This window comes from Streptomyces sp. NPDC041205 (genome assembly GCF_055591765.1).
Map to the genome: position 1 here is coordinate 511,988 of NZ_JBVIZH010000006.1, position 51,696 is coordinate 563,683.

47 protein-coding genes and 1 rRNA gene (1 of these 48 running past the window's edge) are annotated in these 51,696 nt (G+C 73.1%); 17 read left to right on the top strand and 31 right to left on the bottom strand.

Annotated elements, in window-relative coordinates:
• The 3 genes in view from ACZ6BG_RS27315 to ACZ6BG_RS27325 are tightly spaced (at most 4 nt apart) and all read left to right on the top strand, a layout consistent with a single transcriptional unit that may run on beyond the window.
• On the top strand, nt 1-323 hold the 3' portion of the coding sequence (locus ACZ6BG_RS27315) for a hypothetical protein (protein WP_469006102.1). 229 nt of this gene lie to the left of the window's left edge; only the last 323 of its 552 coding nucleotides appear in the window; the start codon falls outside the window, past its left edge; the stop codon is at nt 321-323.
• A gap of 4 nt (nt 324-327) precedes the next feature.
• The gene (locus tag ACZ6BG_RS27320; protein ID WP_469006104.1) at nt 328-3,306 is read left to right on the top strand and encodes an ABC transporter permease subunit; all 2,979 of its coding nucleotides are present in this window, start codon (nt 328-330) and stop codon (nt 3,304-3,306) included.
• Entirely contained in the window at nt 3,303-3,986 is a 684-nt protein-coding gene (locus ACZ6BG_RS27325) for an ABC transporter ATP-binding protein (RefSeq protein WP_469006106.1), read from the top strand. Before ACZ6BG_RS27320 ends, ACZ6BG_RS27325 begins: the two co-directional genes overlap by 4 nt.
• Nucleotides 3,987-3,993: 7 nt before the next feature.
• Here ACZ6BG_RS27325 and ACZ6BG_RS27330 read toward each other — a convergent pair whose 3' ends face one another.
• Both ACZ6BG_RS27330 and ACZ6BG_RS27335 read right to left on the bottom strand, forming a co-directional pair.
• The gene (locus ACZ6BG_RS27330; RefSeq protein ID WP_469006108.1) at nt 3,994-4,548 is read right to left on the bottom strand and encodes a LysM peptidoglycan-binding domain-containing protein; all 555 of its coding nucleotides are present in this window, start codon (nt 4,546-4,548) and stop codon (nt 3,994-3,996) included.
• Between the two features lie 278 nt (nt 4,549-4,826).
• On the bottom strand, nt 4,827-5,480 hold the full coding sequence (locus ACZ6BG_RS27335) for a LysM peptidoglycan-binding domain-containing protein (protein WP_469006110.1): 654 nt from the start codon (nt 5,478-5,480) through the stop codon (nt 4,827-4,829).
• Between the two features lie 592 nt (nt 5,481-6,072).
• Here ACZ6BG_RS27335 and ACZ6BG_RS27340 point away from each other — a divergent pair.
• Both ACZ6BG_RS27340 and ACZ6BG_RS27345 read left to right on the top strand, forming a co-directional pair.
• Nucleotides 6,073-6,879, top strand: a complete 807-nt coding sequence (locus tag ACZ6BG_RS27340; protein ID WP_469006112.1) for a hypothetical protein — start codon at nt 6,073-6,075, stop codon at nt 6,877-6,879.
• A gap of 185 nt (nt 6,880-7,064) precedes the next feature.
• A complete protein-coding gene (locus ACZ6BG_RS27345) occupies nt 7,065-7,424 on the top strand; it encodes a hypothetical protein (RefSeq protein WP_469006114.1) in 360 nt (119 codons plus the stop codon).
• A 115-nt stretch (nt 7,425-7,539) separates the two neighbouring features.
• Here ACZ6BG_RS27345 and der read toward each other — a convergent pair whose 3' ends face one another.
• From der to ACZ6BG_RS27375, 6 genes are all read right to left on the bottom strand, one after another.
• Entirely contained in the window at nt 7,540-9,039 is a 1,500-nt protein-coding gene (gene der / locus ACZ6BG_RS27350) for a ribosome biogenesis GTPase Der (RefSeq protein ID WP_468452722.1), read from the bottom strand.
• 72 nt (nt 9,040-9,111) lie between these two features.
• Nucleotides 9,112-9,879: a lysophospholipid acyltransferase family protein gene (locus ACZ6BG_RS27355; protein WP_469006116.1), complete on the bottom strand. Its 768-nt coding sequence runs from the start codon at nt 9,877-9,879 to the stop codon at nt 9,112-9,114.
• A complete protein-coding gene (gene cmk, locus ACZ6BG_RS27360; protein WP_469006224.1) occupies nt 9,837-10,532 on the bottom strand; it encodes a (d)CMP kinase in 696 nt (231 codons plus the stop codon). The genes ACZ6BG_RS27355 and cmk overlap by 43 nt, the downstream gene beginning before the upstream one ends.
• Nucleotides 10,533-10,720: 188 nt before the next feature.
• Nucleotides 10,721-11,806, bottom strand: a complete 1,086-nt coding sequence (locus tag ACZ6BG_RS27365; RefSeq protein WP_469006118.1) for a prephenate dehydrogenase — start codon at nt 11,804-11,806, stop codon at nt 10,721-10,723.
• Nucleotides 11,803-12,165 (bottom strand): chorismate mutase, encoded by a 363-nt coding sequence (aroH, locus tag ACZ6BG_RS27370; protein ID WP_469006120.1) that lies wholly within the window; start codon nt 12,163-12,165, stop codon nt 11,803-11,805. Before aroH ends, ACZ6BG_RS27365 begins: the two co-directional genes overlap by 4 nt.
• A gap of 118 nt (nt 12,166-12,283) precedes the next feature.
• Complete coding sequence (locus ACZ6BG_RS27375) at nt 12,284-12,751, bottom strand: YidB family protein (RefSeq protein ID WP_469006226.1); 468 nt, start codon at nt 12,749-12,751, stop codon at nt 12,284-12,286.
• Nucleotides 12,752-12,918: 167 nt separating this feature from the next.
• Here ACZ6BG_RS27375 and ACZ6BG_RS27380 point away from each other — a divergent pair, with 167 nt between their 5' ends.
• The 4 genes from ACZ6BG_RS27380 (at nt 12,919) to ACZ6BG_RS27395 (ending at nt 15,514) form a co-directional block, all read left to right on the top strand.
• Nucleotides 12,919-13,593: a hypothetical protein gene (locus ACZ6BG_RS27380; protein ID WP_469006122.1), complete on the top strand. Its 675-nt coding sequence runs from the start codon at nt 12,919-12,921 to the stop codon at nt 13,591-13,593.
• A 68-nt stretch (nt 13,594-13,661) separates the two neighbouring features.
• Nucleotides 13,662-14,255 (top strand): DUF6529 family protein, encoded by a 594-nt coding sequence (locus ACZ6BG_RS27385; RefSeq protein WP_469006124.1) that lies wholly within the window; start codon nt 13,662-13,664, stop codon nt 14,253-14,255.
• On the top strand, nt 14,252-14,719 hold the full coding sequence (locus tag ACZ6BG_RS27390) for a Rieske (2Fe-2S) protein (RefSeq protein ID WP_469006126.1): 468 nt from the start codon (nt 14,252-14,254) through the stop codon (nt 14,717-14,719). The genes ACZ6BG_RS27385 and ACZ6BG_RS27390 overlap by 4 nt, the downstream gene beginning before the upstream one ends.
• 21 nt (nt 14,720-14,740) lie before the next feature.
• Nucleotides 14,741-15,514: a nucleotidyltransferase domain-containing protein gene (locus tag ACZ6BG_RS27395; RefSeq protein ID WP_469006128.1), complete on the top strand. Its 774-nt coding sequence runs from the start codon at nt 14,741-14,743 to the stop codon at nt 15,512-15,514.
• On the opposite strand, the gene ACZ6BG_RS27400 is transcribed toward ACZ6BG_RS27395, so the two are convergent.
• The 10 genes from ACZ6BG_RS27400 to ACZ6BG_RS27445 all read right to left on the bottom strand — a co-directional run bounded on the left by ACZ6BG_RS27400 (nt 15,440) and on the right by ACZ6BG_RS27445 (nt 27,445).
• Nucleotides 15,440-16,228 (bottom strand): nucleotidyltransferase domain-containing protein, encoded by a 789-nt coding sequence (locus ACZ6BG_RS27400; RefSeq protein WP_469006130.1) that lies wholly within the window; start codon nt 16,226-16,228, stop codon nt 15,440-15,442. The two genes, ACZ6BG_RS27395 and ACZ6BG_RS27400, sit on opposite strands and share 75 nt — an antisense overlap.
• Nucleotides 16,229-16,351: 123 nt before the next feature.
• Nucleotides 16,352-17,560, bottom strand: coding sequence for a pseudouridine synthase (locus tag ACZ6BG_RS27405; RefSeq protein ID WP_469006132.1), 1,209 nt, complete (start codon nt 17,558-17,560; stop codon nt 16,352-16,354).
• A 12-nt stretch (nt 17,561-17,572) separates the two neighbouring features.
• Nucleotides 17,573-18,265, bottom strand: a complete 693-nt coding sequence (gene scpB, locus ACZ6BG_RS27410; RefSeq protein ID WP_469006230.1) for an SMC-Scp complex subunit ScpB — start codon at nt 18,263-18,265, stop codon at nt 17,573-17,575.
• 14 nt (nt 18,266-18,279) lie between these two features.
• A complete protein-coding gene (locus ACZ6BG_RS27415; RefSeq protein ID WP_469006134.1) occupies nt 18,280-19,167 on the bottom strand; it encodes a segregation and condensation protein A in 888 nt (295 codons plus the stop codon).
• A gap of 217 nt (nt 19,168-19,384) precedes the next feature.
• Nucleotides 19,385-19,996, bottom strand: a complete 612-nt coding sequence (locus tag ACZ6BG_RS27420; protein ID WP_469006136.1) for a hypothetical protein — start codon at nt 19,994-19,996, stop codon at nt 19,385-19,387.
• Complete coding sequence (locus ACZ6BG_RS27425; protein ID WP_468452703.1) at nt 19,981-21,114, bottom strand: ParA family protein; 1,134 nt, start codon at nt 21,112-21,114, stop codon at nt 19,981-19,983. The genes ACZ6BG_RS27420 and ACZ6BG_RS27425 overlap by 16 nt, the downstream gene beginning before the upstream one ends.
• 387 nt (nt 21,115-21,501) lie before the next feature.
• Nucleotides 21,502-22,626: an alanine dehydrogenase gene (gene ald / locus ACZ6BG_RS27430; protein ID WP_469006138.1), complete on the bottom strand. Its 1,125-nt coding sequence runs from the start codon at nt 22,624-22,626 to the stop codon at nt 21,502-21,504.
• Nucleotides 22,627-22,762: 136 nt separating this feature from the next.
• A complete protein-coding gene (locus ACZ6BG_RS27435) occupies nt 22,763-24,892 on the bottom strand; it encodes a tetratricopeptide repeat protein (protein ID WP_469006141.1) in 2,130 nt (709 codons plus the stop codon).
• Between the two features lie 186 nt (nt 24,893-25,078).
• A complete protein-coding gene (locus tag ACZ6BG_RS27440; protein WP_469006143.1) occupies nt 25,079-25,705 on the bottom strand; it encodes an NUDIX domain-containing protein in 627 nt (208 codons plus the stop codon).
• An 84-nt stretch (nt 25,706-25,789) separates the two neighbouring features.
• Complete coding sequence (locus tag ACZ6BG_RS27445) at nt 25,790-27,445, bottom strand: CTP synthase (RefSeq protein ID WP_469006145.1); 1,656 nt, start codon at nt 27,443-27,445, stop codon at nt 25,790-25,792.
• Between the two features lie 473 nt (nt 27,446-27,918).
• Between ACZ6BG_RS27445 and ACZ6BG_RS27450 the strand changes: the two genes are divergently transcribed.
• The gene (locus tag ACZ6BG_RS27450; protein WP_469006232.1) at nt 27,919-29,730 is read left to right on the top strand and encodes a glycoside hydrolase family 15 protein; all 1,812 of its coding nucleotides are present in this window, start codon (nt 27,919-27,921) and stop codon (nt 29,728-29,730) included.
• 127 nt (nt 29,731-29,857) lie between these two features.
• On the top strand, nt 29,858-31,510 hold the full coding sequence (locus ACZ6BG_RS27455) for a PucR family transcriptional regulator (protein ID WP_469006147.1): 1,653 nt from the start codon (nt 29,858-29,860) through the stop codon (nt 31,508-31,510).
• 44 nt (nt 31,511-31,554) lie between these two features.
• Here ACZ6BG_RS27455 and ACZ6BG_RS27460 read toward each other — a convergent pair whose 3' ends face one another.
• From ACZ6BG_RS27460 to recN, 3 genes are all read right to left on the bottom strand, one after another.
• Nucleotides 31,555-32,694: a glycosyltransferase family 4 protein gene (locus ACZ6BG_RS27460; protein WP_469006150.1), complete on the bottom strand. Its 1,140-nt coding sequence runs from the start codon at nt 32,692-32,694 to the stop codon at nt 31,555-31,557.
• A 917-nt stretch (nt 32,695-33,611) separates the two neighbouring features.
• Nucleotides 33,612-34,415 carry a hypothetical protein gene (locus ACZ6BG_RS27465; protein WP_469006152.1) on the bottom strand — a complete coding sequence of 268 codons (804 nt, stop codon included), beginning with the start codon at nt 34,413-34,415 and terminating at the stop codon, nt 33,612-33,614.
• Between the two features lie 302 nt (nt 34,416-34,717).
• Nucleotides 34,718-36,436, bottom strand: a complete 1,719-nt coding sequence (recN, locus tag ACZ6BG_RS27470; protein WP_469006235.1) for a DNA repair protein RecN — start codon at nt 36,434-36,436, stop codon at nt 34,718-34,720.
• A 195-nt stretch (nt 36,437-36,631) separates the two neighbouring features.
• Between recN and ACZ6BG_RS27475 the strand changes: the two genes are divergently transcribed.
• A complete protein-coding gene (locus ACZ6BG_RS27475) occupies nt 36,632-37,984 on the top strand; it encodes an FtsX-like permease family protein (protein WP_469006154.1) in 1,353 nt (450 codons plus the stop codon).
• A 105-nt stretch (nt 37,985-38,089) separates the two neighbouring features.
• Here ACZ6BG_RS27475 and ACZ6BG_RS27480 read toward each other — a convergent pair whose 3' ends face one another.
• Genes ACZ6BG_RS27480 through ACZ6BG_RS27490 form a run of 3 tightly spaced genes read right to left on the bottom strand, consistent with a single transcriptional unit; the run spans nt 38,090 to nt 40,198 of the window.
• Nucleotides 38,090-38,995, bottom strand: a complete 906-nt coding sequence (locus ACZ6BG_RS27480) for an NAD kinase (protein ID WP_190119106.1) — start codon at nt 38,993-38,995, stop codon at nt 38,090-38,092.
• Nucleotides 38,992-39,807, bottom strand: a complete 816-nt coding sequence (locus tag ACZ6BG_RS27485; protein WP_468480605.1) for a TlyA family RNA methyltransferase — start codon at nt 39,805-39,807, stop codon at nt 38,992-38,994. Before ACZ6BG_RS27485 ends, ACZ6BG_RS27480 begins: the two co-directional genes overlap by 4 nt.
• Nucleotides 39,808-39,814: 7 nt before the next feature.
• Nucleotides 39,815-40,198 carry a hypothetical protein gene (locus tag ACZ6BG_RS27490; RefSeq protein ID WP_469006157.1) on the bottom strand — a complete coding sequence of 128 codons (384 nt, stop codon included), beginning with the start codon at nt 40,196-40,198 and terminating at the stop codon, nt 39,815-39,817.
• Between the two features lie 42 nt (nt 40,199-40,240).
• Here ACZ6BG_RS27490 and ACZ6BG_RS27495 point away from each other — a divergent pair, with 42 nt between their 5' ends.
• Nucleotides 40,241-40,588: an SCP2 sterol-binding domain-containing protein gene (locus ACZ6BG_RS27495; protein ID WP_469006159.1), complete on the top strand. Its 348-nt coding sequence runs from the start codon at nt 40,241-40,243 to the stop codon at nt 40,586-40,588.
• Nucleotides 40,589-40,721: 133 nt separating this feature from the next.
• Here ACZ6BG_RS27495 and ACZ6BG_RS27500 read toward each other — a convergent pair whose 3' ends face one another.
• From ACZ6BG_RS27500 to ACZ6BG_RS27510, 3 genes are all read right to left on the bottom strand, one after another.
• A complete protein-coding gene (locus ACZ6BG_RS27500) occupies nt 40,722-41,519 on the bottom strand; it encodes an ABC transporter ATP-binding protein (protein ID WP_469006161.1) in 798 nt (265 codons plus the stop codon).
• 141 nt (nt 41,520-41,660) lie between these two features.
• The gene (locus ACZ6BG_RS27505) at nt 41,661-42,689 is read right to left on the bottom strand and encodes a FecCD family ABC transporter permease (RefSeq protein WP_469006162.1); all 1,029 of its coding nucleotides are present in this window, start codon (nt 42,687-42,689) and stop codon (nt 41,661-41,663) included.
• Nucleotides 42,686-43,729: a FecCD family ABC transporter permease gene (locus tag ACZ6BG_RS27510; RefSeq protein ID WP_469006164.1), complete on the bottom strand. Its 1,044-nt coding sequence runs from the start codon at nt 43,727-43,729 to the stop codon at nt 42,686-42,688. Before ACZ6BG_RS27510 ends, ACZ6BG_RS27505 begins: the two co-directional genes overlap by 4 nt.
• Before the next feature lie 53 nt (nt 43,730-43,782).
• Here ACZ6BG_RS27510 and ACZ6BG_RS27515 point away from each other — a divergent pair, with 53 nt between their 5' ends.
• The 3 genes from ACZ6BG_RS27515 to ACZ6BG_RS27525 are packed head-to-tail and all read left to right on the top strand — an operon-like array spanning nt 43,783 to nt 46,798.
• A complete protein-coding gene (locus ACZ6BG_RS27515; RefSeq protein ID WP_469006166.1) occupies nt 43,783-44,841 on the top strand; it encodes an ABC transporter substrate-binding protein in 1,059 nt (352 codons plus the stop codon).
• Nucleotides 44,841-45,911, top strand: a complete 1,071-nt coding sequence (locus ACZ6BG_RS27520) for an ABC transporter substrate-binding protein (protein ID WP_469006168.1) — start codon at nt 44,841-44,843, stop codon at nt 45,909-45,911. Before ACZ6BG_RS27515 ends, ACZ6BG_RS27520 begins: the two co-directional genes overlap by 1 nt.
• Before the next feature lie 56 nt (nt 45,912-45,967).
• A complete protein-coding gene (locus ACZ6BG_RS27525; protein ID WP_469006170.1) occupies nt 45,968-46,798 on the top strand; it encodes a siderophore-interacting protein in 831 nt (276 codons plus the stop codon).
• A gap of 176 nt (nt 46,799-46,974) precedes the next feature.
• On the opposite strand, the gene ACZ6BG_RS27530 is transcribed toward ACZ6BG_RS27525, so the two are convergent.
• Nucleotides 46,975-48,027, bottom strand: a complete 1,053-nt coding sequence (locus ACZ6BG_RS27530) for an HAD-IIA family hydrolase (RefSeq protein WP_469006172.1) — start codon at nt 48,025-48,027, stop codon at nt 46,975-46,977.
• A gap of 71 nt (nt 48,028-48,098) precedes the next feature.
• Between ACZ6BG_RS27530 and ACZ6BG_RS27535 the strand changes: the two genes are divergently transcribed.
• On the top strand, nt 48,099-49,376 hold the full coding sequence (locus ACZ6BG_RS27535; protein ID WP_469006174.1) for a DUF1015 family protein: 1,278 nt from the start codon (nt 48,099-48,101) through the stop codon (nt 49,374-49,376).
• Nucleotides 49,377-49,476: 100 nt separating this feature from the next.
• Here ACZ6BG_RS27535 and ACZ6BG_RS27540 read toward each other — a convergent pair whose 3' ends face one another.
• The 3 genes from ACZ6BG_RS27540 to rrf all read right to left on the bottom strand — a co-directional run.
• Nucleotides 49,477-50,331 carry a tetratricopeptide repeat protein gene (locus tag ACZ6BG_RS27540; RefSeq protein ID WP_469006238.1) on the bottom strand — a complete coding sequence of 285 codons (855 nt, stop codon included), beginning with the start codon at nt 50,329-50,331 and terminating at the stop codon, nt 49,477-49,479.
• Entirely contained in the window at nt 50,223-51,506 is a 1,284-nt protein-coding gene (locus ACZ6BG_RS27545; RefSeq protein ID WP_469006241.1) for a hypothetical protein, read from the bottom strand. Before ACZ6BG_RS27545 ends, ACZ6BG_RS27540 begins: the two co-directional genes overlap by 109 nt.
• A 95-nt stretch (nt 51,507-51,601) precedes the next feature.
• Nucleotides 51,602-51,696 (bottom strand): 5S ribosomal RNA (gene rrf / locus ACZ6BG_RS27550); the annotation flags it as partial.

Here is a 51,696-nt window from a genome sequence, read left to right on the forward strand (position 1 = left end):
CGGGCGCCGTGCTCCTCGCGCACGGCCGCGGGGCGCTCGCGGCGGCGCGGGTCGAGGAGCTGTACGGGCTGCTCGTGGCCGTCGAGGGGCAGGACCCGGCGGCCGTGCGCGCCGAGCGGGCGGCGGCGCGGGTCGCGACCAGCGACGACCTCCTGACCGTGCCCGGCGGGGGGCTCCTGCACCGCGCGGACTGCCCGCTGGTGGCGGGGAAGCCGGACGCGGTGGCGCCGGACGCGGGCGTCCTCGCGTCCGGCGCGACGAGCCCGTGCCCGATCTGCGCGCCCCCGCACGACCCCGGGGACCCGACCGCCCCGGAGGCCTGACCCGGTGGCCTCCCTGAGCTACGACCTCACGCTGGCCGGGCTCTCCGTCGGCAGCGCCGCCGCCCTCACCGGCATCGGCCTGATCGTCACCCACCGCGCGACGGGCGTGCTCAACTTCGCGCACGGCGCCATCGCGATGGTGTGCGCGTATCTGCTGCGCCACCTCACCGTCGAGTGGGACTGGCCGCTCTGGCCCGCCGCGGCCGTCACCCTCCTCGTGGTGGCGCCCGCGATCGGCCTGGTCCTCGAACGCGTCGTCTTCCGGCCGCTCGCCGTGCTCGGCGGCGACCCGGCGCAGACGCTGGTCGCGTCCATCGGCGTCTTCGTGCTCCTGGTCGGCGGGGCGGCGCTGATCTGGGGGCAGGGCGCCCGCGCGGACGTGCCGACACTCGTGTCGGCGGACCCCTGGGGCCAGTTGGCGGCAGCCGTGGTCCTCGCGCTCGCCGTGTGGGTGGTCACGCGCTTCACCCGCTTCGGCGGGGAGCTGCGGGCGGTGGTCGACGACCGGCGGCTCGCGGCCCTCGCCGGGATCGACGCGGACCGGGTGGCGGCGGCGGGCTGGGCGTTCGGCTCGTTCACGGCGGGACTGACCGGCGTGCTGCTCGCTCCTTACGTACGTCTCGACCCGTACGGCATGCCGCTGCTCGTCATGGAGGTCGTGGCCGTCGCCGTGGCCGCCCGGATGCGGAACCTGCCGGTGGCGGTCGTCGTGGCACTCGGCATCGGCGTGGCCCAGAGCCAGCTGACCCGGCTGCACCCGTCCGGCTGGGGCGAGCCGCTGCTCCAGGCCGTCGGCGCGAACCTGTTCGTGGTGGCGCTGCTGATCGCCGCGCTCGTGCTGCCGGGCATCGGCACCGGGGACGCGCTGCCCCGGACGGCCACGGCCCGTGTCCCCACGCCGCCCGGCGCGTGGATAGTGGCCGTCGTCCTCTTCTTCCTCCCCCTCGGCTTCGCGGGCCCGGACCTCACCACGTCCGTGCAGGTGCCCGCGCTCGGCGTCATCCTGCTGTCCCTGGTGGTGGTCACCGGCCGGGGCGGGCAGATCTCCCTCGGGCAGGCGGCGTACGCGGGTCTGGGCGCCCTGTTCACCGCGCTGCTCGCGGCGGGCCGGTTCCCGGGTCTGCCGGAGCTGCCGACGCTGGCCGCGCTCGCCGTGGCGGTGCTGCTCGTCGCGCCGCTCGGCCTGCTCACGGGCTGGCCCGCGATCAGCCGCCACGGCCTCGCGCTCGCCCTCGCCACCTTCGCGGTCGGCGTCGGCGTCAGCCGCTTCGTGTTCGCGCAGCCGTACGCCACGTCGGGCCTCACCCCCGGCCGCCCCGCGGGCTTCGACGGCGACCGCGCGTACTACCTCCTCGAACTCGCCCTGCTCGGGGGCGCGCTGCTGCTTGTGGCGGCGCTGCGGCGGGGGCGCACGGGGCGGGCACTCGCGGCGATGCGGGACCACGAGGCGGGGGCGGCGGCGGCCGGGGTGCCCGTGCGGGCGCTGAAGCTCGGCGCGTTCGTCACGGGCGCGGCGCTCGCGGCGCTCGGCGGCGGCATGCTCGGCATGGGCTTCCGGGCCTTCGACCCCGCCGCGTTCGACCCGGTGCGGGGCCTGCTGTGGTTCGCGGCCGTGGTCGTCCTTGGCGCGGACAGCCTGCTGGGCTCGCTGCTCGCGGCGGCGCTCCTGGTGGGCCTCGACGCGGGTGCGCGCGGCGGGGTCGCGGCGGCCGTCATCGGCGTCCTCGCCGTCCTGATCGGCCGCTTCCCCGGCGGCCCGTACGAGGCCCTGCGCGCGGCGGCCCAGCGCATCCCCCGCCACCCCCGCCTCACCCCGCTCGGCCTGACCGTCCGCACGGCCCTCCTTGGCCCACCGGCCTCCCCCGAGCCTCCATCCCAACCGAAGCCCCACCCCCCGGAACTCCGGCACCACACACCACACCCACCCACACCGCTCGGGCCCGACGCAACAGCCCCAGCGACCGCCACCACCGCTCCCTCCACCCCCGACACCCCCACTCCCACCTCTCCCTCCGCGCCCCACCCCGGCGGCAAGACCGCGGCCACCGGACCGCAGCCACCAGAACCGCCACCGCCACCAGAACCCTCAGCACCGGCGAAACCACCGCCCCAGCAGCCGGGCCCGTCCGGAACACCGACCCCCTCCGTCCCACCGAAACCACTCACCCTGCCGGGACCACCCGCCCCACAGGAACTACTGGGCCTGGCCAGCCCGCCCGACCCACCGGAACCACCCACCCCGCCGGAGCCAGTCGGCATGCCCAGCCCGCCGGGCCCACCGCGCCCCTCCACCCTGGAGGCCCACGGCCTGTACCTCTCGTACGACGGCTTCACCGCCCTCCACGACGTGTCCCTCACCGTGCCGCCCGCCCAGGTGACCGCGCTCGTCGGGCCCAACGGAGCGGGCAAGAGCAGCCTCTTCCACTGTCTGGCGGGGGCGCTGCGGCCGGATCGGGGGCGGGTCACGTTCGGGGGGCGGGACATCACGCGGATGCCCGCGCACGCGCGGACGCGGATCGGGGTGGCGCGTACCTTTCAGCAGCTCGCCGTGTTTCCGACGCTGACGGTCGCCGAGAACGTGCGGGTGGGGGCCGAGCGGGGCCGGGTGCGCGACCCGGCCGCGCCGGACCGGGCGCTGCGGCTGTTCGAGCTGGACGCCGTACGGGACCGGCCCGCCGAGGGGCTGCCCACCGGCACGCTGCGCCGCGTCGAACTGGCCCGCGCCTTCGCGGGCGACCCGCACGTCCTGCTTCTGGACGAGCCCGCCGCGGGCCTGGACACCGCCGAAGTGGCCGCCCTGGCACGGATCCTGCGGGCGCTCGCCACGGACGGGACGGCCCTGCTGGTGGTCGAGCACGATCTGGACCTGGTGGCGGGCCTCGCCGACCGCGTGTACGTGCTGACGGCGGGCCGCGTCGTCGCCTCGGGCCCCGCGGACCAGGTGCTCGACCCGCGCCGCACCCCCGAAGGCGGGCCGCCATGACCCGCACCCTGGAACTCCGCGCGGCCCGCGTGCGCTACGGCCCCCTGGAGGCCCTGCACGGCGTGAGCCTCATCGCCGCCTCCCCCGGCCTGACGGTCCTCCTCGGCCGCAACGGCTCCGGCCGTACGACCGCGCTGCGCGCCCTGGCCGGGACCGTCCCGGTGTCCGGGGGCGCCGTCGTCTGGGACGGCGCGGACATCACCCGGCTGCCCGCCCACGAACGCGCCCGCCGCGGCCTGTGCTTCGTGCCGGACCGGCAAGCCGTCTTCGGCTCGCTCACCGTCGGCGAGAACCTGGAGCTGGCGCACGCCCGCGGCGACTTCGCCGGCGCCCTGGCCGCGTACCCGGAGCTGCGCCCCCTGCTCGCCCGCCGCGCGGGCACCCTGTCGGGCGGCGAGCAGCGCATGCTGGCCATCTCCCGGGCCCTCCTGTCGCACACGCGCGTGGTCCTCGTCGACGAGCCCACCCAGGGCATGTCCCCTGCCGTCGCGTCCCGTACGTACGACCTGCTCAAGGACCTGGACGCGGGCGTGGTCGTCGCCGAGCAACGCCTTCCGCCCGGCCTGCGCGGGCGCACGGGCCGGGCGGTGGTGGTGTACGAACTGCGCCGCGGCGAGGTCGTGTTCGCCGGGGAGGCCGCGGAGGTGCCGACGGGGGGTCACCCCGGTTCGGCGGGGTGAGGCCGCCTCACTTGTCCGGGACGACCAGCACCGTCCCGGGGGTGAGCCGGTCCGGGGAGGGGCCGACCGTCTTGCGGTTGGCCCGGTAGAGGGACTTCCAGCCGCCCTTGAGGTGATGGCGCCGGGCGATGGAGCTCAGCGTCTCGCCGCGCTTGACCACGTGCGTGATCCGCACCGGCAGCAGCGCGTACCCGTCGAGCCTGGCCGCCTTGACCTTCTTGGAGCAGACCGGCCAGGCCTTCCAGCCCTGGTTGCGCAGCACCTTCTGGGCGATCTTGATCTGCTGCTCGCGGGTGGCGAGGTCGGCGCGCGGGGCGTAGGCGAGGCCACCGTGCTCCACCCAGGTGGGCTGGTAGAACTGCAGGCCGCCGTAGTAGTTGTTCCCGGTGTTGGCGTCCCAGCGGCCGCTGCTCTCGCAGTGGGCGAGGCAGGCCCAGGGCCCTTCGGCGCGGGAGCAGACGTAGGTGTGCCTGGTGGCCTCGGCGCCCGGCAGCGGCGGCGTGGGCGACGCGGTGGCGGACGGCGCCAAGAGCGACAGGGCCGCCGTGGCGAGCAGAGTCACGGGCCCAGACCGAAGACGCGTGTTCGACATCGGGTGCATCGGGTCACGCTAAGCAGATCATCATCACGGCCAGGCCCTCGCCGCGCCGCCGTCGGCGCGGCCCCACCCGGTCGGACGACGGGGCACGGCCGCACCGCGCTGACGCCGCTGACGCCGCGACCGGTCGGGCCCGGCCGCGGCGTCAGCGCTGTCGAGCTGTCGAGCTGTCGAGCTGTCGAGCTGTCGAGCTGTCGAGCTGTCGAGCCAGCAGAGCAGCTCAGCTACAGAGCAGCATCGCCTCAGACCACGAGCCGCTGTCCGGGCACGATCGTGTTCGGATCGCCGCCGATGACCCCCTGGTTGGCCGCGAAGATCCGCTGCCAGCTGGTGCCGTGCGCCGCCGCGATGCGGCTGAGCGTGTCACCGGACCGCACGGTGTAGTTGCCCGAGCCGCCGGGCGCGCGGTACGCGGTGCCCCGGTCGCTGCGGGCGGGGGCGCGGTGCGTCGGAGCGGGCTGCTCCGGTGCCGCCTTCGGCGCGGTGGACCTGGGCGCCGCGGGCTTCGGCGCGGCGGGCGCGGGCGCGGCACCGCCGGGAGCGGAACCTTGGGCGCCGGCGCGCGCCGAGCAGGACGGCCAGGCCCCCCAGCCCTGGGCGCGCTGGACCTTCGCCGCGACGGCTATCTGCTGTGCCTTGGACGCCTGGGCGGCCGTCGGCGCGTACGCCGTGCCGCCGTACGCCCGCCAGGTCCCGGCGGAGAACTGGAGCCCTCCGGAGTAGCCGTTGCCTGTGTTGGTCTGCCAGTTCCCGCCGCTCTCGCAGCGGGCGATCCGGTCCCACACTCCGCTGTCCGCGGCGGCCTGGCCGCTCGCGGCGAGCAGTGCCAGGGGCGCGAGGAGCGCGGCCCCGCCGAGCACTGCCGTCCTGCGAATGTACTGGGGACGAACGGACATGGATTTCCCTCTCCAAGGACCCGGGCTCCCCCGGGCTCCGCGGGCCCCGCGCGTATCCGACGCCGGGATCCCGCCGAGCCCCGCCCGCCGGTCGGACGGCGCGCCGCCGTACCGCCACCGGGATCCGTGCGGATCCATGGCGGTCGATGAGGCTGCGCGACGCCCTGCCGCACCGTGGTGCCGGAAGTCCGGCCGGTGCGATCGGCGGTCGTACCCGAGCGGTGCTCAGTGCACACGGCGGTGGAATCTAGGAGCGCTCTCGCCCCGCCATCAACCGGATCCTCGTCATTCCAGGCCAGTCGACCGTTACCGGGAGTATCGTCGAGTTTCGGACACCCACTTAATAGTCCGATATCAAGACATGTCACCCCTCACCCGAATCGATCTGTGACTCAGTTCACTGCCCCAACTTCCTTGCCCTCAGCAGTCGTTGGCGTGGAGTGACTGATTCCGCCCATCAACTCACGCTCCGCTCAGGACAGTTCAATTCCGTTCGCCCCCGCGCGTGACTTGCACCACTGATCGCCCGTTGTCTCCTTCATGAGCCGGGCACCACCCGGACACCCCACGCATCGATTCCGAGGAGCCACCCGTGCCGCGCATGCTCGACCTCAGCGACGAGGTACGCGCCGAGATCGGCGATGAAGAAGCCGACCGCCTGCTCGCCGGGGAGAACGCCCCGGGCGCCTACGACTGCACCTCCTGTCGCACCCCCGGCGACTCGGACCGCGAGCGCACCAGCACCGTCCTGTTCGTCGGCGACGAGACCGCCGTGCTGGCCTTCGCCCACGCCGTCTGCCTGCCGTCCCAGATCGTCGAGGTGGCCGAGGAGCAGCTCCAGGGCGCCGTCCGCTCGATCACCGGCGAAACCCCCGACACCGGTGTCGCCCCCGACTCCGCCGCGGCCATCAGCGGCCGCCCCGAGCAGGCCGTGCTCGGCGTCACCAGCGGCCTCGTCCTCATCGAGGGCGAACTGCGGCCCGCGCTCGTCGTGGAGCCGACCGGGCCGATCGCACGCCCCGGCGCCGCGCCCGGGGGCGGCGACGACTTCCTGCCGCTCCTGATCGAGCAGGGCTTCATGCCGGTGACGTCTCTCGACGGCGTGCCTGCGACGCTGCACGGCTGGTCGGTGCTGCTCGCCATGGGCCAGCTGCACGCGATCCTCCAGCCCGGCACCGGCAACGGCCCGCAGGTCGCCTGGTGGCAGGCGCACCAGCCGCTCCAGGTCACCGAGGGCTGGCGGGCCGCGGCCAACAAGCTGCAGTCGGTGCTGCTCTTCGCGGCGCCCGCCGGTGCCATCGGCCGCCAGCCCCGCGAGGACCTGCTGCGCGGTGCCCTGGACCGGGCCGCGGGCCGCGGCCAACTGGTCGCGTGCGGCATGCCGTTGGCCGGTACGTGAGCCCGCCCCGGGGGTCGTCCGCGCGCCGGGTGCCCGGCGCGCGGACGGCACCCGGGCGGCCACTGCCGCCTACCAGGCGAATGCGGTGCTTCTCCCCGCATCCGTCCGGCCCCGGGGTCGTTGGCCCAGACGTGCACGCATACGATCCCTCACCCCACCGGCCGTACCAGAGCCCCATCCCGTCCATGCGCACGGCGCAGGACGTGTCGGGCGCCCACTCGGCCACGCCGATCTACGACGCGCTGTACTCGGAGTACATGAGGGCGTTCCGCGCCCTTCCCGGCGACCGGATCGGCGAGGAGGAACTCCGGTTCAACGCGTTCGGCACCGCGCCCTACGGCAGCCAGCACGGCGCCGGTCAGCACGACGCCCGGTACGAACCGCGCCACCCGGTCCGGCACGACCCGCGATACGACCCCCGGCACGACCCCCGGCACAGCCCCTTCCACGTCGCCCGCTACGGCCAGCCGAGCCAGGCCGACCACACCGGCTACGGCCAGCTCTTCCCGGCGGCGCTCCCGCCGGGCCCGCGCCGCGAGCGCTGACTCCGGGCGCCGCGGGCCCCGCCCCCACAAGCCGATGCCCGGCCTTCCCCGTGGAAGGCCGGGCATCGTCGCGTGCGCGCTCAGGGGCGGGCGCGCCCCCTGCCGCGTACCGCGGTTACTTCTTCTTCTGGGTCTTCTGGCCGCGCTTCTCGCGCACCCGCACCGAGATGTGGATCGGGGTGCCCTCGAAGCCGAACTCCTCACGGAGCCTGCGCTCCACGAAGCGGCGGTAGCCGTGCTCGATGAAGCCCGAGGCGAAGAGCACGAACCGCGGCGGCTTCGTGCCCGCCTGCGTGCCGAACAGGATGCGGGGCTGCTTGCCGCCGCGGACCGGGTGCGGGTGGGCGGCGATCAGCTCGCCGAGGAAGGCGTTCAGACGCCCCGTCGGCACGCGCGTCTCCCAGCCGTCCAGGGCCGTCTCGATCGCCGGGACCAGCTTCTCCATGTGCCGGCCCGTGCGCGCCGAGACGTTCACCCGCGGCGCCCAGGCGACCTGCGCGAGCTCCGTCTCGATCTCCCGCTCCAGGTAGTAGCGGCGCTCCTCGTCGAGGGTGTCCCACTTGTTGTACGCGAGGACGACGGCGCGGCCCGCCTCCACCGCCATGGTGACGATGCGCTGGTCCTGCACGCTGATCGACTCGCTGGCGTCGATCAGGATGACGGCGACCTCTGCCTTCTCGACGGCGGCGGCGGTGCGCAGCGAGGCGTAGTAGTCGGCGCCCTGCTGCAGGTGCACGCGCTTGCGAATACCGGCGGTGTCGACGAACTTCCAGGTGACGCCGCCGAGTTCGATGAGCTCGTCGACCGGGTCGCGGGTGGTGCCCGCCAGTTCGTTGACGACGACGCGCTCCTCGTTCGCGACCTTGTTCAGGAGCGAGGACTTGCCGACGTTCGGGCGGCCGATGAGCGCGATGCGGCGCGGGCCGCCGATGGCCGTGCCGAAGCTCTGCTCGGGCGCCTCCGGCAGCGCCTCCAGGACGGCGTCCAGCATGTCGCCGGTGCCGCGGCCGTGCAGCGCGGAGACCGGGTGCGGCTCGCCGAGGCCGAGCGACCACAGCATCGCCGCGTCCGCCTCGGCGGAGGGGCCGTCGACCTTGTTGGCGCACAGCACGACGGGCTTGCCCGCCTTGCGCAGGAGGCGCACGACGGCCTCGTCCGTGTCCGTCGCGCCGACGGTCGCGTCCACGACGAAGACGACGGCGTCGGCCGCCTCGATCGCGTACTCCGCCTGGGCGGCCACGGACGCGTCGATGCCGAGGACGTCCTGCTCCCAGCCGCCGGTGTCGACGACCTTGAAGCGGCGGCCCGCCCACTCGGCCTCATAGGTGACGCGGTCGCGGGTGACGCCCGGCTTGTCCTCGACGACGGCCTCGCGGCGGCCGATGATGCGGTTCACGAGCGTCGACTTGCCGACATTGGGGCGGCCGACGACGGCGAGCACCGGCAGCGGGCCGTGCCCGGCCGCCTCGATGGCGCCCTCGACGTCCTCGATGTCGAAGCCCTCTTCGGCGGCGAGCTCCATGAACGCTGCATACTCGGCGTCGCCAAGCGCACCGTGGTCGTGCTCGGCGTGCTGGGCCGAGCCCTCGCCCTCGGGCTGGATCTGGTCGTTCATGAAGTCCGTACCTCGTCGTTCATCGTGGTGATCGGTGGCCGCCGCGCGGCGGTCCACTACTGAAAGTCTTACTCAGCGCCCGGTGAGGCGCCTGGCGTTTTCCAGGTGGGCGGTGAGCTGCCCCTGGATGCGCACGGTGGCCTCGTCGAGCGCCTTGCGCGTACGCGGCCCGCTGCCGCCCGCCCGTCTCCCGCCACCGCCCTCAACCGAGCTGCGCAGCCCCTCTTGCGCGTCGAAGGGATCGCCGAAGACGACGTCGACGCGGCTGCGCAGCGGTGGCAGCTGCTTTATCAGCCGCCCGCGCCGCTCCGTGCTGCCGAGGACGGCGACGGGCACGATCGGCGCCCCGGAGCGCACCGCGAAGTACGCGAGGCCCGCGCGCAGCGAGGCGAAGTCGCCGTCGCCCCGGGTGCCCTCGGGGAAGATCCCGAGGACCCCGCCCTGGTCCAGGACGGCCAGCGCGTCCGTGATGGCCGTGCGGTCGGCCGTGGTCCGGTCGACCTGGAGCTGGCCGATGCCCCGCAGGAACGGGCCGAGCGGCCCGACGAACGCTTCCTTCTTGATCAGGAAGTGCGTCGGCCGGGGCGCCACGCCCATGACCATGGGGCCGTCGACGTTGTGCGAGTGGTTCACGGCGAGGATCACCGGGCCGGTCGCGGGGACCCGCCAGGCGCCCAGGACGCGGGGCTTCCACAGGCCGTACATGAGGCCCACGCCGATGCGGCGGCCGACGTCGGCGCCGCGCTCGGAGGGGGCGACGCGCGGGGCGGACGCACCGCGCACCGACGGAACCGGACTCACTTCCCGGCCCGCTTCTCCTCGACGAGCGTGACGACGCACTCGATGACCTGCTGCAGCGTGAGCTCGGTGGTGTCCACCTCGACGGCGTCGGCCGCCTTGGCGAGCGGCGAGGTCTTGCGGCTGGAGTCGGCGGCGTCCCGCTTGATGAGGGCCTCGCGCGTGGAGGCGACGTCGGCGCCCTTCAGCTCGCCGGAGCGGCGGGCGGCGCGGGCCTCCGGGGACGCCGTCAGGAAGATCTTGAGGTCGGCGTCGGGCAGCACCGTGGTGCCGATGTCCCGGCCCTCGACGACGATGCCGAGCTCGGCCGCGGCGGCGATCGAGCGCTGCAGCTCGGTGATCCGGGTGCGCACCTCGGGGACGGCGCTGACCGCGCTCACCTTGGAGGTGACCTCCGGGGTGCGGATCGGGCCCGCGACGTCCGTGCCGTCGACGGTGATGGTCGGGGCGGACGGGTCGGTGCCCGAGACGATCTCCGCCTTGCCGGCCGCGGCGGCGATGGCGGACGGGTCCGTGAGGTCGATGCCGTTGGCCACCATCCACCACGTGATCGCCCGGTACTGGGCTCCGGTGTCCAGGTAGCTCAGGCCGAGCTGGGCCGCGACGGCCTTGGACGTGCTGGACTTCCCCGTGCCGGAGGGCCCGTCGATGGCGACGATCACGGGGGCCGGGCCTGCGGCGGCGGTCTTTTCCACGGATTCCACGGGGAGCGGACACCTTTCTCGGTGCGGGGGACGGGGTGGGCCGCCTGCTCGGCGCCCCGCACAAGGTTACTGGCTCCTGAGCGGGGCCCTTCCCGGTCCCGGGCCGCGGCCCGCCCGGAGGCTCCGGGGCGGCGACCCCGGCCTGCCCTCACCCCCGGGCCGTGAGCCCCCCGCGCCCCTCACTGCCGCAGCGACCAGCCGCGCTCCCGCAGCCCCGCCGCGAGCCCCGGCGCCGCCTGCGGCTCGACCATGAGCTGGACGAGGCCCGCCTGCTGGCCGGTGGCGTGCTCGATGCGGACGTCCTCGACGTTGACGCCGGCCCGCTCCGCGTCGGCGAAGATCCGGGCGAGCTGGCCGGGCTGGTCGTCGATGAGGACGGCCACGATCTCGTACACGGCGGGCGCGGAGCCGTGCTTGCCGGGGACGCGGGCCTGGCCCGCGTTGCCGCGCCGCAGCACGCCCTCGACGCCGGTGACGCCGTCCTGCCGCTTGGACTCGTCGGCGGACTGCAGGCTGCGCAGCGCGGTCACGGCCTCGTCGAGGTCGGTGGCGACCTCCGCGAGCAGGTCGGCCACCGGGCCGGGGTTCGCGGACAGGATGTCGATCCACATCCGCGGGTCGGACGCCGCGATGCGGGTGACGTCGCGGATGCCCTGGCCGCAGAGGCGTACCGCCGCCTCCTCCGCGTTCTCCAGGCGGGCGGCGACCATGCTGGCGACGAGGTGCGGCATGTGCGAGACGAGCGCGACCGCCCGGTCGTGGGCGTCGGCGTCCATGACGACGGGCACGGCCCGGCACAGCGCGACCAGCTCCAGGGCCAGGTTCAGGACCTCGGTGTCGGTGTCCCGCGTCGGCGTCAGGACCCACGGCCGCCCCTCGAAGAGGTCGGCGGAGGCCGCGAGGGGCCCGCTGCGCTCCCGCCCCGACATGGGATGCGTACCGATGTACGGCGTGAGGTCCAGGCCGAGGGACTCCAGCTCCCGGCGCGGCCCGCCCTTGACGCTGGCCACGTCGAGGTAGCCGCGCGCCGATCCGCGCCGCATCTCCTCGGCGAGGGTGGCGGCGACGTGCGCGGGCGGCACGGCGACCACGCACAGGTCGACGGGTGCGGCCGGGGGCTCGCTGGTGCCCGCCCCGAGCGCGGCCGCGGTGCGCGCCTGCTCCGGGTCGTGGTCGGCGAGGTGGACGGTGACGCCGCGGCGGGCCAGGGCCTGGGCGGCGGAGGTGCCGATGAGGCCGGTGCCGATGACGAGGGCGCTTCTCACTGGGCGATGTCCTTGCGGAGTGCGGCGGCCGCGCCGAGGTAGACGTGCGCGATCTCGGACCTCGGCCGGTCGGACTCGACGTGGGCGAGGATCCGCACGACGCGCGGCATGGCCCCGTCGATGTCGAGTTCCTGGGCGCAGATCAGCGGCACGTCGGCGAGGCCGAGCTCGCGGGCGGCGACGGCCGGGAAGTCGCTGTGCAGGTCGGGGGTCGCCGTGAACCAGATGGAGATCAGGTCGGCGGCGGTCAGTCCGTTCCGCTCGAGCACGGCGGTGAGCAGCGCGCCGACCTGCTCACTCATGTGGTCGGCCGCGTCCCGCTCCAGTTGGACGGCGCCCCGCACCGCTCGTACCGCCACCGTGCTGCTCCTCGCTCGCGTGCGCTGTTCTTTCTGTACGGCAAGGGTAGTCAGGCCCCCGGACACGCGTGCACGGCGCCCGTCTGCCGAGACGGCCGCCGCGCGCCTCGCGTCCGCGTCAGAGCTGCTGCTGGCGGATGATGTCCTCCAGGGACCCGGACGGCACCTGGCCGTCCGGCGTGAGCTGGTCGACGGCCCCCGGCAGCACCTGGGCGATCTCGTCCGCGGCCTGCTCGGGCGAGACGCCCGCCTGCTCGGCCACCTGCCGGAGCGTGTCGTCGGGCACCGCCTGCCGCACCTGCTCGCCGTTCACGGGCTGGTTCTCGCCGGGGCCCACCCACGACTGGGCCTGGTCGGCTAGCCCGGCCTTGGTCAGCCCGTCCAGGAGTCCGCCCAGCGGGTTGTTGCCGCCGCCCTTGCTCATCAACGCGCCGAGCAGCGCGCCGAGGATGGTGGCGCCGCCTCCGGACGCGGCCCCGCCCTGCTGGCCGCCGCCGAGGAGGCCGCCGAGAAGACCGCCCAGATCGTTACCCGCCATGGTCGTACTGCCTTTCGGTTCGTGGCCGGGCCCCGCCCGCGGGGGCAGGGGCCCCGGACCCTGCCAATGTCACCCGCGGCGAGGCCCTCCGCCACTTGGCGCAACCGGCGCGCGCCCCACCCGCACCACGGGCGCACAGCCTCCGTGCGCCTCTGGACGCCGGGGTCCGGGTCGGCTTGCATGGAGGGTCAGGCCACGCGCCTCGGGGGGCACGTATGAAGCGCTCAGGACCCTTGTTCACGCTGCTCGCGGGGCTGGTGCTGGCCCTGTTCATGCTGTCGGTCAACGCGACGTCGGGGACGGGCAGTTCGTCGTACTCGGACTCCTCGTCCGGCGCGGCCGAACCGACCGTGTCACCCACCACGAGCGCCCCGGGCGACCGCCCGAACCCCAGCCGCACGCCCAAGCCCGCCAAGAAGCCCCCGGCCGACGCCCGGTACGCGGGCCGCACCGACGACGACTCGGCCTCGATCGCCATCACGCTCCGTGACGGCGAGGCGGTCGCGTACTTCTGCGACGGCCGCGCCACCGAGTCCTGGCTCAAGGGCGATGTCGAGGACGACGGGTCGATGCGTCTGACCGGCAAGCACGGCGCGAAGCTGGACGGCCGGATCGTCGGGGACAAGGTCCGCGGCACCGTCGAGATCCGCAAGCGGACCTGGGCGTTCACCGCCCCGAAGACCCGCAAGCCGGCGGGGGTGTACCGGGCCACGTCGGAGGTGCGCGGCGAGAAGCTCGACGGCGGCTGGATCGTCCAGGCCGACGGCAGCCAGGTCGGCATCCTCACCCGCGACGGGGAGCCCGCCGAGGCCCCCCGGCTCGACCCGGACACCGGCGCCGTCGCCCTGGCCGACGGCGGCCGCCTCACCGCACGCCCCGTGGTGCCCTGACCCCGCCCGCGCCCTCGACCGCCGCCCCCCGCGCCCGCACGCGACCCCGCGTCCCCCAGGGAGCCCTCATGAGCGTCGACCCGAACGCCCCCACCCAGGGCGGTTTCCCCGTGCCGCCCCGCGCGGGCGGCCCGCCCCGCGCGCACCCCGCCCGCTATCTGGTGCCCGCCCTGGTCGCCGCCGCGGTCGCGGTGGGCCTCGGGGCGTACGGCAAGGTCCACGACCCGGAGGGCACCGCCTTCAACCTGGCCGGGTTCAGCAGCACCGGCGCCGTGAAGTCCTGGCTCGGCACGACGGCCCTCGGCTTCGCGGTGCTCCAGGTCGTGTCGGCCCTGATGGTGTACGGCAAGCTGCCGGGCCCGTCCTGGTCGGCGGGGCTGCACCGCTGGTCGGGCCGGGTGGCGTTCCTGGTGGCGGTGCCGGTCGCGGTGCACTGCCTGTACGCCCTCGGGTATCAGACAACGACGACGCGCGTGCTGTGGCACTCCGCCCTCGGCTGCTTCTTCTTCGGGGCGTTCAGCGCCAAGATGCTGCTGCTCCGCTCGGAACGGCTGCCCGGCTGGCTGCTCCCGGTGGTGGGCGGGCTCGTCTTCGCGGCGCTCACGGTGGTGTGGCTTACGTCGGCGCTGTGGTTCTTCCGTACGTTCGGGGTGAGCACGTGAGCGGCGGCGGGCGCCCCACCCGGCGCACGGCCCTGGCGGCGGGCGCGCTGGCCGCCGCCGCGGCGACCGGGTGCTCGAAGTACGGCGACGAGGGCGCGGAGCCGGAGCCGCCGCCCAGCAGCCCGACCGCGTCCCGGTCCGGCGGCTCGCCGGACGCGACCGGCGAGGCGCCCAAGGGGCCGGTGCTCGCGAAGACCTCGGACATCCCGGTCGGCGGCGGCAAGGTCTTCAAGGACGAGAAGGTCGTCGTCACCCAGCCCGCCGAGGGCGACTTCAAGGCCTTCTCGGCGGTCTGCACGCACTCCGGCTGCACGGTCCGCGACGTCGACGGCGGCACGGTCAACTGCCCGTGCCACGGCAGTAGGTTCCGGGTGGCGGACGGCGCGGTCGCGGGCGGCCCGGCGCCGCGCCCGCTGCCGCCGCGCGGCATCGACATCAGCGGAAATTCCATCAGGCTCACCTGAGCGAGGCCGTACCCTCCGGGCATGAACCCGGCGCCGCTCCCCCAGGACCCGCTCGACCCGCACGACCTGGTGCGCGACCACACGATCTACGCCTGCGTCATGGGCTCGCGCGCCTTCGGCCTGGCCACGGACGGCAGCGACACCGACCGCCGCGGGGTGTTCCTCGCGCCGACCCCGCTGTTCTGGCGCTTCGAGAAGCCCCCGAGGCACGTGGACGGCCCCGCCGACGAGCAGTTCGGCTGGGAGCTGGAACGCTTCTGCGAGCTGGCCCTGCGCGCCAACCCGAACGTCCTGGAGTGCCTGCACTCCCCGCTCGTGGAGCACGTCACCGACACCGGCCGCGAACTCCTCGCCCTGCGCACGGCCTTCCTGTCCCGCCAGGCCCACGAGACCTTCGCCCGCTACGCCCTCGGCCAGCGCAAGAAGCTCGACGTGGATGTCCGCACCCACGGCGCCCCGCGCTGGAAACACGCCATGCACCTGCTGCGCCTCCTGATGAGCTGCCGCGACCTGCTCCTGACGGGCGAGCTGACCATCGACGTCGGCGACCGGCGCGACGCGCTGCTCGCGGTCAAGCGCGGCGAGGTCGGCTGGCCCGAGGTGGAGGCGTGGATGACGCGCCTCGCGGCGGAGGCGGACACGGCGGCGGACCGCACCCCGCTGCCCCCGGAGCCGGACCGGCGGCGCGTCGAGGACTTCCTGTTCCGCGCCCGCCGGGCCTCAGCCCTGGAGGCGGGCCCGTACGACGAGGTCGTGCAGCGCGTCGTACGCGACGGGGGCGTCCGGCAGGTCTGAGGCCGCCTGGGCCTCGTCCAGGACGGTGTGCAGGCGCTCGACGTCGGCCGTCACGCGCGCGTGGTCGACGTCGGCGGCGCCGTGCTCGGCCTCGCGCTTGGCCGCGATCAGCTCCGGCAGGTAGCCGGGGGCGTGCGCCTCGTCGAGCAGCGTGGGCAGATGGGCCTGGAGTTCGCCGGTGCGCATCAGGTGGATGCCGGTCAGCAGCACCCGGAACGTGTACAGGAGCGGCTTCAGCTCGCCGCTGCGGTCGAACAGCTTCCACTGGGTGGCCGCGAAGCCCCGGTAGTGGTGCGCGTGGTGCGAGGTGAGCACGCCGGGCGCGAGGGCCGCCAGTTCCTCGTGCAGGGCGCCCGTGTGCACGACGAGCGGCGAGAGCAACTGCTCCAGGACGTAGCCGTTGCGCCGCAGCAGCAGCCGGACGAACTTCCTGAGGTCGTGCGTGACGAGGTCCAGCTCGACGCCGTCGCGCACCCGCCCCCGAGTTCCCGGCTCCGCTCGAACAGGGAGGTACCCCCCTCGCGACCGCGTCTCCTCCGGCTCCCGCAGCCCCACCAGGGCCCGCACGGGCAGCAGATGGACCCCGCGCAGGTCCACGTCCGAGTCCCGGGACGGGAACCCGTACAGATGCGCCCCGGAGACCGTGGCGAAGACCAGCGGGTCGGGTTGTTCCGCGACGACGGAGCCCAGGTCGGCCGCGCTGAGTTCGATCATCCGCACAGCATCCCAGACAACCGCACGCGGCAGCCGGGCGGCCACCCGCGAACCACCGCGGCCGCCCGCACCCGTTGCGGGAGCGAGCGGCCGACGACGTACCCACCAAGACCTGGGGCAGGCCTACAGGTCGACTTCCTTCATCAGCATGCCGACCTCGGTGTTGGACAGGCGGCGCAGCCAGCCCGACTTCTGGTCGCCCAGCGTGATCGGGCCGAAGGCGACGCGCACCAGCTTGTCGACCGGGAACCCGGCCTCGGCCAGCATGCGGCGCACGATGTGCTTGCGGCCCTCGTGCAGGGTCACCTCGACCAGGTAGTTCTTGCCGGTCTGCTCCACGACGCGGAAGTGGTCCGCGCGGGCGTAGCCGTCCTCAAGCTGGATGCCGTCCTTGAGCTGCTTGCCCAGGTCGCGTGGGATCGGGCCGACGATGTGCGCGAGGTAGACCTTCTTCACGCCGTACTTCGGGTGGGTCAGGCGGTGCGCCAGCTCACCGTGGTTGGTGAGCAGGATGACGCCCTCGGTCTCGGTGTCGAGCCGGCCCACGTGGAACAGCCGCGTCTCGCGGTTGTTCGTGTAGTCGCCGAGGCACTGGCGCCCTTCGTTGTCCTCCATGGTGGAGACGACGCCTGCGGGCTTGTTCAGGGCGAAGAACTGGTACGACTGCGTGGCCACGGTCAGGCCGTCGACCTTGATCTCGTCCTTGTCCGTGTCGACCCTGAGGCCCTGCTCCAGGACGATCTCGCCGTTGACCTCGACGCGGGCCTGCTCGATCAGTTCCTCGCAGGCGCGCCGCGAGCCGTAGCCCGCGCGGGCGAGGATCTTCTGCAGCCGCTCGCCCTCCTGCTCGGCGCCGGGGAAGGTCTTGGGCGGGCTCACCTTGGGCTTGCCCGCGTACCGCTCGCGGTTGCGCTCCTCGGCCCGGGTCTCGTACTCGCGCGAGTACGCCGGGGCCGGGCGGCCGCGACCGGCGCCGCGCTGCTCCTGGCCGCGCTTGGGGCCGCCCTTGGCGCCGCCGCGCGCCGACGCGCCGCGACCCGACTTCGGGCCGTCCTGGGTGCCGCCGGGGCCCACGTCGTAGCGCCGCTCCTCGGGGCGGGGCTTGCTGGGGCGGCCGCTGCCCTGCCGGTCGTCACGGCCGCCACCGGCACCCCGGTAGTCGCCGCGGCCGCCGCCACCGCTGTTGCCGCGGCCACCGCCCGTGGGACGGCCGCCGCTGTTGCCTCGACCGCCACCGCTGGGGCGGCCGCCACTGTTGCCGCGGCCGCCGCTGTTGCCACCACGGCTCCCGCCGTTGTTTCCGCTGCTGTTCCTGCCGCTGCTGCTTCGCATCAAATGTCCGTCTTAGTCGTCTGCGTCCTCGTAACCCGGCGCATCGGGTGCGTCCGGGTCGAACGACGGGACACCCTCCTGGGTCTCCGCCTCGATCGCGTCCGCCTCGGGGAGGAAGGGCGCGAGCTCGGGGAGCTCGTCCAGGCCGCGCAGGCCCATCCGCTCCAGGAAGTAGTTCGTCGTCCTGTACAGGATCGCACCTGTTTCGGGTTCCGCGCCCGCCTCCTCCACCAGACCCCTCTGCAACAGGGTGCGCATGACCCCGTCGCAGTTCACTCCGCGCACCGCCGAGACCCGCGAGCGGCTGACCGGCTGGCGGTAGGCGACGACGGCGAGGGTCTCCAGGGCCGCCTGGGTGAGGCGGGCGTGCTGCCCGTCCAGGACGAAGCCCTCGACGGCGGGGGCGTACGCGGGCCGGGTGTAGAACCGCCAGCCGCCCGCCACCAGGCGCAGCTCGAAGCCGCGGCCCTGCACGGTGTACTCGTCGGCCAGCTCCCGCAGCGCGTCGGCGACGGCCCGCCGGGGGCGTTCGAGGACCTTCGCCAGGTGCTCCTCGGTCGCGGGCTCGTCCACGACCATCAGGACGGCCTCCAGGGCGGGCTTGAGGTCGAGCTCGGCGACGGCGGCCCGCAGGTCTCCCGCGGGACTCTCCCGCTGCCCCGCGCTCCCCTGCTGCACTGCGCTGCCCTGCTGCCCTGCGCCCATGTGCTGCGCTGCGCTCACGGCTTCCTCTCCTCGTCCGGCTCGGGGGCCCGGTCGAACTCGTCGGTCACGGTCGGCTCCGCCTCGCCGTCCCCGCCGGTCCAGCGCACCGTCAGCTCGCCGAGCGCGTCCTCCTGCTCCAGGGCGACGGCCTTCTCCCGGTACAGCTCGAGGAGCGCCAGGAAACGGGCGACGACGGTGAGGGTGTCGTCGGGCCCCAGCTCCTCGATCAGGGCGCGGAAGCTCGCCTCGCCACGCTCCTTCAGCCGCGCCACGACCACGGCGGCCTGCTCGCGCACGCTCACCAGCGGGGCGTGGATGTGGTCGATGTACACCTGCGGCTTCGCCTTGGGCTGCATCGCCTTCACGGCGAGCTTGGCGAACCCTTCGGCGCCGATGCTGATGACGACCTCGGGCAGCAGCTCGGCGTGGTGCGGCTCCAGGCCGACGGTGCGCGGATAGCGCCGCGCCTCCTCGTCGAGCCGCCCGCTGAAGATGTCCGCGATCCTCTTGTACGCGCGGTACTGCAGCAGCCGCGCGAACAGCAGGTCCCGTGCTTCGAGCAGCGCCAGGTCGGCCTCGTCCTCGATCTCGGCGGCGGGCAGCAGCCGCGCCGCCTTCAGATCGAGCAGCGTCGCCGCGACCACCAGGAACTCGGTCGTCTGATCCAGGTCCCAGTCCGGCCCCATGCTCCGGATGTGCGCCATGAACTCATCGGTCACCTTGGACAGCGCGACTTCGGTGACGTCCATCTTGTGCTTGGAGATGAGCTGAAGCAGCAGATCGAAGGGCCCCTCGAAGTTCGCGAGCCGAACCTTGAACCGCCCGTCGTCGGGCTCCGCAGGAGCTTCGTCGGACTCGGCAGGAGCTTCCTCGACGGTCGGAGCGTCCTCCACGTCCGCCATGTCCGCCATGTCCGCGTTGCGCCCGCCCAGGGCCTCCGGGGCCTCGGGGAGCTCCGGGGGCTCACCCCCGGTCTCGGGAAAGGGCGGGCTCGGGGAAGAAACCGCCCCACCACGCCCCAGCACCCGCCGCGGACGACGGGACTCAGCGGGATCGGCGTCGGTCGGCATCACGGTCCAAGGAAGCGGCAACGGCGGGGCACTACGCGGAAAGGTACCGCTACCGCCCACGCAGCCGTCGTACGAGAATGCTCGCGTCCCCACGCGATTCGAGGTCGGCGAGCACCACGGCCACCGCCTCGCGCACGATGCGCCCCCGGTCCACCGCGAGCCCGTGCTCCCCGCGCAGCACGAGCCGCGCGTGTTCGAGGTCCATCAGTTCCTCGGCGGAGACGTACACGGTGATCTTCTCGTCGTGCCGCTCACGCCCGCTGGGCCGCCGGTTGGCGGCACGGGCCCGGCGCCGCGCCTGCGCGGACGTACCCCCGGCCGCGTTCGCGGACTTGCCCCCGGGGGCGGGGCTGGCAGAACCTTCCTGCGCCGCCCGCCGCCCCGACGCCTTCTCGGCGTCGGTGCCGGCCGCGGACCGGCTGCGCGAACCGCCGCCGGACTCCGCGTCCGCGGCGGCGTGTTCCGCGTGCTCGGAGGACTCCTCGTCCCCCTGCGGGGCGGCGTGGGACTCCTCGGCGGCCGCCTCGTCGCTCTCGCCCGCCGGAGCGGGCACCCTCGCCTCGCCATTCGCCTGGCGCCGCGGGGTGGACGCCTGCAGCGCCATCCCCCCGGTCGTACGGAACAGTTCGTCGGCCCCCGGCAGACTCACTCGGCGTGACACCGGGCGAGCACCTCCCTGGCGAGCTGGCGATAGGCGGCCGCACCGACCGAGTTCGAGGCGTACGTCGTGATCGGCTCACCGGCGACCGTGGTCTCCGGGAAGCGCACGGTCCGCCCGATCACCGTGTGGTAGACGTGATCGTCGAACGCCTCGACCACGCGCGCGAGGACCTCGCGGCTGTGCACCGTGCGCGAGTCGTACATCGTCGCGAGGATGCCGTCGAGCTCCAGGTCGGGGTTGAGCCGCTCCTGGACCTTCTCGATGGTCTCGGTGAGCAGGGCGACACCGCGCAGCGCGAAGAACTCGCACTCCAGCGGCACGATCACCTTGTGCGCGGCGGTGAGCGCGTTGACGGTGAGCAGGCCGAGCGAGGGCTGACAGTCGATCACGATGTAGTCGTAGTCGGCCATCAGCGGCTTGAGCGCGCGCTGCAGCGTGGACTCGCGCGCGACCTCGCTGACCAACTGCACTTCGGCGGCGGAGAGGTCGATGTTGCTGGGCAGCAGGTCCATGTTGGGGACCGCCGTCTTCAGCAGGACCTCGTCCGCCGACATGCCCCGCTCCATGAGCAGGTTGTAGACGGTGAGGTCGAGCTCCATCGGGTTCACACCGAGACCCACCGAGAGCGCGCCCTGCGGGTCGAAGTCGACGAGCAGCACCCGGCGCCCGTACTCCGCGAGCGCGGCGCCCAGATTGATGGTCGACGTGGTCTTGCCGACGCCGCCCTTCTGGTTGCACATCGCGATGATCTTCGCGGGGCCGTGGTCGGTCAACGGCCCCGGGATCGGGAAGTACGGCAGCGGGCGTCCCGTGGGGCCGATGCGCTCGCGGCGCTGACGGGCAGCGTCCGGGGCGAGCGTGGCCGCGTACTCGGGATCGGGCTCGTACTCCGCGTCGGGGTCGTAGAAGTGACCCTGGGGCAGTTCCTCGTAGTCGGCGAGAGAGGTGGGGGTGGTGTTCTCGCCACTCCGGTCGCCGGCCATGGCGTTCACGTGATGGCCATCCATGCTCTGGGGTGCTGACTGTGTCGGCTGCGGACTCTGGCGGGCTTCGAAGGTGCGGACAGCGACGGAGCCGACAGCCTGAAGCCCGACGGGGCCTTGGCCTCGTCCAGTCATTCCTGGTTGACCACCCCCGGGAGCAAATGTCGACTCATTCACAAGTCGTCTTACCTCCTTGGTGACCAGGAAATTTCTAGATAGGTCAGCGTGGCACCATGCCGACGGTTGGCGACTCTATGGCGTGTCACCACTCCGCAGCAACACAATCCGCCGGACCCGGCCCGATGTGTCGGCAATGGAACATCCCGATGTCAAGGGCGCACCGCATGACATCGCCGCGTTTGCGTGGTGGACGAATCGCCCAAATGTTTACGTACAAGGCGAGTTGAGCGAGTGTACGCCCAACCGCCCGCGGCCGGACCCCTCACAAGGTCCGGCCGCGGGCGTGAGATTGACGACTTCCGTTGACCCGAGTCGACGGAAAAGCCGTGGTCGGCGTGGCGGTCAGCCGAGCAGCGACTCGATCTCGACGTGCTCGAGACCGTGCGCCTCGGCGACCTCCTTGTAAACGACCTTGCCGTCATGGGTGTTGAGGCCCAGGGCGAGCGCGGGGTCGCGGCGCAGGGCCTCGACCCAGCCCCGGTTCGCCAGCTCGACGATGTACGGCATCGTGGCGTTGGTCAGGGCGTACGTGGAGGTGTTGGGCACCGCGCCGGGCATGTTGGCGACGCAGTAGAAGACCGAGTCGTGGACCGGGAAGGTCGGCTCGGCGTGCGTGGTGGGACGCGAGTCCTCGAAGCAGCCGCCCTGGTCGATCGCGATGTCGACAAGGACACTTCCGGGCTTCATCCGCGACACCAGCTCGTTGGTGACGAGCTTGGGGGCCTTGGCACCAGGGATGAGCACGGCGCCGATGACGAGGTCGGCCTCCAGACAGGCCTTCTCCAGCTCGAAGGAGTTGGAGACGACGGTCTGGATCTTCGTGCCGAAGATCTTGTCGGCTTCCTTGAGCTTGTTGATGTCGCGGTCGAGCAGGGTCACGTGGAAGCCCATGCCGATGGCGATCTGCGCGGCGTTCCAGCCGGAGACGCCACCGCCGATGACGACGGCCTTGCCCGCGGCCACGCCCGGGACACCACCGGGCAGCACACCGCGGCCGCCGTTGGCGCGCATCAGGTGGTAGGCGCCGACCTGCGGGGCCAGGCGGCCCGCGACCTCGGACATCGGGGCGAGCAGCGGCAGGGCGCGGCTGGGCAGCTCCACCGTCTCGTACGCGATGGCGGTGGTGCCGGACTCCAGGAGGGCGTCCGTGCACTCCTTGGAGGCGGCCAGGTGCAGGTAGGTGAAGAGCGTCTGGTCCTTGCGGAGACGGTGGTACTCCTCGGCGATCGGCTCCTTGACCTTCAGGAGCAGGTCGGCCGTGGCCCACACCTCGTCGGCGGTCTCCAGGATCTCGGCGCCGGCGGCGACGTACTCGCCGTCCGTGATCGAGGAGCCGACACCGGCGTCGCGCTCGATGACGACCTGGTGGCCGTGGCGCACCAGCTCGTGCACGCCGGCGGGGGTGATGGCCACCCGGAACTCGTTGTTCTTGACCTCGCGGGGGATGCCGACCTTCACGTCGATCACGGTCCTTGGCTCTGAGGGGGGGGTTCGGACAATGGAGTACATACCGGTACGCAAATGAGCGCATCGGAAGACACCACGAAGCACGCGGCGGAGCCAGTCTAATGAAGGATTTCCCGCTGTCCAGCCTTTCAAAGCTTCAATCTTGGCCGGATGCACTACGGATTTCGTAGGCGGAGGCCGGTGGTCCATCTTCATTGTGATGTTCTTCCCGATGCTTGGGCGCAGGCCCTGCGACCTCGGGAAACTCACTTCCCAGCATGCGCTCGGCGGCCGCCCGGTGCAGCCCGGCGGCGGTCGGATCGCCTAGGCGCTCCAGGGTGTCCGCGAGCCGCACCTGCAGCGCCGCCTGGAGGCGTACGTCCGCCGCCTCGCGCGCCCATTCGGCCGCCTCCTGGCAGGTGCGCAGGGACTCCTCGGGCCGCCCCGCGTACTCCTGGACGCGCGCCATCTCGCTCAGCGCCCGCGCCCGGCCCGCGACGTCGCCGATCTTGCGCAGGCCCGCGACGGCCGAGCGCCAGTTGCGCAGGGCCTCGCCGTAGCGGCCCGCGTAGGTGTGGGTGGTGGCGATGCGGCCGTACAGCCGGGCGGCGTCGGCGCGCTCGTCGCGGGCCAGGCGCTGCGCGAGGGCCCTGCCGTACCAGTCGGCGGCCCGCGCCCAGTCCCCCAGCTCCTGGTAGGCACCGCCTACGGATTCCATCGCGCGGCCGGTCGCGTACGGGTCCCCGGCGGCCCGGCCGTGGTCGAGGGCGGCGCGGTAGCGGGCCAGGGCCTCGTGCGTCCGCCCTGTCTGCGCGTCCAGGTCGGCGAGGTTCAGGAGCGCGGCGGCCTGCTCCCGCGGCAGGTCGCGGCGCTCGGCCACACCGAGGACGAGCTGGTGGATGGCGTACAGCTCGGGCGCCGCGTCCCGCGTGCCCCGGTGCGCGACCAGGGCGCGGGCGAGGGCGGCCATCAGACGGCGGGCGAGGGTGTCGAGATCGCCGTCCGCGACCGCGAGCCGGGCCGCGGCGAGCAGCGCCGGCTGCCGGATCCGCAGCCACTCGGCGGCGGCGCGCGGGGTCGGGAAGCGCAGCGCCCGGGGCAGCCCGGCGAGTCTCTTGCGCGCCGCCGAGCCGTCGGGCTCGGTGACCGCCCGGCAGGACTGGAGCAGCCGCACGGTCCGCTCCAGCATCCGGGCCCGCGCCAACTGCACCTCCCCCGGCCGGTCCTGAGTCTGCGTCAACTCCCGCAGGAGCGGCACCAGACACCCCGGCACCTCGTACTGCGGCAGCGGCGACGCCACCGCCCGCAGCAGGCCGAGCGCGACGAAGTCGTCGAGCGTGGCGCAGGCCGCGGACACCGAACAGCCCGCGAGCGCCGACGCGGTGTGCGGGTCGACGTACCCGGCGGGGGCGAGGCTCAGCAGTCGCAGTATCCGGGCGGCGGGCGCGGGCAGCGCGGCATAGGTGTGCTGGAAGACCCGGGCAAGGCCGGAGTCCGCGGCGCCCTCCTCGGGGCAGTCCCTGACCTGCTTGGCGAGGTCGGCGACAGCGGCCTTGGGGCGGGCCGCGAGCCAGCCGCCCGCGATGACGAGCGCCGCCGGATTCCCGCCGCACGCCTCGACCAGGCTCTCCGCGGAGCGCGGGTCGACGGTGATGCGCACCGAACCGGCGCTGCGGGCGAGCAGGTCGAGGGCGGCCTTGGTGTCCAGGCCGCCCAGGGTGCAGGGGCGGACGTCCGGGATGCCGGTGAGCGGGCCCGCGGACACGGCGAGGACCAGGCAGTCGGGGGTGTCCGGGAGCAGCGGGTCGACCTGCGCGCCGCCCTCGCCGTCGGTCACGTCGTCGAGCAGGAGCAGGGCGCGGCGGCCGTCGAGCGCGTCCCGCAGGGCTCCGGCGAGGTCGTCCTCGTCCGCCCCGGCGGGCGCGGGGGCGCCGAGCGCGTCGAGCAGCTCGCGGGCGGTGCGCTCGGTGGGGACGGCGGCGCCGTCGGGGTCGGTGAGGCGGGCGCGCAGGACGCCGTCGGGGTAGGCGTCGGCGAGCTGCCGGGCGAGTTCCTCGGCGAGGGCGGTGCGGCCGGATCCGGGGCGCCCCGCGACGAGCAGGACGCGGGCGCGGGGCGCCTTGCGGCCGGCGAGGGTGTCGAGCCCGGCGCGGTCGATGTCGGCGCGGAGCTCCTTCAACTCCCGGTGGCGGCCGACGAATCGGCTGCCGTCCGCGGGGGCCGCCGCGCCGCTGGGCGAGGGCGCGCCACGCGCCGAACCGTCCGTGTCGACCGCCTGATCCGTCACGGGTAACGCTCCCGTCCGCCTGCGCACGAACCCGCCGGGACTCCGGTCGGGACGCTTTCAGAGCCTAGTTCAGGCCCTGCCGCGTTCCGGGCCGCACGGGGCCCACAAGTCGCCCGATCGGATCAGGAGATCGTCAGACCGCGCGCCGCCGGACGGGGGACGAGGGGCGCCGGAGGCGCTCGCCGCTCAGGCCTCGAACGGCCGTGCGGGCCACGGCGCGTCGGCCGGACGCAGGGAGTCCACGCCGTCGCCCTGGAGCGCCGCGGTGAGCGACAGGGCGCCCACGACGAGGCAGTTGTTGTGCAGCTCGCCGGCGAGCACGCCGCGTACCAGGTCCGCGAGGGGCACCCGCGCCAGCTCCATGTCGGACTCCTCCTCGGAGACCTCGAAGCGCTCGCCCTCGGCCTCGGAGAGGCCACGGGCGAGGAACACGCGCACGGCCTCGTCGCAGCCGCCGGGCGTGGTGTACACGTCGGTGAGCACACGCCAGTCCTCGGCCTTGACGTGGGCCTCTTCGTACAGCTCGCGCTGGGCGGCGTGCAGCGGGTTCTCGCCGGGGACGTCGAGCAGCCCCGCGGGGATCTCCCAGAGCTTGTGGCGCACGGGGTGACGGTACTGGCGGATGACCAGGACGCGGTCCTCGTCGTCGAGCGCGAGGACGGCGACCGAGCCGGGGTGGACCTGGTAGTCGCGGCGGACCACCGTCCCGTCCGGCATGACGACGTCGTCGGTGCGCACCGAGGTCTTGTTGCCGACGAACGGGGTCTCGCTCGCCGTGACCTGCCACTCCTCGGCGGTGTCCTTGATCGTCATGTCGCGCTGTCCTCCCACGTGCAAACCAAACAGAAACCGGGGTGCGCGCCCGCAGGCGCGCACCCCGGCAACCGTATCCCGCCGCTACTTGCCCGCGGCCTGCTGGCGCTGGACGGCGGCCTTCACCAGGCCCGCGAAGAGCGGGTGCGGCCGGGTCGGACGCGAGCGCAGCTCCGGGTGGGCCTGGGTCGCGACCAGGTACGGGTGGACCTCGCGCGGGTACTCGACGTACTCGACGAGCTTGCCGTCGGGCGAGGTGCCGGAGAAGAGGATGCCCGCCTGCTTCTCCAGATCGGCGCGGTAGGCGTTGTTCACCTCGTAGCGGTGGCGGTGGCGCTCCTCGACGTACTCCTTGCCGTCGTACACCTCGCGCACGATGGAGCCCTCGGCGAGCTTGGCCGGGTACATGCCGAGCCGCATGGTGCCGCCCATGTCGCCCTCGCCCGCGACGATGTCGAGTTGCTCGGCCATGGTGGAGATGACCGGGTGGGAGGTGGCGGAGTCGAACTCGGTGGAGTTGGCGTCGGGGATGTCCGCGAGGTTGCGGGCCGCCTCGATCACGATGCACTGCAGGCCGAGGCAGAGGCCGAGCAGCGGGATCTTGTTCTCGCGGGCGAACTGGATCGCGCCGACCTTGCCGGACACACCGCGGTCGCCGAAGCCGCCGGGGATGCAGATCGCGTCGACGTCGCCGAGCTGCTTGGCGGCGCCCGCCGGGCTCTTGCAGTCGTCGGACGTGACCCACTTGATCTTGACGCGGGCCTTGTTGGCGAAGCCGCCGGCGCGCAGCGCCTCGGTCACCGAGAGGTAGGCGTCGGGCAGGTCGATGTACTTGCCGACCAGCGCGATGGCGACCTCGTGGTCGGGGTTGTGGACCCGGTCGAGCAGGTCCTCCCACTGCGTCCAGTTCACATCGCGGAACGGCAGGTCCAGCTTGCGGACGACATAGGCGTCCAGGCCCTCGGTGTGCAGGACCTTCGGGATGTCGTAGATCGACTTGGCGTCGATGGCGGCGACGACCGCGGCCTCGTCGACGTCGCACATCAGCGAGATCTTGCGCTTGATGGCGGTCGGCACGTCGCGGTCGGCGCGCAGCACGATCGCGTCGGGCTGGATACCGATGTTGCGCAGGGCGGCGACGGAGTGCTGGGTCGGCTTGGTCTTCAGCTCGCCGGAGGGGCCGATGTAGGGCAGCAGCGAGATGTGCACGACGAAGACGTTGTCGCGGCCGACCTCGTGGCGGACCTGGCGGACGGTCTCCAGGAACGGCAGCGACTCGATGTCGCCGACGGTGCCGCCGACCTCGGTGATGACGACGTCGACGTCGTCGGTCGCCATGCGGCGGATGCGGTGCTTGATCTCGTTGGTGATGTGCGGGATGACCTGCACGGTGTCGCCCAGGTACTCACCGCGGCGCTCCTTGGCGATCACCTGGGAGTAGACCTGGCCGGTGGTGACGTTGGCCGAGCCGTCGAGGTCGACGTCGAGGAAGCGCTCGTAGTGGCCGATGTCCAGGTCGGTCTCGGCGCCGTCGTTGGTGACGAACACCTCGCCGTGCTGGAAGGGGTTCATCGTGCCGGGGTCGACGTTCAGGTACGGGTCGAGCTTCTGCATCGTGACGCGCAGGCCCCGGGCCTTGAGGAGCGCACCCAGGCTGGAGGCCGTCAGGCCCTTGCCGAGGGAGGAGGCGACACCCCCGGTGACGAAGATGTGCTTGGTCGTCGTGGATGTGGGTGGCATGGCCAACAGGGGGCTCCCGTGCGTCGCGGTCTGGAGGTGCGTACCGGCGTCCGCTCCTGGTCGGAGGGAGGGGCCGTCGCTGCGGTTCGGGGGTTCTAGGACCACCGGCTCACGGGCTACCAGGGTATCAGCGACAGACGGGGACTGCTTCCGGCCACGTCTTGACACGCGCTTTCACATCGCGTACATGATCTTCACCGCTCGAACACCGGACGGGTACGGGACGGGCACCGCTTTCACCCGGAACTCGTTCGGCGTAGTCACGTTGGCGGGACGAGCGGGCAGATATCCGGGGCGTCGATGTATGTTGCTCGGACACTCGCTGCCGAGCCGTGCGCACGGGCTGAACCATCCCCCGTCGGCACTTCTGGACATCACTGGAAACCTTCGGGCCCGGCAGTTCGTTTTACAGCGAACCCTTGACCGTAGAACGAGCGCCCCGTGAGCGGGCGAACGTGGCCGTTTGAATGGGGATGCACGTGGCCGGGCGCATCGAGGATTACGCACTGATCGGAGACATGCAGACCGCCGCGCTGGTCTGCCGGGACGGCACGGTCGACTGGCTGTGTCTGCCCCGCTTCGACTCCCACGCCGTCTTCGCCGGCCTGCTCGGCACGGAGGAGCACGGCTTCTGGCGGCTGGGTCCCGCCCACGGTCCGGGCACAGGGCCCGCACCGTCGACCCGGCGTACGTACCGCGGCGACTCCCTGATCCTGGAGTCCGAGTGGGACACCCCGCGCGGCACGGTCCGGGTCACGGACTTCATGCCGCCGCGCGACTCCGACGCCCCGCAGCTGGTGCGGATCGTGGAGGGCGTCAGCGGCCGAGTGCCGATGCGCTCCGCCCTGCGGATGCGTTTCAGCTACGGCCGCGTGGTGCCGTGGGTGCACAAGGTCGACGGGCGCACGGTGGCCGTCGCCGGGCCGGACTCGGTGTGGCTCGACACCACCGCCGAGACCTTCGGCAAGGACCTCACGACGTACTCGGACTTCACCGTCGCCCCCGGCGACCGGATCGCCTTCACCATCTCCTGGCAGCCCTCGCACAAGGGCCAGCCCGCCCACCCCGAGCCGGAGGCCGCGCTCACGGCGACGGAGGAGTTCTGGCGCGACTGGGTGGCCCAGTGCACGTACCACGGGCCCTACCGCGAGGCCGTGGTCCGCTCCCTCATCACCCTCAAGGCACTGACGTACGCCCCCACGGGCGGCATCGTCGCCGCGCCCACCACCTCCCTGCCGGAGGACATCGGCGGCTCCCGCAACTGGGACTACCGCTTCACGTGGCTGCGCGACGCCGCCATCACGCTCTCCTCGCTGCTGCGCACCGGCTATCGCGAGGAGGCCCGCGCCTGGCGCGAGTGGCTGCTCCGCGCGGTCGCGGGCGACCCCGAGAACCTGCAGATCATGTACGGCATCGCGGGCGAGCGCGAGCTGGGCGAGGCGGAGCTCGACTGGCTTCCCGGGTACGAGAACTCGGCGCCCGTCCGCGCGGGCAACGGCGCGGCCCACCAACTCCAGCTCGATGTCTACGGAGAAGTCACCGAGGCCCTGCACCTCGCCCACATGACCGGCCTCGCCCGCAACGACTACGCCTCCCTGCTCCAGCTCAAGCTGATCCGCTATCTGGAGACGCACTGGGACCAGCCCGACGAGGGCATCTGGGAGGTGCGCGGACCGCGCCGCCACTTCGTGCACTCCAAGGTGATGGCCTGGGTCGCCGTCGACCGCACCATCAAGCTCATCGAGTCCGGCGACGCAGACGGCCCCCTGGAGCGCTGGCGCGACCTGCGCGACGACATCCACCGGGACGTCTGCGAGCGGGGCTACGACAAGGAGCGCAACACCTTCACCCAGTCGTACGGCTCCAAGGAGCTGGACGCCTCGCTGCTCCTGATCCCGCAGGTCGGCTTCCTGCCGCCCGACGACAAGCGCGTCATCGGCACCATCGAGGCCATCCAGCGCGAGCTGTCCACGCCGGACGGCTTCATCCTGCGCTATCCGACCTCCGGCGACGACGCGGGCGTGGACGGCCTGGAGGGCGACGAGGGCGCGTTCCTCGCCTGCTCGTTCTGGATGGCCGACGACCTGGCGATGATCGGCCGCGTCGACGAGGCCCGCAAGCTCTTCGAGCGCCTGCTCGCCCTGCGCAACGACCTCGGTCTGCTCGCCGAGGAGTGGGACCCGCGCCTGCAGCGCCAGGTCGGCAACTTCCCCCAGGCGTTCAGCCACGTGCCGCTCATCGACACGGCACTGCGGCTGACGGCTTCGGGGGCGTACGGGGGCTAGCACCGGGTCGTACGAGGGCGGGGGCGGCCCCGCCGAGTCCCGGCGGCCAGGACACCCACCCGCCGTGCGGACCCCCGCCGTCCGCACGGCGACGGCCCACCGGGCCTGGTCAGGTAGCGTCCGCCCCATGGACAGTCAGGACACTCAGGGCGGCATCACCGTACAGCGGGCGCTGGAACTCCCCGGTCTGCGCGGCGGTCTCCCCGAGATCGTCGCGGGCGCCGACCGGCTGGGCCGCACGGTGCGCTGGGTGCACGCGGGCGAGGTGCCGAACATCGCCTCGCTCCTCAAGGGCGGCGAACTCCTGCTGACCACGGGGCTCGGCCTCGGCTCCCGCCCGGCCGAGCAGCGCGCCTTCGTCCGCGACCTCGCCGAGCGCGGCATCGCGGCCCTGGTCGTCGAGCTGGGCCCGCGCTTCGCCCGCCTGCCCGCCGCACTCGTCGACACAGCCCGCGCGGCCGGTCTCCCCCTGGTCCAGCTGCACCGCGAGGTGCCCTTCGTGACGGTCACCGAAGAGGTGCACACGGAGATCGTCAACGGCCACTACGCACTCCTGCGCCGCGCCGAGGAGGTGCACCGCCGCTGCACCGGAGCGCTGCTCTCCGGCGGCGGCATCCCCCAAGTGCTCTCCGTCCTCGCCGAGTTCAGCGGCAACCCGGTGTTCCTGGAGACGGCGGACGGCCAGCTCCTGTACGCCGCCGGGGCGGGCAGCGCGTGCGCCGACCCGCTCCAGGTCTGGGAGGGGCTGCGGGGGCACCCGGAGGACCGGGCCGAGCCCCCGGCGGGCGCCGTCCTCGTGGACGTACCCGGCGGCGGGCCCGGCGCCGGATCGGTGCGGGCCCGCCTGGTCCTGCTCGCCGTGGAGTCCACGCTCCTTCCCGTCCACCGGATCGCCGCCGAGCGGGCCGCGGGCAGCCTCGCGGTGGTCCTGATGCAGGCGAGGCAGGAGGAGGAACTGGCGGCCCGCGGCCGCGGCGACTTCCTCACCGACCTCGCCGAGGGCCGCATCACCGCCGAGGACGCCCCCGCCCAGGCCCGCGTCCTCGGCTTCAAGCCGGGGTCGAGCCCACTGCTCCCCGTGGTCATGCGGATCCCCGACGGCCTGCCGACCGGGGGCGGTTGGGCGGTCCTCGCGCGCGCCGTCGCGGAGGAGCTCGCATCGGTGGGAGTGCCGGCCCTGCTCGGCGTACGCCCCGTGGAGGGGAGGGTTCCGCTCCTGCTCGGGCTGCGCGCGGAGCCCGAGCGCACGACGGTCGCGGACCGGGTCGCGGCGGCGCTGCGGGCCGGGGTCGAGCGGGCGGGCATGCGGCGGGCCGGGGCGCAGCCGCCGATCGTGGTGGTCGGCGTGGCGGGCGGTTGGGCGGCGGCCGCGTCGGGCCTGCGGCACGCGGCGGAGACGGCGACGGCGGCGCAGGGGCTGCCGGACAGGCCCTGGTACGACGCGCGGCGCCTGGACATCGACCTGCTCCTGTGGCGCCTGCACCAGCACGACGGCACCGCGCTCGCCGCGTTCGTGGACCGCGCGATCGGCCCCCTGCGCGACCACGACCAGCGCTCCAAGCCGCCCCTGCTCCCCACCCTCCAGACCTACCTGGCGCACGCGGGCCGCAAGGCGGAGACGGCACGCGAGCTCCACCTCAACCGCCAGACCCTCTACAACCGCCTGGCCCGGATCGGCGAACTCCTCGGCACGGACCTGGACGACCCGCAGACGGTACTCGCCCTCAGCCTGGCACTGCGGGCCCGCAGGCACGTGCCGCCGACGCCTCCGAGCGATTGACCAGCAAGATCCGATCGGCTGACCAACAAGAGCTGATCGGCTGATCAATAGGAACTGATCGGCTGAGTCAACTCGTCATAGACGCTCAACACTTGAGTGACCGTTTCGTCCTCCGTGGGCCAGGTGGCGGCCTGGGCGGTGCCCAGGTCCTTCAGTTCCTGGCGGCGTGCGTCGTCGGCGAGGAGCCGGGTGACGGCGTCGGAGAGGGCCCGGGCGTCCCCGTACGGGACGAGTTCGGCGGCGTCGCCGACGAGTTCGGGGATGCCGCCGACGGCGGTGGCGACGAGCGGCACGCGCGCGTGCAGGGCCTCCTGGGCGAGCAGGGAGCGGGACTCCCACTCGCTGGGCAGCACCACGAGGTCGGCGGCGGCGAGGAGTTCCGGTACGTCGTCCCGGCGCCCGATGAGCCGGGCGGGCAGGCCTTCGGCGTCGATGCGGTCCTGGAAGGCGGCGCGCGCGGACCCCTCGCCCGCGACGACGAGCAGCGGCAGCGGGGCGAGTCCGGCCCAGGCGCGGGCGGCGTCGAGGAGGACGTCGTAGCCGCGGTGGGCCTCCAGGGAGCCGACGGCGAGGAGCAGGGGGCGGTCGACGGCGCCGAGTTCGGCACGGATCTTGTGGCGGGGCCCGGTGGGTTCGCCGTCCGTGCGCTCGGCGCGGCGCGGCGTGGGCAGGGCGACCGGCGCGAGGCGGGCGTCGCGGGCGCCCCGGCCGCGGGCCCGGACGACGAGGTCGGACGAGGTGCCGAGGACCACGGCGGCGGCCCTGGCGACGCGCCGCTCCAGGACCCGCAGGACGTGGGCGCGGGCGCCCGAGGCCTGAGCGCGGGTGTGCCAGGTGACGACGAGCGGGATACGGCGGCCGGTGAGGGCGATGGCGGCCCGCAGCGCGGCGTGCAGCCCGTGCGCGTGCACCAGGTCGGCGTCGGCGCAGGCGGTCCGCAGGGCGGCGACGGACGCGGGGTCGCTGCGGCGCGGCACGGGGACGTGACGGGCGCCGGTGCCCGCGAAGTCGTACGCCTCTTCGGCCTCGGTGGGGGCGCACACGGTGACGCGCACGCCGCGCGCGGCCAGCCCTGTCGCCAGGGACCTGACGTGCGCGCTGCTTCCCGCGCTGCCGCCGCCGAGGACCTGCACGGTGTGCAGCGGCGGCTGGCCTTGCGGTGCGGGGGTGCTCACGTGGCTCACGTGGCCGGGGCTCCTGGGTCGGGTCGGCGGCTGGGCGGCGCGCCGAGGGATGGGTGGGCGCCAGCGGTACGGGCGGTCGGTGGCCCGCCCACGCACAGCGCCAAGAATGCCAGTACGTACGGCCGTTCCGGCACTGCTGAAAGGTCCCTTCCGCGTCGGGCCGGACAACTTCACGCACCGGATCACCCACTCGGGTGAGCACGGGCGCGGGGCCCAGCGCCGGGTCCGCGACCGAATGCCCCCCCAGGCCAACGGCCTGTCGGCCCCCGCATCTTCGCAAGCCGGACGCCGCGGCGGAAAGCCTTTGCCGAAGTTGGGCACGGCAGGAGGGGACGGGGCCGCCTTTCGACACCCCGGGACCCCAGACAGACACCCCTAGTCCGACCCCTTTGTCCGACCCCTTGTCCGCCCCCTCACCCGCCCCTCGACCCGGTTTGCCCGGCCCTCCATCCACCCTCTACGTCCAGCCCTCCGTCCGGCCCCTCATCCGCCCCTCCGCGCAGCCCCTTCGGCCGACACCTCACCCGCCCCCTCCGTGCAGCCCCTTCGGCCGGCCCCTTATCCGCCCCTTCGCCCGGCCCTCCATCCACCCTCTACGTCCGGCCCTCCGTCCGGCCCCTCCGTACAGCCCCTTCGGCCAGCCCCTCACCCGCCCCTTCGCCCGGCCCTCCATCCACCCTCTACGTCCGGCCCTCCGTACAGCCCCTCCGTACAGCCCCTTCGGCCAGCCCCTCACCCGCCCCTCCGTACAGCCCTCCATCCACCCTCTACGTCCGGCCCTCCGTACAGCCCCTCCGTACAGCCCCTTCGGCCAGCCCCTCACCCGCCCCTCCGTACAGCCCCTTCGGCCGACACCTCACCCGCCCCCTCCGTGCAGCCCTTCGTCCGCCCCCTCCGCCTCGCCTTCCTCTTCCCTGTTACTCAGCAGCCCGCAGCCGCTCCCCCTCCGGCGCGAACCCGGACCGGGCCAGCCTGCTCACCGTGTCCCCGCACACAGCCGCGGCGACCAGTCCCGCCGCGTGGGCGGCGAGACCGGCGCGACGGTTGCCGGCGACGATGGCCACGCCCAGGGCCGCGCCGAGGGCGTGCGCCCCCGTGTCGCCGATCATCGTGCGCTGCGCCATGTCGTCGGGCAGTACGGCGGCCGCCGCGCCCATCGACGCGGCGGCGAGCGTGGCGCCCGGGCCCGCGCGCAGCAGGCCGGGCGCGCCGAGGGTGAGCACCGTGGTGGCGGCCCGGCCGGGCCGTACGTCCACGAGGTTCACGAAGTGAGCGGTACCGGCGATGACGACGCCCGCGAGCACCTTGTCGACGGGACGTTCCTTGAGCAGGGCGCCCGCGGCGAACGCGGCGGCCGAGACGCCGAACAACTTCACGGCGCCGCTGGTCACTTCGCCCCCGCGCAAGGCGGCCACATGCGCCCGGAACCCGCGCCGGGGGTCCCCCGCGCCCGCCACGTCGTCGTACGCCCCGCAGGCCCCCGCCGCCAGCACGGCGAGGCCCGCTGCCGCGCGTGGCCGGGGAGCGAGCGTCGCCGCCCCGAGGGTGGCGCCCACGACGGCCGCGGGGCCCGCGTGCAACTCGACGGTCCGGCCCGTGAAGTTCGTCCGCTGCCAGCGGGTGGGGTCGCCGGGTGGGCGGGTGCGCAGCGCCTTGAGGGTGGCGCGGGTGGCGGTGGCGGCGAGGAGGAAGGCGGTGCGGCGGCGGGAGGGGGTGATCATGGGGTGAGGGTACGGGGGCCTTGCCGGGGGCTCCCCAATCCCGCCCCTTCCCGGCTGTGACAATGTGCGGCTCCGCCGCGTGGGGGGCTCCGCCCCAGACCCCGCTCCTCAAACTCCCCCAGGCTCTCAAGGAGCAGGGGGGACCCCCACGAGGGGCTGCACATGTCGCCGGTGCGGCAAGATTTCAGCCCGTCCGGCGCTTGAGGACGAGGCGCGAAGCGCCGATCAGCGGGGGCCCGGGGGCGCAGCCCCCGGGTTCGGGAAGGGGCGGGACCGGGGAAAGCCCCGCAGGGCCCCCACCCTCACCCATCCCCCCGAGCCGCGGCCAAGAGCTCCTCCGCATGCGCCCGAGCAGTCTCGGAGTCCTCCTGCCCGGCCAGCATCCGGGACAGCTCCCGCACCCGGTCCTCCCCTTCGAGAACCTGCACCCCGGACCGCGTGACGGACCCGTCGTTGGTCTTCTCGACCAGAAGCTGCCGATCGGCGAACGCCGCCACCTGCGGAAGGTGGGTGACGACAACGACCTGCGCGGACTTGGCGAGCCGCGCCAACCGCCGCCCGATCTCGACGGCGGCCTTGCCCCCGACCCCGGCGTCGACCTCGTCGAAGAGGTAGGTGGGCACGGGATCCGTACCGGCGAAGACGACTTCGACGGCGAGCATGACGCGGGACAGCTCACCGCCGGAGGCCCCCTTGGCGATGGGCCGGGGCGGCGCGCCGGGGTGCGGGGCGAGCAGCAGCTCGACCTCGTCGACACCGGCGGGCCCGTAGGCGACGGTACGGCCGTCGATCTCGACCCCGTCGGGATCGTCGACCTGGCGTACGTCGATGGTCACGCGCGCGTGGGGCATGGCGAGCGAGGCCAGCTCCTCGGTGACGGCGGCGGCGAACCGCGAGGCGGCCTCGACGCGGGCCTCGGTGAGGGCCCGGGCGAGCCCGGACAGCTCGGCGCTCAGGGCGTCCCGTTCGGCGGTGAGCCCGGCGAGCCGATCGTCGTCGCCCTCCAGCTCGACGAGCCGCGCGGACCCGTCCTCGGCCCAGGCGAGCACGGCCCCGACGTCCTCGCCGTACTTGCGGGTGAGCTGCGTCAGGGCGGCCCGCCGCTCCTCGACGGCGGCGAGCCGCAGCGGATCGGCGTCGAGGTCGTCGGCGTACCCGGCGAGTTCGCCCGCGACGTCCGACAGGAGGATGCCGATCTCACCGATGCGCCCGGCGAGGACGGCGAGGGCGGGATCGTGGGAGCGGACGGCTTCGAGGGCGCGATGGGCGCCCGCGACGAGGGTGGTGGCGTCCACGCCCTCGGGGTCCTCGGGGTTCCCGGCGAGGGCGGCGTGGGCGAGCGTCGCGGCGGAGGCGAGCGCTTCGGCGTGCCCCAGGCGCTCGGCCTCGGCGGCGAGTTCGGTGTCCTCGCCCGCGCGGGGTTCGACGGCGGCGATCTCCTCCAGGCCGAAGCGGAGCATGTCGGCTTCCTGGGCGCGCTCGCGGGCGCGCGTGGTGATCTCGTCGAGCTCCGTGGCGACGGCCCGCAGCCTGCGGTACGCGGCGGAGTACTTGTCGAGGGGCACCGCCACGGCCTCGCCCGCGTACCGGTCGAGCGCGCCGCGCTGCCGGGCTGGCTTGAGCAGGCCCTGCTGGTCGCTCTGCCCGTGCACGGCGATGAGGTCGTCGGCCAGCTCGGACAGCACGCCGACCGGCACCGAGCGCCCGCCGAGGTGGGCGCGGGAGCGCCCCTCGGCGGAGATCGTCCGGCTGACGAGCAGCGCCCCGTCGTCGAGTTCGGCCCCGGCCTCCTCGGCGCGCACGGCCGCGGCGGCGTCCGAGGGCACGCTGATGCGCCCCTCCACGACCGCCGACTTGGCGCCGATCCGCACCAGGGCGGGGTCGGCGCGCCCGCCGAGCAGCAGGCCGAGGCTCGTGACGACCATCGTCTTGCCCGCTCCGGTCTCGCCGGTCACGGCGGTGAAGCCGGGCGACAGCTCGACCACCGCGTCGTCGATGACTCCGAGCGACCGTATCCGCATCTCCTCCAACACGCACACGACCTTACGAGGTCAGGAGTCCGCTGTGCGACGTGCCCTGGCGTCCTTGCGTGAACGCGCAGGTGGCGAAGGCACCGAAAACGTCACCTGTCACCCGCCGGGGTGGGGTTTTCCCCAGGGGGATTCTGCGGCCGCCTTCATGGTGGGCGACCTCCCCGCCGCAGGATCATGATCGATATGAGTACAGGACTGGCACGGGCTGCGCTGCGCGCGCACCGCCCGGCCTTCATCGGCACGGCCGTCGCCGCACTGTTCGCGGCGACCGTCGTGAGCGCCTCGACGATGGTGCTGCGCACGACGAGCACGGACGGCCTTTCGCGCGAGGCCCGCGCGACGCTCACGGAGAACGGCGTGGGCGACACGGCGACCGTGCTTCTGATCGGCTCCATCTACATGTCGATATTCGTGGTCGCGTCGACCATGGGCACGGCCGTGGTCCAGCAGCACCGCGAGCTTGCCCTTGTCCGCTCCATCGGCGCCAGGCCCCGCCAGGTCCGCCGCGCGGTGGCCGTCCAGTCCCTGGCCGCGTCCGTGCCCGCAGCCCTGGTCGGCTTCGTGCTCGGCGGCGTGCTGGCCCGCGTGTGGTTCCGGGGCATGGTGACGCACGGCCTGGTCCCCGCCGAGGTGCCCTTCCGCTTCAGCTGGCTCGCGCTGCCCGTGTGCCTGGGCGTGGCCGTGATCACCTCGGCGCTGGCCGCGGTGCTGTCCTCACTGCGCTTCTCCCTGCTGCGGCCCGCACGCGCGCTGCACGAGGCGGCGGCCGGGCGGCGCGGGCTCGGGCTGCTGCGGGCGCCGCTCGGGCTGCTCGCGGTCGCGGGCGGTGTCGTCCTGTCGGTGCTGCTCTCGCGGCAGCCCGCGGACGAGGCGGGCGAGGGGGCGTTCCTGGTCCTCATCCTGTTCTGCGTGGGCGCGGGACTCCTCGGCCCGCGGCTCATCGGGCCCGCGGCCTGGCTGGTCTCGGCGGCCGTGGGCCGTCTGGGCGGCGGCGCGGCGCGCCTGGCGATGCTCAACGTCCGTTCCCAGCCGCGCCGCTTCTCCGCGGCGGTGGTGCCGCTGCTCCTGGTCGTCGGCTTCGGCATCACGAAGATCGCGATCCATACGACGGCCGAGCACCACACCGGCTCCGCGGGCAGCACGGGCGAGGTCTGGATGGACTACATGGGCACGTCGTTGTACGCGGGCTTCGCCGCCATAGCCTCGGCCAACACCCTCGCCATGATCTCCTTCGAGCGCCGCCGCGATCTGGCCCTGCTGCGGGTCGTGGGCTCCCAGCGCCGCCAGGTGCGGGCGATGGCGGCCTGGGAGGCGGTGGTCGTCGCCGGGACGGCACTGCTGATCGGCGGTGTGATCGCCCTTGCGACCCTCGCCCCGATGCTCAGCACCGCCTTCGGCTCGGCCGTCCCGTATCTGCCCTGGGCGGTGCCGACGGGCATAGCCGTCGGCACGCTGCTGCTTGCCCTCGGTGCCACTGGACTGCCGGTGATGGCGGTGCTGCGGCGCCGGGCCATCACCGCGGTCAACGCGACCTGACCGCGGGCGGCATGGCCCTGGTGTGCCCCGTAAGGGGCGCGGGGAACTACGCGACCAGCCCCCACCGGCCCCCCGCGGGAATCAGCACGCCCATCCAGCGAAGCGCTACTGCGGCGCCCCCCGCCACCCCGAAACCGGCAGGGCGAACTTGGCCACCAGCCGGTCGGTGAACGACGCGTGGTGCAGCCGTGCGAGCCGCACCGGCACAGCGCCCCGCCGTACCTCGACGCGCGCCCCGGCGGGCAGTTCGACGGTCCGCCGCCCGTCGCACCACAGCACCCCGTGCGGCGTGTGCGGCTGGACCTCGACGGCGAGGACGGAGTCCGGCGAGGTCACCAGCGGCTTGGCGAAGAGGGCGTGCGCGCTGATCGGCACCATGAGCAGCGCCTCGACCTCCGGCCACACCACGGGCCCGCCCGCCGAGAAGGCATACGCGGTCGAGCCGGTCGGCGTCGCGCACACGATGCCGTCGCAGCCGAAGCCGGTCACGGGACGGCCGTCGATCTCCAGGACGACCTCAAGCATCCGCTCGGCCGACATCTTCTGCACGGCGGCTTCGTTGAGCGCCCAGTCGCGGTGCACGACGTCGCCGTTGCTGTGCACGACGACATCGACGGTCATGCGCTCCTCGACCTCGTAGGCCTTGGTGACGACGCGGTCGACGACCTTGTCCAGGTCGTCCCGCTCGGCCTCGGCGAGGAAGCCGACGCGGCCGAGGTTCACGCCGAGCATCGGCACGCCGGAGGCGCGGGCGAACTCCGCGCCGCGCAGCAGCGTCCCGTCACCGCCGAGCACGATGAGGAGTTCGCAGGCGTCGAGGCACGCCGGTGTCGCCTCCTTGACCAGCTCCACCTCGTCGGGCAGCGGCAGGTCCGCCGCCTCCGCCTCAAGGACCCGCACGCCGAGGCCGCTGCGCAGCAGCCCCTGCACGACGAGTTCGGCGCTGCGGATGGCCGCGGGCCTGCCGGTGTGGGCAAGGAGAAAAACAGTACGAGCTCGGGTCTGACTCAACGGGGCCCCTCCGCCACGGCACGGTCGACGTCCGCCGGGTCGAGTTCCGGCGCCCCGGCGCGCAGCCACAGAAAGTACTCGACATTCCCGGAGGGCCCGGGCAGCGGGCTGGCGGTCACGCCGCGCACCCCGAGGCCGAGCCCCCACGCCTGCCGTGCCACGGTCCGCACGGCCTCGGCCCGCAGCTCCGCGCTGCGCACCACACCTCCGCTGCCGAGGCGCTCCTTGCCGACCTCGAACTGCGGCTTCACCATCAGGACGAGGTCCGCGTCGGGCGCCGCGCAGCGCGCGAGGGCGGGCAGGACGAGCCCCAGCGGGATGAAGGACAGGTCACCGACGACCAGGTCGACGGGCTCGCCGTCGATGAGATCGAGCGTCAACTCGCGTACGTTCGTACGGTCCTTGACGGTGACCCGGTCGTCGCTCTGCAGCGACCAGGCGAGCTGGCCGTAGCCGACGTCGACGGCGACGACGTGCGCCACTCCCGCGCGCAGCAGCACATCGGTGAAGCCGCCGGTGGACGCGCCCGCGTCGAGGGCGCGCCGTCCCTCGACGGCGAGCCCTTCCGGTACGAAGGCCTGCAGGGCGCCGGCGAGCTTGTGGCCGCCGCGCGAGACGTAGTCGGGATCGTCGTCGTCCTGGGTGACGACGATCGCGGCGGCCGTCTCCACCTGCGTGGCCGGTTTGGTCGCGAGGGTCTTGCCGACGCTCACCCGACCGGCGGCGATCAGCTGGCTTGCGTGCTCGCGCGAGCGCGCGAGCTTCCTGCGGACCAGCTCGGCGTCGAGGCGGCGGCGTGCCACTCCTGCCACGTTCGGTTCAGCTCCTGTTGTTGATCGGTGCGGGCGCTCCCGAGGGTGCGGGCGGCCCGGGGCGTGTGTCCAGCGCGGTCAGCGCGTCACGCAGGCCCCGGTGCACATCCTCGTACACCTCGATGTGGCCGTCGGTGGCGAGGTGGTCGGCGTCGCCGAGACGCTGGAGCTGGGCGTCCACCTCGGCGTTCCCTGTGGGAGTACGGACGACTTCCAGCGGCGCGGGCTCGGAGGGGGCGGCGTCGGCGTCCGGGCGCACCGGAGCACCAGTCTCCGGACGCATCGGAGCATCAGCCTCCCGGCCCACCGGAACATCGGCGTCCGCCTCCGCCGGAATCTCGTACTCCGCCTCCGTGAGCTCGGGCTCGCGGCCCGGCGTCCAGTCGCTCATGCCACGACGCTACATCGAAGCTCTGCGGTACCGTCGATCACGATGGCGACCATGGCGGAGTGCCGCAGCGCACTCGACAAACTCTCGGACAATCTCGCGACCGCGGACGGCGACGTACGCAGCGCCGCGGCACTCGACCGCACCCTGAGCTGCCATCTCAGAGACCTGGACGTCACCCTCGCGGGCCGCCTGCAGAACGGCCGGATCGAGGTCCTCGACGAGCACCCCGGCCCGCCCCGCGAGAAGGCCCAGATCCGCCTCGCCATGTCCGGCGACGACCTGGTGGCGATGGTCGCCGGCGACCTGAACTTCGCCAAGGCGTGGGCCTCGGGCCGAGTAAAACTGGAGGCAGCCCTGAGAGACCTCCTACACCTACGAAAGCTCCTATAAAGCCCGCCCGACACATGAACACGAGCCACGAACAAAGCCCGTCCGGCGCTTGAGGACGAGCCGCGAAGCGGCAAAAAGGGGGGAACGGGGGCGAAGCCCCCATAGACACCCACTCCAACGCGCCCACGCGAGCCTAAGCGCTGACGCGAGCCTTCCGCGCCGCAGGCACCACCAACGGCGTCCCCGTCTCCGGATCATCAATCACCTGGCACTTGATCCCGAAGGTCTCCGCCACCAACTCGGCGGTAACGATGTCCCCAGGAGGCCCCTCGGCCAGCACCTCGCCGTCGCGCAGCGCGATGAGGTGCGTGGCGTACCGGGCGGCGTGGTTCAGGTCGTGCAGCACGGCGACCAGCGTCCGCCCCTGCTCCTCGTGCAGATCGGCGCACAGGTCGAGGACGTCGATCTGGTGCTGGATGTCGAGGAACGTGGTCGGCTCGTCGAGCAGCAGCAGCGGCGTCTGCTGGGCGAGCGCCATGGCGATCCACACGCGCTGGCGCTGACCGCCGGAGAGTTCGTCGACGTACCTGTCCCCCAGCTCGGCGACGCCGGTCGACTCCATGGACTCGCGCACGATCCGCTCGTCCTCCTTGGACCACTGCCGCAGCAGCCCCTGATGCGGGTAGCGCCCGCGCGCCACCAGGTCGCCGACCGTGATGCCGTCGGGGGCGATCGACGACTGCGGCAGCAGGCCGAGCGTCCGCGCGACCTGCTTGGCCGGCAGCGACTGGATGGTCTGACCGTCGAGGAGGACCCGCCCGGCGGAGGGCTTGAGCATCCGGGACAGGGCGCGCAGGAGCGTCGACTTGCCGCAGGCGTTCGGACCGACGATCACCGTGAAGGAGTTGTCGGGGATCTCCACGGACAGCTTCTCCGCGATGACACGCTGGTCGTAGCCGATGGTCACGTCGTCGGCGATGAGCCGGTTCACGGGGCACGCTCCTGGTCGTGGGGTTCTTCGTACGAGGTCCGGGTCCGCGGCGTCATGCGCGCGCCAGCCGGGGGGCGCGGCCGCGGCGGGCGCTCGGGCGGTCACGCACGCCCCGTCGGGCACGCACGCTCAAGCGGGCACTCATATGCGCCCCGCCTTGCGCTCGGTGACGAGCAGCCACAGCAGATACACACCGCCGAGGACGCCGGTGACGACGCCGACGGGCAGTTGGTCGGCGCCGAAGGCCCGTTGGGAGGCCCAGTCGGCGACGATCAGCAGGGTCGCGCCCATGCACATGGCGGGCACCAGGTTCGGGCCCGGCGAGCGGGTCAGGCGGCGGGCCAGCTGCGGCGCGGTGAGGGCGACGAAGCTGACGGGCCCGGCGGCGGCGGTCGCGGCCGCGGTGAGCAGCACGGCCGCGCCCATGAGGACGACGCGGGTCCGTTCGACGGGCACCCCGAGCGCGTACGCCGTGTCGTCGCCCATCTCCAGCATCCGCAGCGGCCGCGCGTGCATGACGATCAGCGGAAGCAGCACGGCGCACAGCGTGAGCAGCGGCCAGACCTGGTCCCAGTCGCGGCCGTTGAGCGAGCCCGTCATCCACACGACCGCGCGCGCCGCGTCGACGAAGTCCGCCTTGGTCAGCAGGTAGCCGTTGATGGCGACGGCGAGGGCGTTCATGCCGATGCCGACGAGGACGAGCCGGTAGCCGTGCACGCCATGGCGCCAGGCGAGCAGGTACATCGCGGCGCCGGTGACCAGGCCGCCGACCAGCGCGGCGCCCGCGACCTGGCTCGCGCTGCCGCTGAAGACCACGATCATGAGGAGCGCGCCGGCGGTCGAGCCCTGCCCGATGCCGAGGACGTCCGGGCTGCCCAGCGGGTTGCGGGAGATGGACTGGAACAGCGCGCCGCCGAGGCCGAGGGAGGCGCCCACCAGGAGCCCGACCACGACCCGCGGCAGCCGCAGGTCGTTGATGATGAACTCCTGGCCGGGGTCGCCGTTGCCCAGGAGGGTGCGGATGACGTCGGCGGCCGGGATGTCGAAGTCGCCGGTGCCGATGAGCACGACGCTCGCGACGAGTGCGGCGAGGGCGAGGGTCACCACCACGACGGCCGTGCGGACGTCGAGGCGGACCGAGAGCCCGCCGCGGGTACGTATCGCCTTCACAGCTGGGCCGTCCTCCGCCGTCGTACGAGCAGGATGAACACCGGGGCGCCGATCGCCGCGGTGACGATGCCGACCTGGACCTCGGCGGGGCGCGAGATCACCCGGCCGAGCACGTCGGCGCCGAGCAGCAGGACGGGCGAGAGGACGGCGGCGTAGGGGAAGATCCAGCGCATGTCGGGGCCGGTGAAGGAGCGCACCATGTGCGGCACCATCAGGCCGACGAACGCGATGGGCCCGCAGGCGGCGGTCGCGGCGCCGCACAGCAGCGTCGCGGAGGCCATGGACAGGGCGCGGGTGCGGGTCAGCCGGGCGCCGAGCGCGCGGGCGGTGTCGTCGCCCATCGCCACGGCGTTGAGCGGCCGGGCCAGGCCGAGCGCGAGCAGGGTCCCGACGGTGAGGAACGGCAGGACCTGCTGGATGGTCTCCATCTTCGCGGAGGCCAGGGACCCGACCGTCCAGAAACGCATCTTGTCGAGCGCGGCGTTGTCCGTGATCATCACGGCCTGGAGGTAGCCGGCGAGCGCGGCGGTCAGCGCGGTTCCGGCGAGCGCGAGCCGCACGGGCGTCGCGCTGCGGGTGCCGCCGAGCGCGTACACCAGGACCCCGACGATCGCCGCGCCCGCGAAGGCGAACCACACATAGCCGCTCAGCGAGGTGACGCCGAAGAAGCTGATGGCGGTGACCACGGCGGCCGACGCGCCCATGTTGATGCCGAGCAGGCCGGGGTCGGCCAGCGGATTGCGGGTCAGGGCCTGCAGGACCGCGCCGGAAAGACCGAGCCCGAGGCCCGCGAGGACCCCGAGCAGGGTGCGCGAGACCCGCTCGCCGACGACGACATCGGCGTACGTCCCCGAGTCCTCGAACAGTCCGTGCCAGACCTGGTCCATGGAGAGCTGTTTGGCGCCCACGGAGATGCTGACGGCCATCAGGGCCAGCAGCAGGACGACGGAGAGGACGAGCCCGGCACCGCGGAGCACGCGGCGGCCGGGCGGCGCGGGAGCGGTTTCCGCGCGGGGTTCGGGGGGACTGTCGACCAACACGTGGTTAGGTTAGCCTACCCTCCCATTGCTCTTCGACGAGAGAAGCAGCACGTATGCCCCGGTCACGTCCCTCTCCTCGGCCTCTCCTCGCGCCCCTGTCGCCCGTGTCACGGCGGGCGCTCCTCGGCACGGGCGGCGCGCTTGGCATCGGCGGGCTGCTCACGGCGTGCGGCGACGGCGGCAAGGGCGGCAACTCCTCGAAGCGGGGCGGTTCCTGGGCGTTCAAGGACGACCGCGGCAGGACGGCGAGGGCCGACAGCCGGCCGCGCCGCGTCGTCGCCTACATCGGCGCGGCCGCCGCCCTGCACGACTTCGGCATCGAGTGCACCGGCGTCTTCGGCCCCACCAGGCTCAAGAACGGCGATCCCGACGTGCAGGCCGCGGGTGTCGATGTCGACAAGGTGACCGTCATCGGCAACGCCTGGGGCCAGTTCAGCATCGAGAAGTACGTAGGTCTGCGCCCCGAACTCCTCGTCAGCACCATGAACGTCTCCCCGACCCTCTGGTACGTCCCCGAGGAGTCCACCGACAAGATCCTGCCGATCGCGCCCAGCGTCGGCATCCTCACCGGCAAGACGACCCTGACCAAGGCCATCGGCCGCTTCGCCGAACTCGCCGAGTCCCTGGGTGCCGACCTGCGGGCCGCGAAGGTGACCGCGGCGAAGAAGCGCTTCGAGGACGCGTCCGAGCGGCTCCGCAAGGCCGCCAAGGCCGCGAAGTCCCGCGGCGGCGTCCGGGTCCTCGCCATGGCCGCCCAGGCCGACCGCATGTACGTGGGCGACCCGCACGACTTCACCGACCTGCGCCACTACAGCGACCTCGGCGTCGAGTTCGTGCAGCCCACGAACACCACGAAGGGCGGCTTCTTCCAGGACCTCAGCTGGGAGAGCGCCGACCGGTACGAAGCCGACCTGATCCTTGTCGACAAACGGACCGGAAACCTGCAGCCCGCCGAGCTCAAGAAGACCAAACCGACGTGGGCCCGTCTGCCCGCCGCCGAATCCGACCAGGTCGTCCCCTGGTTCAACGAAGCCCAGTTCAGCCACGCCGGATACGCGCCCCTCATCGAGCGGCTCGCCAAGGCGATAGAAGAATCGAAGAAGGTCGCCTGATGCGCGCGCTCCGCCCTTCCCGCACCCTCACCGCCTCCCGCACCCCCGGCGGTGTCAGCCGCCGCGGCCTGCTCACCGGCGGCGCCGCCCTCGGCCTCGGCGCCGTCCTCACCGCCTGTGGCAGTGAGGACTCCGACGACGAGAACGGCAAGAAGTCGGGCTCGGGCTCCGAGGGCAAGGCCTGGAGCTTCAAGGACGACCGCGGCAAGACCGCCCGCTCCGACTCGACCCCGAAGAACATCGTCGCGTTCATCAGCACGGCCGCGGCCCTGCACGACTACGGCGTCGAGGTCACCGGCGTCTTCGGCCCGTCCGAGCCCGTCAACGGCAAGCCCAACCCGCAGGCCGGCGATCTCGATGTCGACAAACTGACCAGCCTCGGCGAGGCCTGGGGCCAGTTCAACATCGAGAAGTACGCGGCACTCAAGCCCGAGCTGCTGATCAGCAACATGTTCCCGCCGCCCAACCTCTGGTTCGTCCCCGAGGAGAGCAGCAAGAAGATCGCCGCCCTCGCTCCCACGGTCGGCATCAACGGCGCCCGCGCCTCCCTCCTCGAACCCCTCAAGCGCTACACCGACCTGGCCGCCTCTCTCGGCGCGGACCTGGAGTCCCAGAAGGTCAAGGCCGCCAAGTCCCGCTTCGAGAAGGCCGAACGGACCCTGCGCAAGGCCGCGAAGGCCAGCGGCGGCCTGAAGGTCATGGCGATGACGGGCGACGCCCAGCAGATGTACGTCGCCGTCCCCGACTCCTACTGCGACCTGAACTACTTCAAGGACCTCGGCGTCGAGTTCGTCGAGGGCAAGAAGAGCGACGAGTGGGGCTTCTGGGAGTTCCTCAGCTGGGAGAACGCCGACAAGTACCACGCCGACCTGATCATGGTCGACAACCGCTCGTCGGCACTGACCGAGGACCAGCTCGCGAAGAAGCCCACCTGGACCAAGCTCCCCGCCGTCAAGGCCGGCCAGACCGTCCCGTGGTCCATGGAGGAGCGCTACAGCTACGCCGGTTACGCCCCCGTGCTCGAACAGCTCGCGGCGGCCATCGGGAAGTCGAAGAAGCTCAAGCGGTAACTGATCCCGCCGGTCCCACCCGACCCGCCACGACGCACAGGAGAAAGGCTCACCCCATGACCGAGACCCCGTTCCGGTTCTTCGACGCCCGAGTCCTGCGCACCGAACGGCTGACGCCGTCGATGGTCCGCGTGGCCTTCGGCGGCTCCGACGTGGCCCAGATGGCCTCGGGCGGCCGCGACCAGCGCGTGAAGGTGTTCCTGCCGCAGCCGGGCCAGAGCGCGCCGGTCATGCCGGACACGGACTCCCCCGACTGGTACGCGGCCTGGCGGGACCTGGACCCCGACGTACGCGGCATCATGCGCACGTACACCATTCGTGAACTGCGCCGCGACCCGCACGAGTTGATCGTCGACTTCGCCGTGCACGCACCCGTCCCGGACACCCGCTCTCCCGAGGGCCCCGCGTCGCGCTGGGCCCGCACGGCACGCCCCGGCACCCGCGTCGGCGTCCTCGCCCCGGTCGAGGAGGAGAACGCCGCGTACGACTTCAGGCCGCCCGCCGACACCGACTGGATCCTCCTCACCGGCGACGAGTCGGCGCTCCCCGCCGTCGCGGGCATCCTCGAAGCACTGCCGCCGTCGGCCCGGGTCCTGGCCTGGCTGGAGCTCCACGACCCGGCGGACCGCCAGGAACTGCTCACCAAGGCGGACGCCGACATCACCTGGCTCACGGGCGAGGGCACGACGACGCCCGCCGTCCGCGCAGCCGACCTGCCCACCGGCGCCCCCTACGCCTGGATCGCCGGCGAGTCCGCGACGGTCAAGGCAGTACGCCGCCACCTGGTCACCGACCGAGGCTTCGACCGCAGACGCATCAAGTTCACGGGCTACTGGCGCAAGGGCGCAACGGAAGACCAGCTCCTGTCCCGTGGTGAGGAAGCGTAACCTCCACCCCACCCCTCCAGCGGCACCCCACTCAGCCCGCCCACTCCCCAGCACCACCCAGCCCGTCCGGCGTTCGAGGACGAGGCGCGAAGCGCCGATAACGGGGTCCGGGGCGGAGCCCCGGCTTCGGGAAGGGGCGGGATCGGGGAAAACTAAAGGGGCGGGATCGGGGAACCCTAAAATCCCAGCCGAGCCAACACCTTCCCCCCGTCCAACCCGCACACCCCGTCCCCCGCCGCCGCCCAAGCCGCCGCACACAACGCCCGCAACCCATCCACAGCCGCCCCCTCCCCCTCAAGCACCAGCACCTCTCCCCGCACAGAGGCAACCCACCCCCCACAAGCAAACCCCTCGCCCGCCTGCCCCACCTCAGGCTGCCCCCTCAGCATCCCCCGCAGATCGGCGTCCACATACGTGGGCCGATGCTCAGGCCTAGCGGCCAGCAACTGCGCTCCGTCCGTGACCCCCGTCAGGACGAGCAGCGAGTCCACACCTCCGTTGAACGCCCCCTCGATATCCGTATCGAGCCGATCCCCGACGACCAGCGCCCGCTCCGCCCCGGTCCGCAGAATCGTCTCCCGGTGCATCGGCGGCAGCGGCTTCCCCGCCACCTGCGGCTCCGCCCCGGTCGCGATGCGCACGACCTCCACGGCGGCGCCGTTCCCCGGGGCGATCCCCCGCCCGCTCGGGATGGTCAGATCGGTGTTGGACGCGAACCACGGCACACCCCGCGCGATCGCGTAACAGGCCTCCGCGAACCGCCCCCACGCCAACTCCGGCCCGCCATACCCCTGCACCACGGCCACCGGCTCGTCATCGGCGGACTCCACCGGCTCAAGCCCACGCTCACGCAGCGCGACCCGCAGCCCCTCACCGCCCACCACCAACACCCGCGCTCCCGCGGGCACTTGCTCACTCACGAGCCGCGCGACGGCCTGCGCCGACGTGATCACGTCGGCCGGGCCGGTGGGAATGCCGAGCTCCGTCAGATGACCGGCCACCGCGTCCGGCGTACGCAGCGCGTTGTTCGTCACGTACGCGAGATGCATGCCCCCGGACCGGGCCGTCTCCAGCGACTCGACGGCGTGCGCGATGGCCTTCCCACCCGCGTACACGACCCCGTCGAGGTCGAGCAGCGCCGTGTCATAGCTCTCGCTCAGGGCCCGCTCGCTGCCCGCGGGACGCGTCCGTACAGGCTGATTCCCACCCCGGCTGCCGGTCTGGCTCATTACGCATCTCTCCTCGCTAATTCCACTCCCCCGATCATCGCTCATGCCACTGACACACTTACGATGCACTAATGAACACAGCGGGTCACACGGACGTCCACGGCCTCGACCTGGTCCCGTTCCGGGGGGTGCGGTACGACTCCGAACAGGTCGGCTCCCTCGCCGCCGTGACCTCACCGCCGTACGACGTGATCGTGCGGCCGGACGGCCTCCTGGAACTGGAGTCGTCCGACCCGCACAACATCGTCCGCCTGATCCTGCCGCAGGCGACCACTCCGGCGGCCCGCAACCGCCAGGCCGCGGACACCCTCCACGACTGGCTCGCCGAGGGCATCCTGGCCCCCGACCCCATCCCCGCCCTGTACGTGTACGAACAGCGGGGCGACGGCATACTCCAGCGCGGCATCATCGGCGCGCTGCGTCTGTCCGAGCCCGCGGACGGCATCGTCCTGCCGCACGAGGACGTCATGCCGGACGTCGTCGAGGACCGCGCCGCCCTGATGCGCGCGACGGCCGCGAACCTGGAGCCGCTGCTCCTCACCTACCCCGGTGGCGACTCGCCGGACGGCGCCGCGGCCGCCATAGAGCGCGCGACGCACCAGAAGCCACTGCTCTCCACGACCACGGAGGACGGCTTCAGCCATCGTCTGTGGGCGGTGACCGACCCCGCCGAGATCGCTGAAATCCAGTCAGATCTGGCCCACCACCAGGCTCTCATCGCCGACGGCCACCACCGCTGGGCCACGAACCTCCGCCTGCGTGCCGAGCACGCCTCCCCGGGGCCGTGGGACTTCGGCCTGGTCCTGCTGGTGGACACGGCCCGCTATCCGCTGCGGGTCCGCGCGATCCACCGGTATCTGCACCGGCTTCCGGTCGCCGATGCCCTGGCCGCACTCGCGGACTCGTTCCGCGTACGCACTCTGGAGTGCTCCCTGTCCGAGGCCAGGGCGGCCCTCGGTGACGCCGCGTCCGAGAGCAACGCGTTCCTCCTGGCGGGCGACGGCTCGTATCACCTCGTGGACCGCCCCGACCCCGCCCTGCTGGCCCGCACGGTCCCCTTCGGCCGCCCGGAGGCCTGGCGCACCCTGGACGCGACGGTCCTGCACGCCACGCTCCTCGACCACCTCTGGCGCATCCCGGACGCCCCGGAGCACATCGCGTACATCCATCACACGGAGGCGACGGTCGAGAAGGCCGAGCGCGAGGGCGGCACGGCGGTGCTGATGCACCCGGTCCGCGAGGAGGTCGTACGCGACCTGGCCCGCCAGGGCGTCACGATGCCCCGCAAGTCGACGTCCTTCGGCCCGAAGCCCGCGACGGGCCTGGTCCTGCGCGACCTGGCGTTCTGAGAACAGGCCGTACGTACGGCGAAGGGGCGGGCCTCCGGCTGGAGACCCGCCCCTTCACGTGCGACCGCCACGACACTCACTGCCGCGGCGGCGACCGCCGTCAGCCCTTGTCGCGCTCGACATCTTCGCCGTCATCAACGACATCGGCGTCGACGTCATCGGCAACGGCCACGTCGGCGTCGACGGCCTCGGTAGCCGCCGCCTCCACCTGCCTCGGCTTCTCCGGCTCGGCGTCGGCCGACTCCGTCACCTCGGTCTCGGCGTGTGCCTCGTCTCCCTGGAGCGCGTCGACGAACTCGACGCCGTCCAGCTCGGCGAGCCGGTCGGACGCGTCGGTGCTGCCGTCCTTGTCGGCCTCGATGGCTTTGCCGAACCACTCCCGGGCCTCGTCCTCACGCCCGGCTGCGAGCAGCGCGTCACCGTAGGCGTACCGCAGGCGCGCGGTCCACGGCTGCACCGAGCTGGAGGCCAGCTCGGGGCTCTGCAGCGTGACGATGGCGGCGTCGAGCTGCCCCATGTCGCGCCGAGCGCCGGCGGCGACGAGCCGCATCTCCACCTGTCCGGCCTTGTCGAGCTTGTGCACCTCGGGCGCCCCGGCCATGTCGAGCGCCTTCTCGGGCCGCCCGAGCCCACGCTCGCAGTCCGCCATGACGGGCCACAGCTCCACACCACCGGTCATCCGCCGCGCGGCCCGGAACTCGGCGAGCGCCTCGCTGTACTTCTGGTTCGCGTACGCCGCGAAGCCCGCGGCCTCGCGTACGGCGGCGACGCGCGAGGCGAGCCGCAGCGCGACCTTGGAGTAGCCGTAGGCCTGCTCGGGGTCCTCGTCGATGAGCTTGGCGACCATCACCAGGTTCCTGGCGACGTCCTCAGCGAGCCCCTTGGGCAGGCTCTGCAGCTCCTGCCGTACGTCCTGGTCGATCTCGTCGCCCGTGACGTCGTCCGGGATCGGCAGCCGCTTGATCGGCTCACGGTCCCGCTCGCGGTCGTCGCGCCGGAACCCACCGCGGTCACCGCGGTCGTCCCGCCCACGGAACCCACCCGGCCGCCCACGGCTGTCGTCACGACGGGGGCCTCGGCCACGGTCGTCGCGCCCGCGGTAGCCGCCACCACGGTTGTCGTCGCGGCGGAAGCCACCACGGTCACCGCGATCGCCGTCGCGGCGGTCATCACGCCGATCGTCGCGGCGGTCATCGCGACGGAAGCCACCGCGATCGTTGCCACCACGGTCATCACGACGGAACCCACCACGATCACGGTCATCACGACGGTCATCACGACGGAAAGCCGGACGGTCACCATCGCGGCGGTCATCACGCCGATCGTCACGACGGTCATCGCGACGGAACCCGCCACGGTCACCGCCGCGGTCGCGGTCATCACGCCGGAAGCCGGGGCGGTCGCCACCACGGTTGTCGTCGCGGCGGAAGCCACCACGGTCACCGCGATCGCCGTCGCGGCGGTCGTCACGCCGATCGTCGCGGCGGTCATCGCGACGGAAGCCACCGCGATCGTTGCCACCACGGTCATCACGACGGAACCCACCACGATCACGGTCATCACGACGGTCGTCGCGGCGGAACCCGCCACGGTCACCGCGATCGCCGTCGCGGCGGTCGTCGCGACGGAAGGCCGGACGGTCCCCGTCACGCCGGAATGCGGGACGGTCGCCGTCACGGCGGAAGCCGCCACGGTCGCCACCACGGTCACGGTCGTTGCCACCACGGTCGTCACGACGGTCATCGCGGCGGAACCCGCCGGGCCGGTCGTCACGGCGGAAGGAGGAGCGCCCGCCGTCGCGGTCGTCACGTCCGCGGTAGCCGCCTCCGCCACGGTTGTCGTCACGGCGGAAGCCACCGCGGTCGCCATCACGGCGGTCGTCGCGGCGGTCGTCGCGACGGAATCCGCCACGGTCACCGCGGTCGTTGCGGTCGCGGTCGTCGCGGCGGAAGCTGGGGCGATCCCCGTCTCGGCGGTCGTCGCGGCGCGGGCCGCGGTCGTTGTCTCGACGTGGCCCACCGCGGTATCCACCCCGGTCGCCACCATCCCGGCGGCGCTGGTCGCGCTCCGGTCGCTCGTCGGGAGAGTTGGTGGACATGGGTGACTCCTAGTCTTCGGTACCGCAGTCATTCTGACGCAGCCGCGTAGCCGGCGCTCTTCGAGCAAAAACAAAAAGGACCCTTGGTCCCAGCGTGAACGCTGGGACCAAGGGTCCTCCAAAGATTGTTCGGCGGCGTCCTACTCTCCCACAGGGTCCCCCCTGCAGTACCATCGGCGCTGTAAGGCTTAGCTTCCGGGTTCGGAATGTAACCGGGCGTTT

Coding starts and splice junctions, on each gene's coding strand:
- ACZ6BG_RS27325 (WP_469006106.1), top strand. CDS start 3,303: ATGACCCGCACCCTGGAACTCCGCGCGGCCCGCGTGCGCTACGGCCCC.
- ACZ6BG_RS27335 (WP_469006110.1), bottom strand. CDS start 5,480: ATGTCCGTTCGTCCCCAGTACATTCGCAGGACGGCAGTGCTCGGCGGG.
- ACZ6BG_RS27345 (WP_469006114.1), top strand. CDS start 7,065: ATGCGCACGGCGCAGGACGTGTCGGGCGCCCACTCGGCCACGCCGATC.
- der (WP_468452722.1), bottom strand. CDS start 9,039: ATGAACGACCAGATCCAGCCCGAGGGCGAGGGCTCGGCCCAGCACGCC.
- ACZ6BG_RS27380 (WP_469006122.1), top strand. CDS start 12,919: ATGAAGCGCTCAGGACCCTTGTTCACGCTGCTCGCGGGGCTGGTGCTG.
- ACZ6BG_RS27385 (WP_469006124.1), top strand. CDS start 13,662: ATGAGCGTCGACCCGAACGCCCCCACCCAGGGCGGTTTCCCCGTGCCG.
- ACZ6BG_RS27395 (WP_469006128.1), top strand. CDS start 14,741: ATGAACCCGGCGCCGCTCCCCCAGGACCCGCTCGACCCGCACGACCTG.
- ACZ6BG_RS27400 (WP_469006130.1), bottom strand. CDS start 16,228: ATGATCGAACTCAGCGCGGCCGACCTGGGCTCCGTCGTCGCGGAACAA.
- ACZ6BG_RS27405 (WP_469006132.1), bottom strand. CDS start 17,560: ATGCGAAGCAGCAGCGGCAGGAACAGCAGCGGAAACAACGGCGGGAGC.
- scpB (WP_469006230.1), bottom strand. CDS start 18,265: ATGGGCGCAGGGCAGCAGGGCAGCGCAGTGCAGCAGGGGAGCGCGGGG.
- ACZ6BG_RS27415 (WP_469006134.1), bottom strand. CDS start 19,167: ATGGCGGACGTGGAGGACGCTCCGACCGTCGAGGAAGCTCCTGCCGAG.
- ACZ6BG_RS27425 (WP_468452703.1), bottom strand. CDS start 21,114: ATGACTGGACGAGGCCAAGGCCCCGTCGGGCTTCAGGCTGTCGGCTCC.
- ACZ6BG_RS27440 (WP_469006143.1), bottom strand. CDS start 25,705: ATGACGATCAAGGACACCGCCGAGGAGTGGCAGGTCACGGCGAGCGAG.
- ACZ6BG_RS27445 (WP_469006145.1), bottom strand. CDS start 27,445: ATGCCACCCACATCCACGACGACCAAGCACATCTTCGTCACCGGGGGT.
- ACZ6BG_RS27450 (WP_469006232.1), top strand. CDS start 27,919: ATGCACGTGGCCGGGCGCATCGAGGATTACGCACTGATCGGAGACATG.
- ACZ6BG_RS27455 (WP_469006147.1), top strand. CDS start 29,858: ATGGACAGTCAGGACACTCAGGGCGGCATCACCGTACAGCGGGCGCTG.
- ACZ6BG_RS27465 (WP_469006152.1), bottom strand. CDS start 34,415: ATGATCACCCCCTCCCGCCGCCGCACCGCCTTCCTCCTCGCCGCCACC.
- recN (WP_469006235.1), bottom strand. CDS start 36,436: ATGCGGATACGGTCGCTCGGAGTCATCGACGACGCGGTGGTCGAGCTG.
- ACZ6BG_RS27475 (WP_469006154.1), top strand. CDS start 36,632: ATGAGTACAGGACTGGCACGGGCTGCGCTGCGCGCGCACCGCCCGGCC.
- ACZ6BG_RS27490 (WP_469006157.1), bottom strand. CDS start 40,198: ATGAGCGACTGGACGCCGGGCCGCGAGCCCGAGCTCACGGAGGCGGAG.
- ACZ6BG_RS27495 (WP_469006159.1), top strand. CDS start 40,241: ATGGCGACCATGGCGGAGTGCCGCAGCGCACTCGACAAACTCTCGGAC.
- ACZ6BG_RS27515 (WP_469006166.1), top strand. CDS start 43,783: ATGCCCCGGTCACGTCCCTCTCCTCGGCCTCTCCTCGCGCCCCTGTCG.
- ACZ6BG_RS27520 (WP_469006168.1), top strand. CDS start 44,841: ATGCGCGCGCTCCGCCCTTCCCGCACCCTCACCGCCTCCCGCACCCCC.
- ACZ6BG_RS27525 (WP_469006170.1), top strand. CDS start 45,968: ATGACCGAGACCCCGTTCCGGTTCTTCGACGCCCGAGTCCTGCGCACC.
- ACZ6BG_RS27530 (WP_469006172.1), bottom strand. CDS start 48,027: ATGAGCCAGACCGGCAGCCGGGGTGGGAATCAGCCTGTACGGACGCGT.
- ACZ6BG_RS27535 (WP_469006174.1), top strand. CDS start 48,099: ATGAACACAGCGGGTCACACGGACGTCCACGGCCTCGACCTGGTCCCG.
- ACZ6BG_RS27545 (WP_469006241.1), bottom strand. CDS start 51,506: ATGACTGCGGTACCGAAGACTAGGAGTCACCCATGTCCACCAACTCTC.